We start from the raw sequence: 56,863 nt of genomic DNA, 5'->3' as shown, positions 1-56,863 counted from the left end.
AACAGCCCGTTCCACTCCAGCGCGGCCGCGGGCGAATAGCTGGTGTAGTCGACCCGCCAGCCACCGTCTTCGTGCTGCCCGCCCGCCACCCGGCGCAGATCCGCATCGATGACCTCCGGCCTGAAGAGCTTCCTCGCCGGCCCGTCCGGTTCGGGGGCGAAGTCGAGCGGGCGCATCGCCTCGCCCTCGATCCCGCCGCCGACGGCGACCACGCCGTCGTCCGGGACGAACCGGCCCAGTTTCCCGGCCAGGCGCGCGTCACCCAGCGCGTCCACCAGCTTCATCGCGAAGGCCAGTACGAGCGCGTGCGGCGCCTCGTCGAGCTTCTCGATCTCGTCGAGGCAGTAGCGCGTGGCGTTCGCCAGCCAAGGATGCGCGGCGACGGCCGGATCATGCGCCGCGACGCGACGCGCGACCAGCGCGACGATCGCGGTGATCTGCAACGAGGAGACCGACGGGTCCGCGTTCGCCCAGAACGGCGCGCTGCCCGCCGGATCCGGCATCGGCAGAGCGAACGGGATCCCGCCGTCGGGCAACGAGATCGAGGCGAGCCAGTCACAGAGTTCGGCCGCGCGCGGACTTGTCGCCGGGCCGACGTCGGCGAAGACCTCGAAGGCGTGCAGCGCGCCTCCGGGCTGGCTGGTCGCGGAGCGGCAGTCGGGTTCGAGCCCGTGGCCGTAGCCGCCGTCGGGATTGCGGTATCCCTCCAGCGCGGCGAGCGCCGCCGCCGGGTCACCGTCGCGGAAAAGGACCTCGAAACGCCGCCTGTCGAGCAGGCGGGCTTGGGTGGCCATGAACGTGGCCGCGGACTTCAGATCGATGTTCATGCCGACAGGTTCGCGCGGATCGCGGCGCCTGTCTTGAACACATCGGTCACGTGGCGCGGCGGCGCGGGCGGTTGTAGAGCTTGCGGCCGACGGTGAGAAGCGTCTCGCGCAGCGTCTCGTCGTCGAGCGACGCGACCTCGGGCGAACCGCCGGCGACGGCGATCCCCGCCAGCAGCACCTGGGCCGTCACGATCGCGGTGAGATCCGGATCCGGACCGACCAGGATCTCCAGCAGCCGGTTCTTGAAGCTGGCCGAGCTGTGCACGGACTTCTCGATCGCCCGGGCGATGCCGGGGTCGCTGGAGAACAGGGCGACCAGCGAGCGGTGCCGCACCACGAGGTCGACGAAACCGTCCAGCAGATGGTCGATCTGCGCGCCGCGGGTGCGCTGGGCGCGGGCGTCATCGACGATGCCTTCCAGTTCGAGCAGCACCGGCTCGGCGACGGATTCGGTGATCTCCGCCTTCGTCTTGAAGTGGTAGTAGACGGCGGCCTTCGTGACGCCGAGGGCGTCCGCGATCATCTGCAGCGAGGTGCCTTCCACGCCGTGTTCGGTGAACAACCGCAACGCCGTGTTCAGTAGTCGCGTGCGGGTGTCCTCCGCGTGGACGACGTCCATGATCCCTCCTCGTTCAGCCGTCGGAGATTACGTCAAGCGTGCCCGTCGGGCCAAACGAGTACTAGCCGTGCGGCTAGTCACACACTTGCCGATCGGCTTGTAGGCCACTAGCCGATCGGCTAGCTTGGAATGAACCTGATCGAGTGAACGGGAGATGTTTCGTGGCCAGCTTCCTGTACCGCCTGGGCCGGTTCTCGTTCCGGCGCCGGGCACTGGTGACGGCGGTGTGGGCCGCTGTCCTGGTGGCCCTCGGCGCGGGGGCGCTGACCCTGTCCGGCCAGCTTTCGAACTCGGTGACCATCCCCGGCACCGAGTCGCAGAAGGCGATCGACCAGCTCGCGAACCGGTTCCCGGAGGCCGCCGCCGGTGGCGCGACCGCGCGCGTCGTCATCTCGACGCCCGGCGACATCACCGACGAGGCCGGGCGGGCGGCGATCACGGGTCTCGTCACCGGGCTCAAGGACGCGCCGAAGGTCGCCGGCGTGGTCGACCCGCTGCAGATGCAGTCGATCTCGCCCGACAAGCACGTCGCGCTGGCGCAGGTCAGCTATCGCGTGCCGGGCTTCGAGCTGACCGACGCCGACCGCGAAGGCCTGATGGCCGCCGCCGACGCGGCCAAGGCCGCCGGGTACACCGTGGACTTCGGCGGTGACGCCGTCCAGGCGATGCCCGCCACGAACGCCACCGAAGGCCTCGGTGTCGCCGTCGCCGCCATCGTCCTGATCATCACCTTCGGCTCGCTGCTCGCGGCCGGGATCCCGCTGCTGACCGCGCTCATCGGCGTCGGGATCGGCATGGCGGGCATCACGACGGCGTCCGGTTTCCTGGAACTGAACACGAACACGCCGGTGCTCGCGCTGATGATCGGCCTCGCGGTCGGCATCGACTACGCGCTCTTCATCGTCTCCCGCTATCGGCACGAACTGAGCATCGGCCGTGATCCGGAAGAAGCGGCCGGACGCGCCACCGGCACGGCGGGCTCCGCCGTGGTGTTCGCCGGGCTGACCGTGATCATCGCGCTGGCGGGCCTGACCGTCGTCGGCATCCCGTTCCTCGGCGAGATGGGCGTCGCCGCGGCGATCACCGTCGCCATCGCGGTCGTCATCGCGCTCACCCTGCTGCCCGCCATCCTCGGGTTCGCGGGCGGCAAATTGGCCGGTGGCAAGATCCGCTTGCGCCGCAAGGAAAGCGCGACGACGCACGGCGAGCGCTGGGCGCGTTTCGTGGCCCGGCACCGGATCCCGGTGCTGATCGCCGCGATCGCCGGGCTCGCGATCGTCGCCATTCCGGCTGCGAGCATGCAGCTCGGCCTGCCGAACGACAGCACCGCCGCACCGGACACCACCCAGCGCAAGTCCTACGACACCGTCGCCCGCAGCTTCGGCGAAGGCGCCAACGGCCCGCTGGTGATCGTCGTCGACCTCGCCGGCAGCACCGACCGGCAGGCCGCGCTCCAGCAGGCGGCCGCGGGGATCGGCGGACTCGAAGAGCGCCCGATCGTCACGCCGCCGAAGACCAACCGGGACGGCGACCTGGCGCTGCTGACCGTCATCCCGAAGAGTGGTCCGAGCAGCACCGCGACCGAAGACCTCGTCAGCGACATCCGCGGCCTGAACGCGGGACTGGGTTCGGCCACCGGCGCGTCGCTGGCGGTGACCGGCCAGACCGCGGCCAACATCGACGTCTCGGAGAAGCTCGCCGATGCGATGCTGCCGTACCTCGCGCTGATCGTCGGGCTCGCGTTCCTGTTGCTGATGCTGGTGTTCCGCTCGATCGTGGTCCCGCTGAAGGCGACGCTGGGCTTCCTCGGCTCCGTGGTCGCGACGTTCGGTGCCGTGGTGGCGGTGTTCCAGTGGGGCTGGCTCACCGACCTGCTCGGGGTGAAGACGACCGGGCCGATCATGAGCATGCTGCCGATCCTGCTGATCGGTGTGCTGTTCGGGCTCGCGATGGACTACCAGGTGTTCCTGGTGACGCGGATGCGGGAGGAATACGTCCATGGCGCCGACCCGCAGCAGGCGATGGTCACCGGCTTCCGGCACGGCTCCCGTGTCGTGGTCGCCGCCGCGCTGATCATGATCAGTGTGTTCGCCGGGTTCGTCCTCGCGGAGTCCTCGCTGATCCAATCGATCGGGTTCGCGCTGGCCTTCGGGGTGCTGGTGGACGCGTTCGTGATCCGGATGACCATCGTGCCCGCGCTGATGTCGCTGCTCGGGCGCGGCGCCTGGTGGCTGCCGAAGTGGCTGGACCGCGTGCTGCCGGATGTCGATGTCGAAGGCGAGAAGCTCGCGAAGCAGCTGGACGCTCCTGACGAGCGTGAACTGGTGCGGAGCTGAAGGACGCTTTACCCGCGTTAGACGCGGTGAAGGGGACTTTCGTCGCATGTCATGCGGGGAAAGTCCCCTTCAGCCCTGCGCGGGCCTCGCCGAGTGCGAAGCCGAGCAGGTTCAGGCCACGCCAGCGTTCGGCGTTGTCGACGTGCGGATGGTCGGCCGCGAGCCCGATGCCCCAGACGGCGTCCAGCGGACTGGCCTCGACCAGCACCCGGCTCTTGGTGCCGAGTAGGAAATCCCGCAGGTTCGGGTGTTGCCCGAACTTGGCGACCGTTCCGTCGAGGACGATGCCGTAACGCTCGGCCTCCCAGCGGCTCTGGTCGAATCCCCGTACTTCGCGGCCCAAAGCCTTGGCCTCACGCGGGTGACGGGCCTTGAGGATTCGCGCGGCGCTCTCGGCGTCGTCGAACAGGACCGCCTTGCGCCACATCATGTAATGCTCGGCCGTCGAAAACGTTTCGCCGTCCGCGGTGAACCGGGCGGGCCACCACTGGCTGAAGCACTCCGGCCCGATCGTGCCGTCACGCCGGGGCTGATGCCCCCAGAAGAACAGGAACTTGACGCGGCTCCCCGATCGCTGAAGCCGGATGACTTCGGCGACGGTGCGCGGGTTTCCGGACATGCCGGACAGCATGCCCGCCACCGTCGCGGGGCGCAGCCGATTTACCGCCGGTGCTCAGGCCAGCCAGGCGATGGCGCCGCCGATCGCCAGCAGCGCGCCGATGCCCAGCACGACGGCCATGAACTTGACGCTCTTCCAGGTCGCGTAGACGCCGCCGATCAGGAAGCCGCCGAGCGCGAACAACAGCACGGCGATGGTCGAGTTACTCATGCCCGCCAGGCTGCCACATCCGCGCCTCCCCGAGCCCGCCGGGTGCGGCACCACGCAGTTCGTCCTCTGGATGCGGTAGTTGCGCGTGCAAGGACCGCATCCAGAGGACGAAACGCGGGGCTAGAGGACGCCCTTCGTGGACGGGATGCCGCCCGCGCGCGGGTCCGGCTCGGTGGCCGCACGCAGAGCGCGCGCGACGGCCTTGTACTCGGCCTCCGCGATGTGGTGCGGGTCCCGGCCGTGCAGCACCCGCACGTGCAGCGCGATCTGCGCGTGGAACGACAGCGAGTCGAACACGTGCCGCGTCAGCACGAACGGGTAGTTCCCGCCGATGGTGAAGCTGTTGAACTGCTCCGGCTCACCGAGGTGCACGCAGTACGGGCGCCCGGAGACGTCGATCGCGGCGTGCGCGAGCGTTTCGTCCATCGGGATCCACGCGTCGCCGAACCGGCGGATACCGCTCTTGTCACCGAGCGCCTGCCGCAGCGCCTGGCCGAGCACGATCGCGGTGTCCTCGACGGTGTGGTGCGCGTCGATGTGCACGTCACCGGTCGCCTGCACCTTGAGGTCGAGCGAGCCGTGCACGCCGAACGCGGTGAGCATGTGGTCGTAGAACGGGACACCGGTGTCGATCTCCACCTGTCCCGTGCCGTCCAGGTCGAGCTGGACCGAAATGGACGATTCCCTGGTGGTGCGGTCCACCTTGCCGACGCGACTCATCGCGGCACCTCCTTGCTGGCCTCGAGAAAGGCGTCGTTCTCCTCCGGCGTCCCGATGGTCACCCGCAGGTGCCCTTCGATGCCGACGTCCCTGATCAGCACGCCGTTGTCCAAATAGGACTTCCAGGTCGCGGGCGCGTCCGCGAACCGCCCGAAGAGGACGAAGTTCGCGTCGCTCGGGACCGGCGTGAATCCCAAGCCCAGCAACGCTTCCACCACCCTGTCGCGTTCGGCCGCGAGTTTGGCGACCGAGGCGAGCGTGGCGTCCGCGTGCCGCAGCGCGGCCCGTGCGGCGGCCTGAGTGAGCTTCGAGAGGTGGTACGGCAGCCGCACCAGTTGCAGCGCGTCGACGATCGCGGGCGCGGCCGCCAGGTACCCGAGCCGCCCACCGGCGAAGGCGAACGCCTTGCTCATCGTGCGCGACACGATCAGCTTCGCCGGATACTCCTCGAGCAGCTCGACGGCGCTCGGCTGCGACGAGAATTCCGCGTACGCCTCGTCGACCACGACGATCCCCGGCGCCGCTTCGAGCAGACCGCGCAGCTCACCGAACGGGATCGAGCCGCCGGTCGGGTTGTTCGGGCTCGTCACGAAGACGATGTCCGGACGGCGTTCGCCCACCAGAGCGGCCGCCTTCTCCGTGTCGAGGCTGAAATCGTCGCGACGCGGCACCGGCAGCCAGTCGGTGCGGGTGCCCGCCGAGATGATCGGGTGCATCGAGTACGACGGCTCGAAGCCGAGCGCCGACCGGCCGGGGCCGCCGAAGGCCTGCAGGATCTGCTGCAGGATCTCGTTGGATCCGTTGGCGGCCCACACGTTCGACTCCGAAACCAGCACGCCGGTGGAGACCGCGAGGTAATCGGCGAGGTCCTGCCGCAGCGCGACGGCGTCGCGATCCGGGTACCGGTGCAGCGAAGCGGCTTCGGCGCGGACGGCCTCCGCGACGTCGGCCACCAGCGCGTCCGGCGGCGGGTACGGGTTTTCGTTGGTGTTGAGCCGGATCGGCACGTCGAGCTGCGGCGCGCCGTACGGGGTCTTGCCCCGCAGGTCCTCGCGCAGCGGGAGCGCGTCGAGCGTGATCTCCTCGCCGATGGTCATGCCCGCTCCCCCTCGAACCGCGCCGTGATGGCCTCGCCGTGCGCGGGCAGGTCTTCGGCGTTCGCCAGCGCGACGACGCGGCCGGCGATCTCGCGCAGCGCGTCCTCGCTGTAGTCGACGACGTGCACACCCTTGAGGAAGCTCTGCACCGAAAGACCGGACGAGTGCCGCGCGAACCCGCCGGTGGGCAGCACGTGGTTCGACCCGGCGCAGTAGTCGCCGAGCGAGACCGGCGCGTACGCCCCGACGAAGATCGCGCCGGCGTTGCGCACGCGGGCCGCGACCGCACGCGCGTCCGCGGTCTGGATCTCCAGGTGTTCCGCGGCGTACGCGTCCACGACGCGGATCCCGTCGTCCACGGTGGATACCAGGATGACGCCGGACTGCTTGCCGCCCAAGGCCTCCGTCACCCGCTCGGAGTGCTTGGTCGCCGCGACACGGCCGGTCAGCTCCTTGTCGACGGCGTCCGCGAGCTCCTCGGACGTGGTCACCAGCACGCTCGCGGCGAGCGGGTCGTGCTCGGCCTGGCTGATCAGGTCGGCGGTGACGTGCACCGGGTCGGCGGTCTCGTCGGCGAGGATCGCGATCTCGGTCGGGCCCGCCTCGGAGTCGATGCCGATGATGCCGCGCAGCAGCCGCTTGGCCGCGGTGAGGTAGATGTTGCCGGGCCCGGTGACGATGTCGACCGGCTCCAGGGTCGCGCCGTCGGTGTCGGTGCCGCCGTACGCGAGCAGCGCGACGGCCTGCGCGCCGCCGACGGCCCAGACCTCGTCGACGCCGAGCAGTTCGGCGGCGGCCAGGATCGTCGGGTGCGGGAGCCCGCCGAACGCGGCCTGCGGCGGCGAGCACAGCACGAGCGTGCCGACGCCGGCGATCTGCGCCGGGACGACGTTCATCACCACGGTCGAGGGGTACACCGCGAGCCCGCCCGGCGCGTACAGCCCGACGCGCTCGACCGGGATCCAGCGTTCGGTGACGGTGCCGCCGTCGACGACCTCGGTGGTGACGTCCTGGCGGCGCTGATCGCCGTGGACCTTCCGGGCGCGGACGATGGACTCCTCCAGCGCTTCGCGGACGGCGGGGTCCAGGTTTTCGAGCGCGCTCGTGAGCTCCGCGGCGGCCACGCGGACACCGGCGGGGCGGACCTTGTCGAACTTCTCGGTGTACTCGAGAACCGCCTCGACGCCGCGCTCGCGGACCGCCTCGACCACCGGCCGTACGTGATGCAGCGCCGCGTCCACGTCGTACTCGGCACGCGGGAGCGTGCTCCTGAGTTCGGCAACGGACGGGACCTGTCCACGCAGGTCGGTACGGTTCAGCATGGGTCAAGGGTACGAGGTGGCCGGATCGCCCCGAGCAGGCACACTGGGGTGGTGACCAGCGATCCCACGATGAGGGAGGCCTCCGTGCCGCGAATCGGGTTGTGCCAGCTCACGACGGCCGAGGATCCCGAAACGAACCTGAAGCTGATTCGCGAAGGCGTGGCGGCCGCGGCCGCCGACGGCGCGCGGGTCGTGGTCTTCCCCGAGGCGACGATGGTGCGCTTCGGGACCTCGCTGAAGCCCGTCGCGCAGCCCCTCGACGGCCTGTGGGCGTCCAGTGTGGCGTCCATCGCCGAAGAACACGGCGTCGTGGTCGTCGCGGGCATGTTCACGCCGTCGCCCGACGGGCGCGTGAGCAACACGCTGCTCGTCACCGGTGCCGGGCATCACTTCGGCTACGACAAGATCCACCTGTACGACGCGTTCGGGTTCGCCGAGTCCGACACGGTCGCGCCGGGGACCGCGCCCGTCACCTTCGACGTCGACGGCGTCACGTTCGGCGTCGCGACCTGTTACGACATCCGCTTCCCCGAACTGTTCCGGAAGCTGGCGGACGAAGGCGCCGACATCGTCCTCGTGCCGACGTCCTGGGGCGCGGGCGAGGGCAAACGCGAACAGTGGGAGGTACTGGTGCGCGCCCGCGCGCTCGACTCCGGCTGCTGGATCCTCGGCTGCGGTCAGGCCGATCCGGCCACGACGTCGACCCCGGTGAACCCGAAGGCGCCGACCGGAATCGGCTACTCGACGGTGTCCGACGGCTTCGGCCGCGTCCACACCCAGCTGGGCGCCGGGCCGGAACTCGTGGTCGTCGACCTCGATCCGGCGGTCAGCGGGAAGGCGCGGGCGGCGACGGGGGCCCTGGCGAACCGTCGCCTCTGACATTCACGGGCCGCTCGAAGAAGGATTCGAGCACCACGATCGTCTGCGTCCCGGTGACGCCTTCGATGGCGTACAGCCTGCGTAACGACGCCTGCAACTCCTCGGTGGTCGGCGTGCGCACCTTCACCAGGAGCGAGGCCGGGCCCGCGATGATGTGCGCCTCCACGACCTCCGGCAACGCCTCCAGCGCGGCCTTGGTCGGCGAATCGCCCATCCACGAACCGGCCTCGACCAGCACGAACGCCATCACTCCCCGGCCGACCACCGCCGGGTCGACGTCGACGGTCGTGCGCCGGATGACGCCCTGTTCGCGCAGCTTGCGGACCCGCTCGTGCGCGGCGCCCGCGGACAAGCCGACCGCCTTGCCGAGCGCGGCGTACGCCTGGGTCGCGTCCTGCTGCAACTCGCTGAGCAGCATGCGATCTATGTCATCCACGGGTTGACCATATCAAGTTCGGCGGTTCATGATTATCTCAGTATCTTGTTCGGCTTGCTGGGGGTTTTCATGGACATGGTCAAAGCGCACTTCGAAGTCCTGGACGAACGGTTCGCCCGGGTCAACGGGGACGAGTGGATGCGGCGCCTGCACACCGGCTGCCGGTGGACCGAGGGGCCCGCCTACTTCCCCGCCGGCCGGTACCTGGTCTTCAGCGACATCCCGAACGACCGCGTCCTGCGGTGGGACGAGACCACGGGCGCGGTCGGCGTGTTCCGCGAACCCGCCGGATTCCACAACGGGCACACCGTCGACCGCCAGGGCAGGCTCGTCAGCTGCGAACAGGGCGGCCGCCGGGTGACGCGCACCGAGCACGACGGCACGACCACCGTGCTCGCGGACACCTATCAGGGCAAGAAGTTCAACAGCCCCAACGACGTCGTCGAGAGTTCGGACGGCGCGATCTGGTTCACCGACCCCAGCTACGGGATCGACAGCGACTACGAAGGTCATCAGGCGGAAAGCGAGATCGGCGCCTGCCACGTCTACCGCGCCGACCCGCTGGACGGCTCCGTGCGGATCGTCGCGGACGACTTCACGCGCCCGAACGGACTCGCGTTCTCCCTCGACGAATCACTGCTCTACATCGCGGACACGCGGCAGAACCCCAGTCACATCAGGGTTTTCTCGGTGGCCGGGGGACGGCTCTCCGGCGGCGAGATCTTCGCCACCTGCGACGCCGGTGGATTCGACGGGGTGCGAGTGGACGCGGCCGGACGGGTCTGGGCCGCCGCGCACGACGGTCTGCACTGCTTCGCGCCCGACGGCACGCGCATCGGGAAGCTGCGGGTGCCGGAGGTCTGTTCGAACCTGACCTTCGGCGGGCCGCGGTGGAACGACCTGTTCATCACCGCGTCCAGTTCGGTCTACACGCTGCGGGTGAACTTCTCGGGGCCGCGCGTTTAGTCCTCTGGATGCGGTCTTTGCGCGAGGCAAGTACCGCATTCAGAGGACGAAATGCGTGGGGCTAGCGCAACAGGCCCTCGCGGATCGCCACCCGCACGAACCCGGCCCGCCGCCGTTCGCCCGTCTTGTCCCGGATCCGGTCGAGATAGGACCGCACCGTCCGCACGCTGATGTTCAGGATCTCCGCCACGTCGACGTCCCGTTCACCGGCCGCGACCAGCCGCAGCACCTGCTTCTCCCGTTCGGACAACACGATCTTGGGTCCGGCGTGCCGGTCTTCGCTGTCCTGGATGATCATTCCGGCCAGCGTCGGCGACACGTAGGCGTTGTCCTCGGCGATGGTGCGGATGGCGCGCAGGAGTTCGTCGCCGTCGACGTCCTTGGACAGGAAACCCTTCGCCCCGGCCTGCATGGCCCCCAGCACTTCGGGCTGTTCGGCGTGCGCGGACACCACGAGCACCTTGTGCCCCATCTGTCCCACTTCGAGCACCGCGGCGGCGTCCTGGACACCGCGCAGCTTGAGGTCGAGGACGACGACACTGCCCGGAGGCTGTTCCTGGACGGCGAACCGCGCGACGGAATCGGCGACGGCGCCCAGCTCGATGTCGGGCGCTTCGGTGAGGACGCGCGCGACGGCGTCCCGGTACAGCGGATGATCTTCGATCACCCCGACGTTGATCGGCGTACTGCGTTTCGGCTGCTGCTCGTCTGCGTTCACCGGCGTCCTTCGAATCCGCCCGCGTCGTCGCGGGGCGCGACCGGCCGAGACGGGCCGGGCACCTCCGGCGGAGACGCGAGCCCGAGCTGGATGGCCTTGCGGACCAGACCGGCCCGCCTTCTCTCTCCGAGTTTGTCACGGATCCGGTCCAGATAACCGCGCACCGTCCGGACCCCGATGCCCAGGATGCGGGCGATGTCGACGTCGCGTTCGCCCGCCGCGACCAGCCGGAGGACTTGCTTCTCCCGCGCGGAGAGCGCGACGTCCGGAGCCGACACGGGACGGTCGGCGTTGTCCTTGATGATCATTCCGGCCACCACCGCGGAGACGTAGGCCCGGCCCTGCGCGACCGTCCTGATCGCGATCAGCAGCTCGTCGACATCGACGTCCTTGGACAGGAAACCCTTGGCACCGGCGGCGATCGCGCCGAGCACCTGCTCGGGTTCCGCCTGCGCGGACACCACGAGCACGTGATGTCCCAGTTCGCACACCTGGAGCACGGCCGCCGCCCCGGCGATCCCCGGCAGGCCGAGGTCGAGCAGCACCACGCTGCCGGGCGGCTGCGGATGGACGTGGAACCGGGCGACCGAATCGACCACCGCGCCGAGTTCGATCCCCTCGGCCTCGGTGAGGACCCGGACCACCGCGTGGCGGTACAACGGATGGTCCTCGATCACCGCGACGTCGACCCGGTCGGTCTCCGGCCTGTCTTCAGTCATCTGCACGTTCCCGCTCACCCCGTCCCACCCGCCGCGGACACCGCACGGCCTGCCTGCGCCGGATCCAGCGCGGCCCCACGCGGAACCAGTGCCAGCAATCCATTCGGAACCGGTTGCCGTTCAGCTTGGCCGTAACCGAGGGAAGCGAGTGCCTCTGTGCTCGCCACCGGGTACTTCTGGCCCGTGTCGGTGACGACGTAGACCGTGCCGGAACCGGATTCCGCCACCACCGCGCCTCCCGACGGAGGCACGAAGACAGCGTCGGCGACCAGCGCGTCCGTGCGCGCCGTCACCGGGATCGCCTTCGCACCTTGCGGCAACGGGACCTGTGCGGAGATAACGATTCGAGAACCCTGCGCGCATAGCGTCACGGACTGTCCGGTAACGGGCGCTTTTCGCGGGATCCGGTCCGGATACTCGGCGGGATCGGCTCCGCCGGCCCTCGCCGCGCCCACCTTCGCCACCGCGGCGACGTCGGCCGCGCGCACCGCGACGGGGGCCGGGACGCCGCTGTAGGCGTCGGCGTTCTGCGGCGTGTTGATCAGCAGGCTCGCCTCGGTCTGGCCGATCGGTTCGAGTCCGTCGGCGTGGACGAGGTAGTACGACGTCGCGTCGCCGGGCGAAGCCATCGCGTCGACGACGCCGAGCACCGAACCGACCTTCGTCGCGGTACCGCCGACCTTCGTCGCGGTACCGCCGACCTTCGGACCGGGTCGCCCGGCGTCCTCGACCGCGCGGTAGGCCAGATCGCGTCCGGCGGCGACGGTGCCGATCCACCGGGACGACACCGCGATCGCCGGGTAGGTGTCGAACTGCAGCGCCGTGGCGGCTTCCGCGGTGAGCTTGTAGCGGCGTCCGGCCGTCACGAGATACCGGTCGCCCTCGGGGACGCGGACCACGACGGCCTGGTCCTTCGGCAGATCGACCCCGGCGGCGGGCGCGCCGAGGAGCACCGTCGTCTCCGGTTCGGCCGACGCGGGCGCGTCCTGGGTCGTCCGCGAGCAGCTCGTCCACGGGGTCTTCACCAGCGCGGCGGCCGCGGGGAGCGAGTCGGGGGCGCCGGGGATGCCGATCTGCGAACCGCGCGGGGCCTTCGCGAGCTTGTCCGAAGGGACGGTCACAGTGGCCTCACCGTTGCCGCCCGCCATCAGCCGCGCGGAGGCGTAGTTGAGCACGGGATGCAGCGCGCCGTCCTGACCGAGGATGTAGCGCGCGCCGGTGCCCTCCTCGACGATCACCTTGCCGCCCGCCAGCCAGTCCTTGCCGCCGGAGGGGTTCAGCAGGCCGATCACGCCGAACACCGCGGTGACCAGCAGTGCGACGCCGAGGCCGCACAGGGTGCCGATGACCAGCCTGCGGCTCGGGGCGACCGGATGGTTGGCGTCAGCCGAGACCAGTGCCGAAACCAGTCTCCGGCGGAGGAATTGGTAGGCCTGGATCTGGTCCCGCTGCGTCCACACGCTCCCGTCCCCCGCCGTTCGTGCCCACCTCGTTCGAGGGTGCTCACGTTAAGTTCCGACCCCACCGCACGGTGAGGGTAATTTTTACGCCCCTCCCCCGCGCGGGGCGCGGCTACCGTCGGGCGCGTGCACGGAGGAGGGGAATTCCTTGTCGGTTGAAGCCCCGGCGGTGGGGACACCCCGCCCGGCCCCGGAACAGACGCCCGCTCATGGCGTCGCGGGCGCGGCGCCGTTGCCATGGCTGCTGCCGATCCGCCCGCTCCAGGCGGCGCTCTGGGAGATCGCCGGGATCGCGATCCTGCTGGCCTTCACCGTCGACGGGATCCCGCAGGCCGCTCAGATCAGCGTCACCGCCGCCGCGGGTGTCCTCGTACTGACGACGTCGGTCCGCTTCGCCGGACGCCACGCCGCGGGCTGGCTGCTCACCTGGGCCCGTTACCGGCTGAAGCGGCGCGACAAGAACGCGGTCCCCGATCCGCTGCACCGGCTCGCCGGTCCCGTCCGGGTGCGCCAGCACGTCGACCGCGCGGGCAACCGTTTCGGCGTCGCCGAGGTGGGCGACGGCTGGAGCGCCATCGTGCGGCTCACCCCCGGCGCCATGCAGCCCGGACCGGACACCCTGGCCGGCATCCTGCGCGAGGCGTACGCGAGCACCGGAATCCCTTTGTCCAGTGCGCAATTGCTGACCTGGACAGTCCCCAATGGACAGTCCTTGCTCCGGGTCCGGTGGCTGAGCGTCCGGTACCGGCCCGAGGACGCGCCGATCGCGGCGCTCGCCCGCGGCGGCGGCGAACTCGGCGCGCTGCGGAGCACCGCCTGCGCGGCGCTGTCGTTGATGGGCGCGCTTGCCGAGGCCGGGTTCGAGAGCACCGTGCTCGAAGCCGGCGAGGTGGCGGAAGAACTCCGCGTCGCGCTCGGCAGCGGCCAGGAGGCGCCTGTGGACGGATGGCGTTCCTGGGACTGGGGCGGCGCTTCGCAGGTCTGCTACCGGCCCCGGTCGGAGCGGGATCTCGCGCGCACACTGGATCTTCACGTTCCCGGCTCGGCGTTCACCGCGACTTCGTACACGCTGTACCGCTCCCCTGGCGGGCGGGAGAAGTCCGAGGTGACCATCCGGGTCGGCGGACGCCCGGGGGCGGAGACGGCGCGACCCAGCGGGATCGCGGTGACCCCGTTGCACGGACGGCACGCGGCGGCGGTCCGGCGGACCTTGCCGCTGGCGCTGGAGAACTGAGGGGACGGTCCGTGGCGGATTCCTTTCCTCTCTGAGGGTAGGGAAGGAATCCGCCACGGACGTATAAACGCGATCAGTCCTCTGGATGCGATCCTCGCGCTTGGCGAGTACCGCATCCAGAGGACTGAACGCGTGAAGGGCGGGTCAGCCCCGGACGGCCTCGTAGACACCGGCGATCATGCCGACGAACGGGATCAGCGAGAGCAGCACCAGGAACTCGACGATGTCGAGAGTCCTTGCCCAGTAAGGGGAACGGCGTCCCTTCGCGACACGGGTCGCGTACGTTAGACAGACCCCCGCGGCGACGACGACGGCGCAGCCCGCGGCGAAGACGAACGAACGCGGACCACCCGCGGCGAGCCAGAAACCGGCCGAAGCCAAGGCGGCCGCGCCGAAACCGATGAGCACGAGCCGCTGCGACCGACCGGCGAACGCGCGCGAACGCAACATCAGCGCCAGCCCCAGCAGCGCGCACAAGCCCGCTTCCCAAGCCCCGCCGGAAGACGCCAGGACCACCGAAGCCGAGACAACGGTGACCCCGAGCGCGACGAGAAGCCCGGTCAGCAGCGCCTGCGCGTAGGTCGTGCCGCCGATCATGTCCTCACCGAGCGAAGCGTTCTCGTCGGCGCGGAACGCGTCCATGTCGTCGGGCACGCGCGGCAAGGGCAGCCTGCCCAGCCGCAGCGCCATCATCGGCGCCACCGCGGCCAGCGCTGTCGCCACGACGGCGACCACAGCGGCCGCGGAAACCGCGCGGACGTCGGCCAGCAGGACGATGGCGGTGGTGATCGCGCCGAGCCCGGCCGACACGGTCACCGCGACGAACCACGGCAGCCGGTCCGCCACCGAAACGGCCGCGATCACGCCGTACACGGTCACCACGGCGAGTCCGGCGGCCAGCGGCCCTGCCGACAGGGAGAACAGCGGATGCGGCGGCAGGATCGACATCCCGGCCAGCAGCGCCGCGCCGACCCCGGCGAGCGCGCCGGCGGCACCGGCTTGCGCGTCGCCGTACGCACGGCTCAGCGCGCCACCGCCCAGCACCAGGACCAGGGCGAGCAGTCCGGTCCCGATCGGCGCCAGCACACTGCCGGACGCCGCCGCCTGCACCAGCAGGCCACCGGCGAGCAACAGCACCACGGACGCGACGATGCCCGCCTTGCGCGCCACCGACGGTCCCCATCGGCCGGTGCCCGTCTCGGCGACGCTGGCGATCGAGTCGACGACGTCGTCGAACAGCAGCGGACCCCGCGGGCGCTCCCGCGGGGTCAGATGGAGGACTTCACCGTCGCGCACTTGCGCCGCGGCGACCGTGAGCCCGAGCGCGAGCGGAGCACCGCCGAGCCGGGACAGCACCCACCCGGGATGCTCGGCCGACGCCTGCCCCGAAGCGCCCGCGAGCCGCACGAGCTGCGGGACGAGTTCGGCGAACGTGCTCTGCTGCGGCAACGCCACGTCGACGCGCGCCCGCGGTGTCACCACCGTGACGCGCCGGGTGGAGCCCGCGATCGCGGCCGTCATGCTTCGATCGACTTGGCGGACTCGATGACCGGGGCGAACTTGGCGCTGCTGGCCTCGGCCAGTTTCTGCAGCCCGTTGTTGACCGCCTCCAGCACGATCTCGGAGATGTTGCGCGCGTCGTACTGGCGCAGCGCGCGCGGGTCGATGTCGATCGAGGTGAACCGGCCGTCACCGCGCAGCACGACGGTGACCTCGTTCTGCCGCGAGTGCGCCTTGACCTCCATCGCCTCGACCGAACGCTGGATGCGCTGCACCTCTTCGGTCTGCTTGCGGACCTGGTCCAGCAACTCGTCCATGTCCGGCATGGCGTAGGGGTCGGTGGTCACGAGTCTTCTCCTTCATCTGCGGTGAAATCCCGCCGGACGTGGACACTGCCCACGAACCGCCGGAAGTCTTCGCCGAGGCCGCGGGCCGCCTCGGGCGTTGCGGTACAGGCGATCTCGAGGATCAGCCGTTCGGCCGGGCTCGCCCCCGGCACGGTCAGCTGCACCTGCGTCTGGACGAGGTCCTGCCCCTCGCCGGTGCGGATGCGCAGCACCTGCGTCACCCCCGGCGCGATCCCGGTGCCGATCACCTTGCGCCGCACCACTTCGAGCGCGGCCATCGTCCGGCCGAGCCGCTCGACGGCCTCGTCGGCGATGTCGGTGATCTGGGCCTGGTCGGGCCGCTGTCCCACGCTCAAGGTGATGTTCGGGGTGAACTCCGCGTCCGTTCCGGGATGGACGGCCACGAAGACCGCGCCCTCGGCGCCGACGGACGACGGCTCGACCGGGAACCAGCCTTCGGGGATGTCGAATCCGAGCGGGAGGGAAACCCGGTCCTGCGTCGCCATAGCACTCATTCCCGTCACCACGTGCCCACGTAGGAGACCGCGTCGTCCCACGCCTCGCCGACCGCGTCCGCCGCCTGACCGGCCGCGCCGCTCACCGCGTCGACGGCCGCGCCGCCGTATTCGCCGACGGTGTCCGCGATCTTCGGCAGGTCGATGTCGATCTTCGCGCCGATCCCGGCACCGAGACCGAGGGCGACGCCCGCCTTGAAGTTGACCTTGATGTGCCCGGCGTCGTAAACCGCCTGGCCGTCGAGCTGCGCGCCGATTCCGTACTGGAGGGTGCCGCTCGCGCCGACGCCCACCCCGGCCACGTCCGCCGCGAGCTCGCCTTCGACCTTACCTCCGACGAAGGCGTTGGCGTGCACGCCGACCCCGTGCGCGCCCGCTTGGAGCGAGCCGTTCACCTCGCCGCCGACGAACGCGGTCCCCTTGGCGCTGCCCGAAGCGACGCCCCATTCCTTCTTGCCTTCGAGTTCTTCCTTGAAGGCGGCCAATTCGGCGTGACCGGACGCCTTGACGTCCCAGCCCTGCGACGAGACTTTGGCGTCCCACCCCGGGGTGAAGCCGTCCTGCTCCTGCTTCCACTTGGCGTAGGTGATCTCGGTGTTGCCCCAGGCCTTGTCACGCAGGCCTTCCGGCTTCGGCCTGCCGAACGGCGTGTCGCCGGCGCGCGGGGCGCGCGTGCCTTCGAGACCGTCCCAGGTGAGCTTCTTCCAGCCGGAATTGCCGAACCAGGAAGGATGCGAGCGAGGACGTTTGCGGCCGTCGAGCGTCTCGCCGTTGAGCCAGTACAACGGGCCGCGGCCCCATTTGCCGAGCTCGTGCTCGATCCGGCCGGTGGCCTCCGGTGGGAACAGCCGCGCGAGCTCTTCGCTCAGCTCGTCGGCGATCTCCTGCGCGGCCTGCGCGGCCCGCTCACCGAGCTGGCGGGCGGCGGAGATGAACGCGTTGACCGCGTTCGCGTTCGCCGTCCGCGCCTGGCTGGTGAGCTGCGCGGCGTACTGGTCGAACTGGGCGAGGATCGAGTCCACACAGGACTTCGCGCCCTGCAGGGCCTGCGCGCCCGCGCGCAGCCGGTTGGACTGGTCGCTCAATTTCGTGCCGAGCTCGCCGAGTTCCTGGCTCAGTTTCGCCGCGGACGTGGCGAACGCGGTGTAGGCGTCGCCTTCCCAGGACGCGTTGAGCGCCTTCGCCGCTTTGCCGATCTCGTCCGCCCGGCCCGAAACCGTGGACGCCCGATCGCCGCACCGCTGTCCGGCCGCGTTGAGCGCCGAAGGATCACCGGTGACGCGCCGCTGGTACTCGACCACGAGCCGCCGATAGCTCGACAGGATCGAGCTGACGACGCCCGACGCGTCGACCACACCGCTCCCCGACACGGTTTACCTGCCCTTCGCCGGTGAGTCAGCTCCTGCGTCGATGTCGATGTGCTGCTCGAAGTGCTTGCCGCCGTAGTTCATGTCGATGTCGATATCGATGTCCTGGCCGCCCGGCGCCTGCACGGTGGACTTGCCGGTGCTCAGGTCGGTCGTGATGGTGACCGTGTTCCCGTTGCCCGCACCGGCGCCCGGAAGCGCTCCGCCGTTCGAGCCGGAACCCGCGCCGCCGCCCGCCGGTCTGTCCACCGGGATCCACGAGTCGGCGCCGCCCGGCCAGTTGCCCTGCGAGCCGTTGCCGCCCAGCGCGGGCGGGCGGTACTGGGTGAACGGCGGCGTCTCGCCCGGCGTCGTACCGCCACCGGAAGCACCACCACCGGAACCGCCTCCCGTGCCGCCGATCGCGGCCTGTCCCGAACCGCTGGCGACCGAACCCGGCGCCTGCGGATTGGTGATCGGGGTGCCGGAGACCGCCGAGTTGCCCGCCGCGCCGTTGTCCCCGGCGTCGTTGTGCCCGAACAGTTTCTGGACCTCGCCGATGATGGTGGCGATCTGGGTGATCTGGTTGGCGAGGTCGACCACGCCGAGCGCCTTCAGCAGCGCGCCGATCGCGGTGATGAACGCGCGCAGCGAAGCGCTGGTGGCGGTGGAAAGCGCGACGGCGGCGCCGTAGGTCCACGGATTCGACATCAGGCCCGCGACCGTCGGGTTCACCGCGGAGACGACCGCTTTGTAGGCCGTCTGCGCGGTCTTGATCAGCGTCCCGGCCATGCCGAGCAGTTCGGCGCCCTTCTGCACGACCTGGATGATCTTGGTCAGCGAGTTCAGGGAATCGGTGATCTTCTTCATCGCCGAGTCCGACGCGCCACCGGACCAGATCTTCTTCAGCTGCTCGGCGGCCTTCGTCACCTCGTTGTACATGGTGAGGAACTCGTTGGCCTTCTTGAGCACCTCGAGCACGTGCTTCGCGATCTGCTCCGGCTGGCCGGTGAGGATCTGCGGCAGGATGGTGATCGGCCCGCCCGAGCCCGCTGTCGCGTCCATCGCGCTTGAATTGGGGTAAGTCAGCATGTCGTCGCTCCTCAGGCCGGAAGTCAGACGGAAGCCGGGCGGTAGACGCTGACCTTCGCCAGGCCGTTGATGTCCGCTTCGACGATTCCGTGGTTGTAGAGCAGCCCGCCCTCTCCGGCGATGGCGATGATCGGCTTGCTGTCGGAGAACAGGAGCGGTTCGACCACGACGACGTCGCCGCTGTGCACCCCGCCGGGCACGTCACCGAAGTTGCGCGCCGTACCGGCGTAGACCTCGATGACCCCGGCCCGCGCCTGGTTGTCGGCGTCACCGGCCAGCCAGTCGTTGAAGTCCGAGACGCCGTGGAAGCGGGTGTCGGTGATCGGGTGGTCGCCGAGCTGTCCCAGCCGCGCGTCCCCCAGATAGCGCAGCACGTTGCCGACCGACGACGGTTCGCCGTTGGCGCCGGCGCTGTCGTTGATGGCCAGCGTCGCCAGTTCGGACGCGTGCGAGTTCCCCCAGATCGACGACGTCGATCCCGCACCGCCGCCACCGGGACGGCCGCCGTATCCGCCCGCGACCGCCTCGTCGGCGGCCTGGTAGGCATCGGCACTGCTCTTGATGAAGCCGTTGATCTGCTGCAGCAGCTGCAGGAGTGTGCGGACCGCGACCACCTGCTGGCTCTGCATGGCCGTGTTGGCCGCCGCCACCGCGCTGCCGAACGTGGCGAACGACATCGGCTGCAGGACGGTGCGTTCGAGGTCGGCGACGACATTGATGCCCTGCATGATGATGCCGCCCAGGTTCCCGACCGCCGAGCGCATGGCCTCGGGCTCCGCCCGGTACTCGCCCGTGCCGACCATGGCTCTCCTTTTCTCGTTCCCCCACGTCTGCGTTGACCAGCAGCGTAAGTTCGCCACCAGACGTGAGCGGACGGCAAAAGTACCCACCGCAACGGCGGCACGAGTGGCCAGAATGATCGGCAGGATTACCCACAAGCGGCCAGAAAGACCCTGATGAGCGCCACTCGCGACCGCCTGCCGGCCCTGGGCGAGCAGCCCGGTGAAATCGTCCTGCAGTCCCCGCCGATGCTGCCGAAGGGCTCCTCCGGCGGAGCCATGCAGCTGCTGATGTTCATGCCGATGATGCTGGGCATGGGCGCCATGTCGTTCGTCTACATCGGACGCGACGGCGGGGTGATGACGTACATCTTCGGCGCGTTGTTCCTCACCGCGATGGTGGGCATGGTGGTGATGTCGCTCGGGCGCGGCGGCGCGCAGAAGAAAGCGCAGATCAACGAAGAGCGCCGGGACTACCAGCGGTATCTCACCGGTTTGCGCGGCCAGGTCCGTGAGATCGCGGACAACCAGCGCGCGGCCATGGCGGCGTTGCAGCCCGACCCGGCGGATCTGTGGGCGTACATCGAGACGGGGAAGCTGTGGGATCGCCGCCGGTCCGACTCGCAGTTCGCGCAGGTCCGCGTCGGGACGGGGCCGCAGCGGCTCGCGACGCCGTTGAGGGCGCCGCAAACCGTTCCGCTGGAAGACCTCGACCCGGTGTGCTCGACGAACCTCAAGCACTTCATCCGGACCTACTCGACGGTCGACGGGCTCCCGGTCGCGATCTCGCTGCGGTCCTTCGCGCAGGTCAGCCTGTCCGGGCGCCGGCCGGACACCCTCGGTACCGCGCGGGCACTGCTGACTCAGCTGGCCACCTTCCATTCGCCCGGCGACCTGCGGATAGCGCTCTGTGTCAAGAACGACCGGCTGCACGACTGGGAATGGGCGAAGTGGCTGCCGCACGTCGCCTCCACCGCGGCCGACGCCGCCGGGCCGCGACGGCTCGTCGACGCCGACTCCGGGAAGCTCGCCGACCTCCTCGGTCCCGACCTCGGCGACCGGCCCGCGTTCACCCGGCGGCCGGACTCCCGCCTGGATCTGCCGCACGTCGTCGTGATCGTGGACGGCGGGCACACGCTCGCCGACGCCCGGCTCGTCGCCGAAGAGGGCAGGCTCGGCGTCACAGTGGTGGAGATCGGCACGGAGCAGCCGCGATCGGTGTCGACCGAGCGGCTGCTGAGCCTGCACATGAGCCCGGAGCAGCTCGGGATGGTCGTCGGCGACGGGACCGAGCAGCGGCTCGGGTTCCTCGGGACGCCGGACACCTTGGACCGCGGGGCGGCCGAGGCGCTGTCCCGGATGCTGACGCCGTTGTTCCAAGGGGCCGCGGTGGTCAGCGAAGCGCCGATGTCGGCGACGTTCGGGCTGGCCGGGCTGCTCGGCATCGGTGATCCGCGCGACACCGACACCGCGGTCACCTGGGCGCCGCGTTCGGCGCGGGACCGGCTGCGGATCCCGCTGGGCATCAATCCCGAGGGCAGGCCGGTCGATCTCGACCTCAAGGAGTCGGCGGAAGGCGGGATGGGCCCGCACGGGCTGGTCATCGGCGCGACCGGGTCCGGCAAGAGCGAACTACTGCGGACGCTGGTCACCGCGCTCGCCGTCACGCATTCGTCGGAGAAGCTCAACCTCGCGCTGATCGACTTCAAGGGTGGCGCGACGTTCGCTGGCATGACGGGGCTGCCGCACACCTGCGCCGTCATCACCAACCTGTCCGACGATCTCGCGCTGGTCGACCGCATGGCGGACGCGCTGAACGGCGAACTGTTGCGGCGTCAGGAGCTTCTGCACGCCGCCGGGAACTACGCGTCGGTGCGGGACTACGAAAAGGCCAGGGAATCCGGCGTCAACCTGCGGCCGTTGCCGTCGCTGCTGGTGATCATCGACGAATTCAGCGAGCTGCTGTCCTCGCGGCCGGAGTTCATCGACCTCTTCGTCGCGATCGGGCGGCTGGGGCGGAGTCTCGGGATCCACCTGCTGCTGGCGTCGCAACGGCTGGAGGAAGGACGGCTGCGCGGGCTGGACTCGCACCTGTCGTACCGGATCGGCCTGCGGACGTTCTCCGCCTCGGAGAGCCGCGCGGTGCTCGGGGTCGCGGACGCCTACCAGCTTCCGCCCGTGCCGGGTTCGGCGTATCTGAAGTCCGACAACGACACTCTGATCCGGCTCAAGGCCGCGTACGTCTCGGGAGAACTGCCGCCGCGCAGCAAGATCGTGCGCAAGGACGGCCAGAGCCTCGGCCTGATGCCGTTCACGCTGGCGCCGGTGGAGATCCCGGTGACCGTCGAAGCGGAGGAACCGGTCGAGAAGGGCACCGGCGAGACGATCATCGGCGCGATGATCTCCCGGATCGAAGGCAAAGGCCCGGAGGCGCACCAGATCTGGCTGCCGCCGCTGGCCGAACCGCCCACCCTCGACCAGTTGCTGCCGCCGCTCGGCGAAGACGCTTCACGGGGCTTGTGTCCCTTGGGCTGGGGCGGCAACGGCAAGCTGATGATCCCGGTCGCCCTGGTCGACAAGCCCTTCGAACAGCGTCGCGACATGCTGTGGGCCGACTTCTCCGGCGCCGCCGGGCACGCGCTGATCGTCGGGGCGCCGCAGAGCGGCAAGAGCACGCTGATGCGTGACATCGCCGCGATGCTCGCGCTCACCCACACCCCGGAAGAGGTCCAGCTGTTCGTGCTGGACATGGGCGGTGGCGCGCTGGCGCCGATCGCCGGGCTGCCGCACGTGTCCGGTTACGCGACGCGGCGCGACGCCCAGCGTTGCCGCCGGGTGGTGGCGGAACTGACGACCTTGCTCGAACAGCGCGAGGAGTTCTTCTCCGCCAACGGGATCGAGTCGATCACGACCTTCCGCCAGCGGCGCTCGGAGTTCCGCGAAAGCACGGAGGGCCGCGAATTCGGCGACGTCTTCCTGTTCGTGGACAACTGGACCACGATCCGCCAGGAATACGAACAGCTGGAGGAACAGATCACCAGCCTGGCGTCGCGCGGGCTCGGTTTCGGCATCCACGTCGTCGTCTCGATCAACCAGTGGATGGGCATGCGGGCGCCGTTGCGCGACGCCATCGGCACCAAGTTCGAACTGCGGCTGGGCGAACCGGCGGACTCGCTGATCGACCGCAAGATCGCGCAGAACGTCCCGGCGGACCGGCCGGGACGCGGGCTGACCGCGGACAAGCTGCACTTCCTCGCGGCGCTCCCGCGCATCGATTCGGACCAGCGGCCGGATACGGTCGGCGCCGGTGGCCTGGACCTGAACCGGCGGATCTCCGCGGCCTGGAAGGGAAGCCCCGCGCCCGCCGTGCGCCTGCTCCCCGCCGAGGTGCCGCTGGATTCGCTGGAGGCCGGACCGCGCAAGCAGGTCACGCTCGGCATCGCGGAATCGAATCTGCGCCCGGTGCACCTCGACTTCGCCACCGAACCGCATTTCGTGGCCTTCGGCGACGTGGAATCCGGCAAGAGCTCGCTCTTGCGCGCGATCGCGCACGGCATCACCACGAAGTACTCGCCGGAGGAAGCGGCGATCGTGGTCGCCGACTACCGGCGCGGAATGCTGGGCGCGGTGCCGGAGTCGCATTTGCTCGGCTACGCGGGTTCCGAAACCGCGTTGACCGGGCTGATCGAACAGTGCCAGCAGGCGATGCGGAACCGGCTTCCCGGTTCGGAGGTCACGCCCGAGCAGCTGCGGAACCGGTCGTGGTGGCGGGGGCCGGATCTGTTCGTGCTCGTCGACGACTACGAAATGGTCGCGACCGTCGGCCGGAATCCGTTGCTGCCCTTGCTGGAATTCCTGCCGCAAGCGCGGGACATCGGGCTCCACCTCGTCATCGCGCGCGGGAGCGGCGGCGCCGGGCGTTCGCTGTTCGAACCGGTGCTGCAGCGGATTCGCGAGCTGGGTTCACCCGGTCTCGTGATGTCCGGCTCTCGGGACGAGGGCGCGCTGCTCGGAGACGTCAAACCCGGACCGCAGCCCGCGGGACGGGGTGTCCTGGTCTCACGGCGTCACGGGACCGGACTGGTCCAGGTCGCCTGGACGAAACCCGTGGAGGACTGAGCGGCGTTCCGTCATCGCTGAAGATGCAGCTCGGAGGGACCTCGGCCGTGGGCGACGTCGTTCGCCAGGGCTCTTAGTTTCAGGCTCCGGCTGCGGGCGTATCCGCGCAGGCGTGCGAACGCTTCGTCCAGCGGGATGTGGAACCGTTCGGACAGCACTCCCTTGGCCTGTTCGATCGCAACCCGGCTGTGCAGCGCTCCCTCGAGCTGGCTGACGACCTGTTTCAGGCCGTTCACGCGGTGGTAGTGCGCGAAGCAGCCCATCGCCGCCTCCGTGAAGGCCTGGGCGATGCGCAGATCCGTCACGGGTATCACCGGCTTCCCGGTGTTCACCAGGTTCAGCGCGCCCACCGTGGTGTCGCTGGTGCGCAACGGCACCGCCGCGATGGCGACCACACCCGCCTCGCGGGCATGCGGGGCGAAGCGCGGCCAGTGTTCCTCGCCCGGGCTACCCGCGCAGAACCCGATCGGCGGAAGGACCGCGTTGGTGCGGGCGATGTCCAGGCAAGGCCCCTCGCCGAGCTCGACCTGGACCTCTTCCAGCCCTCGGCACCGCTCGTCGGACGCGGTGGCGTAGTGCACCTGGCCGCGATCATCCACCACGGTGGTGCCGGCGCTTTGTACCCGCAGCAGGACGTTCGCGTGATACGTCAGATCGTGAAGCAGGTCGAGTGCGTCGAAATCCGCGGCGCGGTTCGCCAGGTCGGCGGTGGCTTCGGCGATGCATGCTTCTCGTTCTGTGGCCGGCACTGGAAGTCGCCAATCAGGAATAGCCCACGCCCGATGTCGCCGGGTGTCCGCACCCGTCAGAACGCGGGAGAACGTGTGACCTCTGGGAAGGTCATGTCGTGCCCGCTGACAGGAGTGCTCTCCTCGAATCCCGTTGACCCGTCCGAGGTCCCGCTTCGACTGGGGCCAGGTCGTTACGCGACCTCACGATGCCGTAACGACGCTACACCGGGTTCCAGGACCCAAATAGGGGCCATTTAGGTCTAGGAGCGGCCGGCTCGTACACCTGAGTGACGGCGGCTCGACTTGTCTCCGGGACGTCGGAGGGAAAAGGCGATCAGTACAGACGCGAGTCGGCGGCGGGTCTCGGTCAGGTCGCGCGCTCGAAGACGATCTGTGCCTTGCCGTCGTCGACCGGGAAGCTCGATCCTCGAGGTCTGGTCTTCACCGCGGTCTCGGGTCGGCCGTGGGGTTAATGGCTTCCCTGCGTTTTACTGAAACACGTTCACATTTCCCTGTGTCAGCTACGTGACTCCCGCCCGAATTGGCTTACTGAAAGGAAAACTCGGCCGTCACTTCCTGGAAGTCTTGGCATTCTTGGAGTTTTCGCGAAAACTGTGACACCGAGGCTGATTTTCCCACCTCTGCCGACTCGACCGGATTCGTCACGGCCACTGTCCACAGATTCCCTTTCACTCTTCACATAAAACCCGATCATGAAATCAGTGGTGATCGAACTCATGTTCGAGTACAGTCGCGGCCATGACCCAAACTCTTGTTCATAACCTGAAAACCGCTCGTTTTCTGGACGCCGCGTTCGCCGAAGAGGTTTCGCTTCGAGGCACGCAGGGTCGCCAGGTGCGCGCGTTGGCCGATTTCGCCGCCGTGGGCGGCTCGCAAAGATCGGCGACCGAGGAAGTCGCGTTGCGCTTCTCGGTCTCCCGTAATCGCGCGTTCCTCCTGCTGGAGATCTCTTGCGCCTTGGTATCCCGGTTGCCGAACACGTTGGCAGCGCTGGACAAAGGCGAGATCGACTTGTTCAAGGCGTCGAAGGTCACCCAGTTGACCAGGGACGTGTCGGACGAGGTCGCCGCGCAGGTGGACGAGTTCATGGCCAAACGTCTGGCCGAGCGCGATCCCGCGGCGATCCGCGGATCGGTGAACTACGCGGTGCAGAAGTTCGATCCCGACGGTTATCGGGAGAGAGCGGCGAAGAAACGTGCCCTGCGGCGCGTTTCGCTGAAACACGAGGACGAGACCATGTCCACTCTCTCCGGTCACCTCCCCGCCGAGGTCGCCGGCTCGATCTATGCCTCGATGAGCCGTGCCGCACAGTCACGGCGGAGGACGGACAAGTCCCGCACCCTCGATCAGCACCGCGCCGACGTCTTCGCCGAACGCCTGCTCGCCGAAGACGGCCGCGGCAAGCCGCGCCCGCATATCCACGTCTACGTGGACCTCCTGACCTTGACCGGCGCCCGCAAGGACCCCGCGTTCCTCGCCGGCTACGGGCCCATCCCCGACTGGCTCGTCCGCGAGATCGCGTCGAACCCGAAATCGACGTGGTCCCGGTTGATCACCGACCCCGCCACCGGGCAGGTGCTCGAAGCGGGCGCGGAGACCTATCGGTTCCCTGCCTCGCTCGCCCGGCTGATCAAGGCACGGGACCGGGAATGCACCCATCCCGGCTGCCATCGTCCCGCCGAGTTCTCCGAGATCGACCACATCATCGCCTGGGCTCGCGACGGCAGGACCAATCACCACAACGGCCACGGCTACTGCAAGATCCACAACCTGCTCAAAGAAGAACCCGGATGGTCGGCCGAACCCACCGGCAACGGCGGCATGATCATCACCACGCCCAGCGGGCACACCTACACCACGGCACCCGAACCACTCCACGAACCCCGCACCGAACCGGAAGAAGACGAGCCGGCGGCCTGAACACAGCGGGGAACCGCCTGCACCCGGTCACGGCGGTCAGCACCCCGCATCGGTCCGAGGCCACAGAAGCGCGCCTTTCGAAGCCTCGGAAGGTCACTTGATCCGCGCGGCGATCTCACGGGCACAGTCCAGGGCATCCTTCACGCCCGTATCCACTTCGAGGTCGTAAACCACACCTCGATGCACGACTTCGGCCTGTGTCTCCGCCATCCCCACGACCCGATCCCCACGCGCGGCCTCCCTCGCCGCGGCCACAGCACCGTCGCACCGGACCCCGACCCACAGCACGTCGAGCCCGTCCAACCCAGCACCGTCCAGCCCAGCACGCCAGCGCTGTTGTGACGCCGCCCCACCGAGGAACACGTCGTCGATGATGACCCGGGCTCCCGCCCTGGCCATCGCCGCGACACCGGTCATCCACGCGTCTTCGAGCCTCCGGAAACCGGATCCGACGCTCACCCCGCCATCGGCAGCGAAGTCGATACCCTCGTCCACCGACGCGGGCATGGCGTCGATCAAGGTGTCGACACCCAGGGTGAGCCAAGGTTCCGGCAGCACCGTCTGCAGACTCCGGGCGATCGCCGACTTACCCGAACTGGACCCACCGTTCAGGACGATCACCCGGGTCGCCGCGCGATCACGCCGGGGCGACGGCGGGGCGGGCAGTGGATCACCGCGCTCCGCGCGGAACTCCGCGACCAGATCGAACAGCGCGGCCACCTGTGACGCGTCATCGAGACCGGAGAACGACGGGTCACGCCTTTCCAGCAAACCGGATACAACGGACGCCCACACCAAAGGCCCCGGATCCACCCATTCCTGAAATCCGCGCAGAACACGGTTCTCCGACGCCGCGTTGAACCCGTACAAGAACACGCAAGCGTCCCGAAGCGTCGAGATCCCGTACACGGCAGGCCGGAACCTGACGTCGGCCAGCCGGTCATCGATGTCCACACCCGACTATCCCACCCGGACGGCCCAATACTTTCCTCGCACCGCTTACCGACTTCGGTAGGTTACAGAAACCCTTACCGCCGCATAACTTGGTGAAACCGTTTCAAGTCGAAACGAACTCCCCGACGCAGGCCGAAGGGCGTATTCATGCGTATGTCCAAGATCGTCGCAGCGGTGGCCGGCGCCGCCGCGGCGCTGACCGTTGCCGCCACCCCTGCCGCGAACGCGGGCCAGGACATCATCGGCGGCGGCACCGTGAGTTCCGCGCCATGGGGCGCCCAGATCTACTGGAACGACGCGACCGCGTACGGCGGCTTCAACTGCTCCGGCACGATCATCGCGCCGCAGTGGGTCCTCACCGCGAAGCACTGCCTCAATGCCCCCGGCATGCACGTGAAGGTCGGGAACGTCAACCTCAACCAGGGCACGAACGCCGAGGTCGACCAGCAGAAGGCGGCCCCCAGCGGGGACATCGCGCTGCTGCACCTCAAGACCGCGGTCAGCACCACGTACATGAAGCTCGGCACCGCGAACCCGGCCAACGGCACCACCAACCAGATCTACGGCTGGGGTCGCACGCAGGGCAACAACCCGCCGTCGAGCGTCCTGAAGACGGCCAACGTCCGCATCACCGGAACCAGCAGCGACGCCTATGGCGGCCAGGCCATCGCCAGCGTCGGCGTCAACGGTTCGGCATGGCACGGCGACTCGGGCGGCCCGCAGCTCTCGGGCGGTGTCCAGGTCGGCGTCTGCTCGACCGGCAGCAACTCCGGCACGAACCCGCAGGGCACCCAGAACTACGCCAGCGTTGCGGCGAGCCGCAGCTGGATCCGGACCACCGCGGGAGTCTGATCACAGAGTCCGGCAGTGAGGGAAGGGGCCGTTCGAACCCGAACGGCCCCTTCCCTTACCTCGAAATTCCGCCCAGAAACCCTTGGCTCAGGAGCACTTCGACTTCGGGTTGATCATCGACACCGAGCCGACCTTCTCCCCGTTGACGGTGAACTCGTAGATCCAGTCCGGTTTCCCGTCGACGGGCACCTGGAACCGGCCGTTGCTGCCGGCCTTCATCCCCTTGGCGTCGTAGGCCGTCTTCAGTTCGGCCAACGACGAACCAGCGCCGATCCCTTCGGCCGTCTTCGCGTCCGAAGGCGCGGCGAGTTCACGCAGCCCGTCCTTGCCGAACGAGGCGCCGCCCGCGGCCACGAAGGCCTTGTCACGCTCTTCCCGCTTGCCCGCCAGATCGGCGGACGCGAGAGCGGCATCGGCGAACAGTTGCGCGTCCTTGGCGGATTTCTCCGCCGCCTCGGCGCTTCCCTCCGCGGACGCGCCCGGTTTCGGCTCCGGATCCGCTTCGAGCTCGTCGGCCTTCTTGTTCAGGTCCTTGGCCTTGGCCTCGACATCGGCCTCCGCCTTCATCCGCGCTGGGTCGGGTGCCGGGCCGCCGGTGTAGGAGAAGTCGGTACAACCATCCAAATTGGACGTCGGCGCCGAGGCGAGCTTGCCGCCCGTCAGCGCGGCGTCCTTGGCCATCCCCAGAGTCAGCCCGCGATAGCCCGCCGGGCCGAACGTCTCCGGCGCCGCCGGCTTGTCCGCGTCAGACGCCCCAGATGCCCCCGAAGTCCCCGCCGCCCCCGAAGTCCCGGAAGACTCCGGCGACGAACACGCCACCCCGCCGATCAGCGCCGCCGCGGCGGTGAGCACCACGCCCGCGTGTCTGCCCGAAAACCGCCGATTAGTCCGCGTTCCATGCACGCTTACCCCCTTCATCGGCTCGAAAGTTATCCGATTCCAGAGAAAGTCCCGAGTGGATTTCGCGGGGATACGGTGAAGATCACGTCAGCTGGTGCATCGGCCGCGGCGTCCGGAGCGAAAGGGCCGATCCGGCGGCCACGACGGCGATGATCCCGGCGCCCGCCACCAGTGTCCAGAAGTCGGGATGCACGATGGACTGCCCCCGCTGAGCCTGCCAGGTGAGCAGCACCAGCAGCCCCGCGAAGCCCGCCGAAGCGGTCCGGACCAGATTCCGCCGCACGAAGTCCGATTCCAGCACGGGATAACGCCGGGCGAGCTTGAGCAGTCCGAAAGCGACCAGGGGAAGCACCTGGATCGCGTGGATCCCGAAGAAATGCGGGATCCGCATGTCCCCGCCCACCGTGCTCCAGCCCAGCACCGGCAGCCCCGGGCCACCGTCGGGCACACCGACGGCGTGGGCGCCGACGATCGACGGTCGTTCACCGGAGCGGAACTGGGCCATCTGCTGCTCGTTCGGGCCGAACATCAGCAGCGCGATCCCGATGCCGGCGACGGACAGCGCGGCACCCGCGCGTAACGCGGAGTTCATCGCCCGGTCGGGAAGACGTTGGAACAGCAGGAGAACGGCGATCGCCGCCGTCGCGGCCCAGCCGGTGAAAGCACCGTTCGCGACCATGTTGTTGATCCACTGGTCGACCGGGGTCTCCTGGTTGAAGTGGAGCGTCCGGCCGCGGACGGCGATCTGCCAGAACAGCAGCGCCATGTCCAGGCCGAGGCCGACCGCGAACACGGTCCCGAGCCACCACCCGAGCCGTTTGCCCCGGGTCAGCTGCCCGATCAGCCAGGCGAGAGTCACCGCGTAGAGCCCCACGGAAATCGTGAACTTGAGCGGCTTGAGCCAAATGGGCGCGTTGACGAGGCTGCGATCGTCGAAAACAAGACCTCCGAGCGCGATCACCCCGAGCACCGCCATCGCCGCCGCCAAGATCATCAGCGGGCGATGCAGTACTGTCCTGGATCCCTTGTCCACCATGGATTAGAGGGTTCCGTGGGGCTCCACATCGAACACTGGAGTACTCCCCCGGATCGAAGGTGGGGAAGGCCCTACCGCCGACCTGTGGGTAATAGTGCCGTCACCGTGACCGGCAGTTGTGCCGTTTGACCGCACTCCCCTCTTTTCTAGCGTGTCCTTCACAAGAGCAGACAGGGCGTCCCCTGGTGCTCACCGGGATTTCCAGCGAGATGAGAGGAGGTGGCCCATCAATGACCGGTACGGGATATCAGGCAGACGCAGCTGCGATGGCGCGCGCCGTCCAGGGGTTCGAGGAAACCGCGTCGAACGCCAAGACCACGATGGCCAGCTTGGAGAGCGAGCTGACCCAGACCCTGCACAACTACAAGGGTGACCAGGCGGTCGCGTTCTGGGACCTGCAGCGCCGTCTGCAGGAGAAGATGACCATCGCCGTGAACGAGCTCAACACGATGTCGCGCCTCGTCCACGAGAGCAACCGGAACTACAACTCGGGTGACGAGCAGGTCCGGGAAAGCCTGACCGGGGTCAGCGGAACCGTCGACCAGACCGTGATCCACCGGCTGAACCCCTGATCCGCGAGAGGACCACCAATCATGGCTGACGTCGTCGAAATCAACTTCGCCGCGCTGCAGCACAGCTCGGCCTCGCTGGCCGCCAAGGCCAAGGCGCTCACCTCCCAGCTCGAACAGCTGCACACCAACCTGCAGCCGATCACCCAGACCTGGTACGCCTCCGGCAGCTCCGCCGGTGAGGCCGCCCGTGCGTCTGAAACCCGCCTGCGCCAGGCCACCGCGGACATCGTGGCGATCATCGCGCAGTTCGGTGGCAAGGTCGGCGACGCCCACGATCTCCAGCACAGCCTGGAGAACCGCAACCAGGGCCTGTTCGCCGGCTGATCCCCCATCCGTCGGTCGGCCGGTGCTTTCACCCCCCTCGGCACCGGCCGGCCGGCTTTGCGCGTAGTCGTCCTTTGTTGGCATGGCCGATCACGAGAGAGCCGGGATCAATGCAAGACCAGTCGTACTACGTCCATCTGGAATCGCTGAAGGACTTCGTGCGGGAACTGGAGACCCAGATCCATGCGATGTCCAAGCCGAACGACTTCCTGCTGACCCTGAGCGAACAGCCGTTGTTGTTCGGCGAGTTCGGGGAGGCGGGTTCCCTCAACAAGGCGCATCAGGCGGCCGTCGCCGAGATGCAGGGGCTGTTGGACCAGGTCAAGGGCGCGATCACTTTCGCGCAGGACGTCACCACGACCGTCGCGGACGGCTACGCCGCGGCCGATGACTCGGTCGCGGGCGACATGAACCACTCCAGCCAGCAGACCGGGCTGCTCGATCCGCTGCTCAACGTCCTCGGCGGCGTGCTGGGTGGCAACAACGGCTCGAACGGCGGGGGGAACAAGGGATGACCGACACCGCGCACACGAACTTCGCCGCCTATTCCCACCAGCAGCTCTACGCGATGCTGCAGGCAGGCGACCCCAACACGGCACGCCACGCGGCCCACAAGTGGCAGTCCACCGGCACCGGCCTGTTCGAACAGGCCGAGAATCTCACCGGTGAGCTGAAGGACTTCTCCGGCAGCTGGACCGGTGGCGCGGCCGACAAGTACCACACGATGATCAGCGACCTCGTCGGCGGAATCCGCAAGGTCGCCCAGACCGCGAACGCGATGAACCACCTCCTCGAGGACGCGGCGGACGCGCTGGTGAAGGCGAAGAAGGAGATGCCGCCGCCGGTCGCGGTGCCGGACGTCTCCCCCGCCGACGTCGCGTTGGCCGTCAACCCGCCGCTGCTGCCCCCGGACTCGTCACCGGCGACGATCGTCAACGCCGCGCAGCAGCGGCAGCTGGCCATCGCGAACGTCGAAGCGCAGCAGCAGGCCGCGGGTGCGGCCAGCGCGGCGCACAGCAAGGCGATCGTGGTGATGACGCAGCTCGCGGGTGACTACACCACGGCGGAGGAGTCCATTCCGGCCTCGCCGAACGCCGTCGCGCCGCCGCCGGTCACCGGGGGCGGTTCGGCCCCGGGCGGTGGCTCCGTCGGCAACAACATCGGGGGAACGCCCGGTGGTGTCGGCGTGGTGCCGGGCGACAACACGCACCCGCTGCCGTCGGACGGCTCCACTCCGCCCACCAACGGGCAGCCCGGCCAGCCGCCCAAATCGAACCCGTTGTTCGGCGACATGTTCACCGCCGGTCTGGCGGCGGCCTCGGCCGCCGCGTTCGGCCGGTTCGGTTCGATCATGCCGCGCGTTCCCGGGTGGGCCAACGGCAAGAACCCGAACGAGAACAAGGACAAGAACGGCGAGCCAGTCGGCGGAGGTGCCGGTGCGGCCGGCGCGACCGCGGGCGGTGCGGGCGGCGGCATCCCGATCGGCGGGGGCGGCGCGCCCTCGCTGGACGGCGGTGCGATCGGTGCCGGCGGGGGCGGGGTCTCCGGGCCCGGTGAGGTGCCCGCCGCGTTCTCCGGTCTGGCCGGCGACGGCGGCTCGGGCAGCGCGATGAGCGGGCTGGCGGGCGGAGCCGCCGGTGCCGCGGGCGCGGCGGCGGCCAAGGGCGCGATGCCGATGATGCCCATGATGCCGATGGGCATGGGCGCGGGCGGCGACATGGGCTCCGGACGGCGGATCCCGCCGTGGCTCGTGGAGACCGAGAACGTCTGGGGTCAGTCGTCCCCCGTCGCTCCGGCAGTGCTCGGCGAAGAACCCGAACAGTACTGATTTTTTTCCTGAACAGGAGAGGCGGCTCGGTGATGGCATCCAGTGCGGGCGGTTACCGAGTCGCCCCCGCCAGACTCGAAGCGGCGGCGGCGGAGCTCGAACAGCGCGCCGGCGTGCTCAAGACGGCGCAGACCGCGCTGGCGGGTGAGAACGTCCCCGCCACCGCGTTCGGCCAGGTATCGGCGTCCAGCGCGGCTTCGGCGACCTATACCAAGACGATCAAGGACGTCGCGAGCAAACTCGACGGCCAGATCACCAAGGCGACGGTGATCCACCAGGGTCTGACGTCGGCGGCGGGTGGCTACCGGCGCGCAGACGTCCAGGTCGCCGCTTCCTACCGGGCGTTGATGCCGGAGAACCCGTTGCCCAAGGCCGGGAATCCGGCGGGCGTCGGCGGCGCGGCCGACACCGGGCAGTGGGCGACCGCGATCGCCGAGAACCGCACGAAGGTCTCCGACGCGCTGACGTCGGAACGCGAACGGCTCGCGAACCTCCAGGCGAACGGCGGGAAAGCCGACGACATCGCGAACGCGCGCACCAGGATCGCGCTGTACGAGGACATCATCGCCAACGACCGGCAGATCCTGCGGTTCGATCCGTCCGGTAACGGGCGCATCGCCGAGCTGGTCGGCCGGATCGAACCGGGCACCCGAAACGTCGGCCTCTTCGTCCCCGGCGTCAACACCTCGTTCCAGAACTTCCAGAGCTACGCCGACCTCGGCAAGAGCCTGGTCGCCGCGGACGCCACCGGGCGGACCGCGATGGTCGTCTGGGCGGACGGGGTCTTCCCCCAGAACGTCGTCACCGAAGGACCGGCCGCGCATTACGCGCAGACGATGGCACCCGATCTCAAGGCGTTCGGCGACGAACTGCGCGGCCAGATCGACAGCCACGCCGGTCCGGGTGTCGTGGTCACCGCCGTCGGGCACAGCTACGGTGGCGCGACCGTGGGACTCGCGGAGCAGCTCGGGCTCAAGGCCGATCAGGTGCTGCACGTCGAGTCCGCGGGCATGGGCCACGGGATCTGGAGCCCGAGCGATCTCCCGGCCAGCCAGGCCGGTGTGCAGCGCTACTCCATGACGGCCCCCTTCGACCCGATCGTGGTCGCGCAGGGCAACGCGGGCCTCATCGAATGGCTCGGCGCCGGGCACGGAGCGGACCCCGACCGCTTCCCCGGCGTCGTCGAACTCGAAACCGGCCGCGACGCGAACGGCGACCTGCAGTGGGGCTTCGATTCCCACAGCGGTGTGCTCAAGCCCGGTTCGGATTCGTGGAACAACATCTACGGTGTGATCACGGGCGGACCGCTCACGCATGAAGGCTTCACGGGCGGCTCGCTGGGCGAGATGGTCGTCGAGGGCGTTGGCCGGGGTTTGTGAGGAGCACCAGATGATCACCAGGAACACCGGACTCGACCCGCTGGCCGAGGACCTGACGGCGGTCATCGACGGCGTCGCGGGCACCTTCGGCACCACCGCGGAACGCACCGTCGAAGGCGAACTGGACTGCGACCCGACCCAGCCGGGCCGCCTGCTCTGCTGGCAGTACGGCCTCCGGGTGGACGACGCGACCGACGCGGTCCGCAAACTCGTCGACGTCGTCCTGCCGCTGCTGGAAGGTCAGGGCTGGCGGGCGCGCGACCGCAGCAACCCGCGTGAGCTGATCGCGCAGTTCAGCCGCGACGGCGCCGACTTCAACGTGCACGTCTCCCGCGCCGGTGACGGCGTGGCCATCGTGGGCTCGACGGCCTGCGTATCCGTCCCCTAGGAAACCTTGGAAGCCCAGGGGGTCGCAAAGACCTCGTGAGCGGCAGGGGTGTCCCCCAGTACACCGCTGTCGCTCACGAGGCGCGAAAACGCGAAGGCCGCCAGCCCCGTCGCTTGCCCCGCCGGACCGCGGCCACCACCACGCCCGCCGCGATCGCGGCGGCCACCCCGGCTATCGCGAGCACGCCGGAGACCTTGTCTGCGCCCGCGCGGGCCGGTGCCGCCGCGGGGACGACGTAGGTGTCCGGGCCGACGCTCGGCGGCCCTCCCGGACCGGGGGTACCGGCCGGGATCGCGGCGGAAACGGCGGCGTAGGCGTCGATCGCGCCCCAGCCTCGCCGGGGGTCGTGCGCGCCGCTCGGCCCGCGGTGCGCGGTCAGCGTCAGCCGCGCGACGACCTGCTCGGGTGACAGCTCGGGGTGATAGGCGCGCACGAGCGCGGCGACACCCGCCACGTGCGCGGCCGCCAGGCTCGGGTCGCTCACCGGCCATCGGTGCGCCACGGTGCCGCCCGCGCCCGCGGACGTGCTGACCAGTTCGGCGCCGGGTGCGGAAACACCCACGTAGGCACCGGATTCCGTCTGCACCGCTTCGCCGGCCTGGTTGGTCGACCCCACGGCGAGCACGCCTGGTGTCGCGGTCGGATACGACGTCTGCCCTTGCTGGCTCCCCGCGGCGGGCGAGACGATCAGCGCGCCTTTTTCCCTGGCACGCGAAACGGCGCCGCCGAGCGCGGGGCTGTCGGAAGCGGCCGGGACGGCGATCAGGATGATCCCGGCGCCGCGGTTCAGCGCGGTCTCGATGGCGGACGCGAGCTGTCCGGGATCACCGCCGCCGTTCGCCTGGGTGTAGCGGATCGGCAGGATCTTGGCGCCGGGCGCGATCCCGACGAACGTCGTGGACGGATCCGGCTGCGCGCCGACGATCCCGGCGGCGATCGTGCCCCTGCCGTCGCAGTCGTCGGACTCGGTGCCCTGGCCGCCGACGAGCTGGCCGGACGCGAACTGGCCGTTGCTCCCGTCGACTCCGGTGCCGACCACCGCGACCAGCTGACCGGTGCCGCGCGACAGCGGCCAGATCCGCGCGGGATCGATCAGCCGCTGCCCCCACGGGACGGCCGCGGTGTAGGTGCCGGACGGGTTCGCGCACTGCTCGGCGACCGCCGCCGACGGGACGGGGGTGCCGAGCAGACCCATGCCGAGCGGTCCCACGAACAGAGCGCATCCCGCGACGGCACTTTTACCGGCAAACCCCACCATTCCTCCAGAATCCCCTTGTCACACAAGGGAATTCTACTGCCGAACCTCAGCGCAGGTCCATCCCGAGGTCGAGTGCGGGCGAGGAGTGGGTGAGCGCTCCGACGGCGAGGAAGTCCACACCGGACTCCGCGTAGGCCCGCGCCACGTCCAGCCGCAGCCCGCCCGAGGATTCCAGCCGGGTCTTCGGCGAGACCTCGTCGCGCCGGTCGACGGCCTTCGCGCACTCGTCGGGCGTGAAGTTGTCCAGCAGCACCTCGTCGGCCCCCGCGGCGAGCGCCTCCTCCAGCTGGTCCAGGTCGTCGACCTCGACCTCGCAGTGCAGTCCGGGCGCGTGTTCGCGCGCGGCGGCGAGGGCAGCGGTCACCGAACCGGCGGCGACCACGTGGTTGTCCTTGATCAGCACCACGTCACCGAGCCCGAGCCGGTGGTTCACCCCGCCGCCCGCGCGGACGGCGTACTTCTCCAGCAACCTGAGCCCGGGCAGGGTCTTGCGGGAATCCCTTACCTTGCAATCGGTTCCCTCCAGCGCGGCCACCCAGGCGGCGGTCGCGGTGGCGATACCCGACAGGTGGCACAGCAGGTTCAGCGCGGTGCGTTCGGCGGTGAGCAGGCCGCGCACCGGACCGCGGACGACCAGCGCGGGCTCACCGGCGGTCAGCCGGTCACCGTCGTCGCGGGCGGCCAGGATCTCCAGGCTCGAACCGAGCACGACGTCGAACACCGCGAGCGCCACCGGGATCCCGGCGACCACGCCGGCCGTCCTCGGCGTGAGCTCGGCCAGCGCCTCGGCCGATTCCGGCACGGTGGCGTTCGTCGTCGCGTCGGGCCCGTAGCGCAGGTCCTCGGCCAGGGCCGTGGTGACGACGCGGTGCACATCGGCGACGTCGAGACCGTGTTCGGCCAGCGCCTTGGTGACCCACGGGGACAATTCACTCATGCCACAACCTCCAAAGCGATCGGATCGGCCAGCACCGGCTGCCCCGACGGGCTGAGCCGGATCAGCTGGCCGCGTTGCCAGGCGTTGTCGTCACGTTCGGGGAAATCGGTCCGCACGTGGCAGCCACGGGATTCCGTCCGGCGCGCGGCCGCCGCGACCAAGGCCTCCGCCACCAGCGTGAGCGCCGCGTCCTCGACGATCCGAGGCGTCCACAAAGGACTCTCGACCATCGAAAGATCCAGCACCGAGCCGACGACCGACAGGCCTTCCGCGTCCCGGCCGATCGCGGCGTAGCGGCTCATCGCCCGCTGCAGCGCGTCGCGGTCGGCCACCGGGACGGTCGCCCGGGACGCGAGCACACCGCGGCGCGGGTCGCCGAGCTGTCCGGTGGCGAGGTCCGCGGCGACCGCCTCGGCCACCCGCCGCCCGGCGACCAGGCCTTCGAGCAAACTGTTGGAGGCCAGTCGATTCGCGCCGTGCAGGCCGGTCCTCGCGACCTCGCCCGCCGCGTAGAGACCGAGGACGCCGGATCGTCCGTCCACAGTGGTCACCACACCGCCGCAGGCGAAATGCGCGGCGGGAGTGACCGGGATCGGGTCCTTCGCCGGGTCGATCCCGAGCACCGCGCACGCCGCGTGCACGGTCGGGAACCTCTTCGCGAACCCGGAGATGCCTGTGGCGTCGAGCAGAACGTGATCGTCGATCCCGCCGGGCGCTTGCGCCATCCGGCTCGTGATCGCCGCCGAAACGACGTCCCGGGGCGCGAGATCACCGAGCGGGTGCACTCCACGCATGACCGAAGCGCCCGTCGCGTCGTGCAGGGTCGCGCCCTCGCCGCGCACCGCCTCGGTGACCAGCGGGAGGCGGCCACGCGCGCCCGGGGTGAACAGGACCGTCGGGTGGAACTGGACGAATTCGACGTCCGCGACCTGAGCCCCCGCGCGCAACGCGAGCGCCAGCCCGTCCCCCGTGGCGATCTCCGGATTCGACGTCGCGTGGTAGAGCTGTCCCAGCCCGCCGCTGGCCAGCAGCACCGCCGGCGCCCGGACGACCCCGGGCACGCCGTCGTGGTCCAGGACGGTCACGCCGACGACCTCGCCCGCGGGCGTGCGGATCGCGTCGACGGCGATGTGGTGCTCCAGTACCGGGATCCGCCGGTCACCGGCCTTGGCGACCAGCGTCCGCTCGACCTCCGCGCCGGTCGCGTCGCCACCGGCGTGGATGACGCGGAACGCGCTGTGCCCGCCTTCCCTCGTGCGGGCGAGCTCGGTCCTTCCCGCGGCCGCCGGGTCGAAGCGGGCGCCCGCGGCACGCAGCTTGGCCACCGCGGCCGGGCCGCCCGCGATGATCGAGCGGACGGCGTCGTCAGCACAAAGCCCGGCACCGGCGGTGAGCGTGTCTTCGGCGTGTTTGCCGACCGAGTCACCTTGCTCGTGCTCGCCCTCCAGCACGACGGCGATACCGCCCTGAGCCCAGCGGGTGTTCCCGTCGGAGACAGCCCCCTTGGTGACCACCAGGACGTGCAACCCGAGTTCCTGGGCGCGCAGCGCGGCGGTGAGCCCGGCCACTCCGCTGCCGATCACCACGAGATCGGCGGCGGCCTCCCAGACGGGGTGGGTTTTCGCCTGGAGAGCGGTAACCGGGCCGGTCATTCTCCGCCGCCAGGCTGCCCGATCTCGATCATGCGCTGCACGGAAGCGCGGGCCCGGGCGGCTGTCTCGGTGTCGACGTGGACCTCGTCCGCGCCCTCTCGCAACGACCGCAGCAAGGCGGCAGGCGTGATCATCTTCATGTACCGGCAGGACGCCCGGTCGTTCACCGCGCGGAAGTCGATCTCCGGCGCGGCCTTGCGCAGCTGGTGGATCATCCCGATCTCGGTGGCCACGAGCACCGACTTCGCCTTGGTGTCGCGGGCGGCGTGGACCATGTCGCCGGTCGAGAGGATCTTGACCCGCTCAGGGGCGACGGCGCCTTCTCCGGCGAGGTACAGCGCCGACGTCGCGCAGCCGCATTCCGGGTGGATGAACAGGTCCGCGTCCGGGTTCTCCGAGGCCCGCTCGGCGAGCTCGGCACCGTTGATACCAGCGTGCACGTGGCATTCCCCGGCCCAGACGTGCATGTTCTCCCGGCCGGTCACGCGCTTGACGTGCGCGCCGAGGAACTGGTCCGGCAGGAACAGAACCTCCTGGTCAGCGGGGATGGAGGCGACCACGTCGACGGCGTTCGACGAGGTGCAGCAGATGTCGGTCTCCGCCTTGACCTCGGCCGTGGTGTTCACGTAGGAGACCACGACCGCGCCGGGATGCTCGGCCTTCCAGGCGCGCAGTTCGGCGCCGGTGATCGAGTCCGCGAGCGAACAACCGGCCCGCGCGTCCGGGATCAGGACCGTCTTCTCCGGCGCCAGGATCTTCGCCGTCTCGGCCATGAAGTGCACGCCGCAGAAGACGATGGTGGACGCGTCGCTGCTCGCCGCGATCCGGCTGAGCGCGAGGGAATCGCCGGTGAAGTCGGCGATGTCCTGGATCTCGGGCACCTGATAGTTGTGCGCGAGCAGGACGGCGTCACGCTTGCGAGCGAGGCTCCGCACCTCCTCCGCCCAAGCCGCGTCGGCGACGACGCCACCGTAGGGAGTCAGGTCGTTCTCAAACGTGATCGTCATCGTTCTGGCCCTCCGGACCGATTTGTCCACTGTCGGTTTTCGCCTTACAATCGAAAACCGTGCGAAGTCATCTTAACACCCAGACCCCCCTGGCCCACGAGGTTTTGGGAGCGGTCCTTCAAGTGCGCTCGGACACACTCCGGGTCCTGCTGTGGCGGCGCGCGCTCGATCCCCACCTGGGCCGCTGGTCCCTTCCGGGCGGCAGGCTTCGCCCGGATGAAGACGTCGAGGCGTCCATTCGGCGGCAGCTCGCGGAGAAGGTCGACGTACGTCAGTTGAAGCATGTGGAGCAGCTGGCCGTGTTCAGCGCGCCGAACCGGGTACCGGGCCCGCGCGTCGTCGCGACGGCGTTCCTCGGCCTCGTACCGTCCGATGTGGACCCCGAGATCCCGGAAGACACCGAGTGGCACGACGTTTCCGAGCTGCCGCGGACGGCGTTCGACCACGAGTCCATCGTGCTGCGCGCGCGGGACAGGCTCCGCTCGAAGCTCTGCTACACGAATCTCGGGTTCGCGCTGGCCCCGGAAGAGTTCACCGTTTCGGCGTTGCGGGGGCTGTACTCGGCTGCGCTCGGTTACCGGGTCTCCGCGACGAACCTGCAGCGTGTGCTGTCCCGGCGCGGACTGCTCCTCCCCACCGGCCACACCGCCCCGCCCGGGCGCAGCGGCGGACGTCCGGCGGCGCTCTTCTCCTTCGCGGGCAAGGGGATGCAGATCACCGATCCGTTCGCGGTGTTCCGTCCGCCCGCCGGAAAGTGACCGTCCTGCGAAGTCCTCGCGGTCCCCGTACCTTGAACGGGTGACCGAGCCGAGCGATGAGTCCTCCGGGAAGGCGATCTTGCCGCTGTTCCCGCTACAGACCGTGCTTCTGCCCGGAACACACCTCCCGTTGCACATTTTCGAACCGCGCTACCGGCAGCTGATGACCGACCTCGTCGGCGACGTCGTCCCGGACCGCGAGTTCGGCGTCATCGCGCTGCGTTCGGCGATGATCCGGGAGGTGAGCGGGCCCGAGCACGTCCACGAGGTCGGCTGCAGCACGGTGCTGCGCGAGGCGAAACGACTGCCGGACGGCAGATTCGACGTCGTCACCACCGCGCGGCGCCGCTTCCGGCTGCTCGAGATCGACCGCGTTTCCGCGCCGTACCTGATCGGCTCGGTCGAATGGGTGCCCGACGACCGGGTCGCCTCGGTACACGGCGACACCGTGACCAGGCTCGCCGACGTCGCGAAAGCGGCTCACCGGCGCTATTGCGAGTCCGCCTGGAACGCCGACGACTGGACCACACCGCCCGAAGACGGCGACATCGCGGCGCTCGCGTACCGGCTCACGTCGGACTGCCTGCTCCCCCTGGAAGACCGGCAGCGCCTGCTGGAGGAGACCAACCCGCTGCGGCGGCTGAGGATCGCGTGCCGGCTGCTGACGCGGGAGGCCGGGTTCCTCAGCACGCTCGGCGCGGTGCCGATGCCGCCGGGGGAACTCGGCGAGTTCACGCGCCCCTCGAACCTGAACTAGGCCCCCTCAAGCGCTATGAAAGGCCCCTTCATTGCAAATTTTGCAATGAAGGGGCCTTTCATAGCACGCGCGAAACTTACTTGCCGGACTCCGGAGCGCTCTCGCCGTCCGCCCCGTTCCCACCGGTCCCGAACTTGCTCCACACCTTGCCCGCCGCCCCGGACACCGCCTCGCCGACGTCGCTGAACACCTTCATCAGCGGGTCGGACGAGCTGTTCCAGGAGTCCTTGTACGACTTCGCGGCCGACTTCAGGTCGTCGCTCCAGGTGGACGACGGCGCGTCCGCGTCGCGGCGCGGGTACCCGCCGGCCAGGATGCCCCGGTACTCCTCGGAAGCGGCCCACTTCTGCAACTGCGCCGCGCGCACGACGGCCAGCGGATGCGACATCGTCTCGACGTAACGCAGCTTCAGGTAGCTGTCGCGGATGTCCTCGACCGACTCGTACTCCGACGCCTGCTGCAGGAACGCCGGGATGTCGATCTTCGACGGGTCGATCCCGCCCGCGACCAGGATCTGCGACCGCAGCGCCGCCGTCGGGTCCTGCGAGCACAGCAGCCCTGCGCGGTCGCAGGACAGCTCGGCCTTGCGGTACCACTCGCGCAGCGCGGCGATGACGACGCGGATGCCGATGGCGCTCACCGGCGTCCACGACATCGACATCTGCAAGCCGATCAGCCGGATCATGATCGTGCGGTACACCGCGTGCCCGGACAGCACGTGTCCCATCTCGTGCCCGATCACGAACCGCAGCGACGCGAGGTCCATCGCCTCGACGGCCGCGGTGTTGAGCACGATGAACGGCTCGTCCATGCCGATCGTCTGCGCGTTGACCTCGGGGCTGCGGGCGACGAACAGGTTCGGCACGCGGTCGAGGTCGAGCGTCTCGGCGCATTCGTTGCGCAGCTTGTCCAGTTCCGGATACTGCTTCGGGCCGACCCGGATCCCGGACGCGAGCGCCATGAGCCGCTCACCACGCTCGGCGTAAAAGCCCGAAACGGCCTTCACGACCTGCGCGAATCCGGGGACCGCGCGAAGCGTCGCCAGGGCACCGCGGTCGACGGGGTGCTCGTAGGCGCGCGGGCTGATGCCCGGGAAGCGGACGGCGTTGTGCCGGGAAACCTCGATGTCGTCGGTCAAGAGAAAGCCCCCTAGAGAAGTTGCCGCCCACCCTAGAGGAAATTCGTCAGCCGAGGCGGCGACCCAGGTCTTCTCGTCCGTTCCACGCGGTCAGCAGCGTGTAGGCCAGCGTCGTCATCAGCGGCGCGGCGAGCATGATCCACGGCGATTCGATCTGCGGCGCCTTCGCGATGATGTCCCCGACGGCGGGCGCCGAGGTGATCTCGTAGCGGCCGTTGGCGAACGAGACGCCCATCGTCGTGCCCAGCCAGCCCGCGAGGGTCGCGCCGCCGGTCGCCGCGATCAGCACGACCGGGCCGCGGCGCTCCCGCAGCAGCCAGGTCACGATGCCGATCAGCAGCCCGGCGCCGAGCGCGAGGAAGCCGTAGATGGCGAGGTCGTCGAAACGGTGCCAACTCTCGAGTTCCAGTGGCGCGAGGCCGCCGCGGTCGTTGATCACCCGCATCCGCTGCGGCGGCGCGAGCCGAGACCACAGCCAGGCCAGCGGAAACCCGAGCAGCCCAGCCGTGGACAGCACGCTGACCGCGGGCAGCAGATCCGCCTTGACGACGACCTTGGGGTGCGGGCGGCGCGGCTTCGGCAGCACGGGCACCGACCAGGGATCGGGCACGCTGGAAGACAGGTGTGCCGGTTTGCCCGTCGTCTCGCCCAACCCGGACTCCTCCCTCGCGCTGCTTGTGCAGAGCGTAACCAATGACGCTCCCAGCGCACGCAACCCGGCACGCATCTCTCGCGTTTCGTCCTCTGGATGCGGTAGATGCGCGTGCAACTAACGCATTTAGAGGACGAAACGCGCAAAGTCAGCCGACGAGTTCACCGTGACGGCTGCATCGGGCCGTCCAGCCCACCGGGGTGATCTGGACGACCATCCGCCGCGCGCAGAACGTGCAGTAGCGCGGCGGTTCGAGTGCCGTTCTCGGGTTGTGACAGGCGGGATGTTCCGCGCCACCGTCGGACGTCTGTCCACAGTGGACGCAAAACGCCGGTCGGTCAGAGGACGTCACTGATCGCCTTCACCGGCATCTTCAGCTCGTCGAGCATCTCCAGGTCCGCGGTGGCCGGGCGGCCGAGGTTGGTCAGGTAGTTGCCGACGATGATCGCGTTGATGCCGCCGAGCATGCCCTGCTTGGTGCCCAGGTCGCCGAAGGTCAGCTCACGGCCGCCGGAGAAGCGGAGCAGCGGACGCGGCATCGCCAGCCGGAACGCGGCCACGGTGCGCAGCGCGTCCTTGCCCTCGACGACCTCGTAGCCCTCGTACGGCGTCCCCGGCTGCGGGATGAGGAAGTTCATCGTGCATTCGTCCGGGTTCAGCTCGGCCAGCTGCGCGGCGAACTCGGCGCGCTGTTCGACGCTCTCCCCCATGCCGATGATGCCGCCGCAGCAGACCTCCATGCCCGCCTCGCGGATCATCCGCAGGGTCTCCCAGCGCTCTTCCCACGTATGCGTGGTGACGACGTTCGCGAAGTGCGAGCGCGCGGTCTCCAGGTTGTGGTTGTAGCGGTGCACGCCCATCTCGACGAGCTCGTCGACCTGCTCCTGCGTGAGCATGCCGAGCGAGCAGGCGATCTGGATGTCGTTGCCGTCCTCGCGGATGGCCTTGATCCCCTCGCGGACCTGCGAGAGCAGCCGCTTGTCGGGACCGCGGACGGCGGCGACGATGCAGAACTCGGTCGCGCCGGTCTCGGCGGTCTGGCGGGCGGCCTTGACCAGGCCGGGGATGTCCAGCCACGCCGAACGCACCGGCGTCGGGAAGCGGCCGGACTGCGAGCAGAAGTGGCAGTCCTCGGGGCAGCCGCCGGTCTTGAGGCTGATGATGCCCTCGACCTCGACCTCGGGGCCGCACCAGCGCATCCGGACCTCGTGGGCCAGCGCCAGCAGGTCGGTCAGGTGGTCGTCGTCGAGCTTCAGGATCTCGACGAGCTGCTCTTCGCTGAGCCCGACACCACGCTCGAGGACCTGGTCACGCGCCACGGCGAGGATGTCGACGGTCTCCGGGGCTGTGGTCACGAGGCGGCTCCTGTTCGGGGTGGGGCGGTAGTGCGAAGGCACATCATCGTGCACGACCGGGCGCCTCGCTGACAGCGACGCAGGTCACTTCTGGGCCGAGGCGCGGCCGACGAAGCATTCCGGGTCGAACTCCCCGCCGAACCACGGCGAGAGACCCGCCCTGGCCTTGGCGGCGAACTCCTCGGGCCCGGCGTCCCCGAGACCGGCGGGCAGCACGCCCAGCAGCGGGGCGCCGGCGGCGACCGGCAGGTCCTGCAGGTTCGACACCGACGCCAGATCCGGGTCTTCGGGCCACGAGCCGATGATGACCCCGGCGACGGTGAGGCCGCGTTTGGTCGCGACCTCGGCGGTCAGGGCGGTCGCGTTGAGCGTGCCCAGCCCGGCCTCGGCCACGACGATCACCAGCGCGCCGAGCGACCAGGCGACGTCGGCGAGCGAGGCGCCGTCGGCGTCGAACCGGACCAGCAGCCCGCCCGCGCCCTCGATGAGGGTGAGGTCGTGCTCGCCGTTCAGGTCGCTCGCGGCCGCGGCGATCTCGCTCGGCGGCAGCGTCGGCAGGCCCGAAAGCCTGGACGCCGCCTCCGGCGACAGCGGATCCGGGTATCGCCGCAGCTCACGAGTGGTGACCGGCCCGGCGAGCCGGAGGACGTCGGCGAGATCACCCGGCTCGTCCGGTCCGACTCCGGTCTGCGCCGGTTTCAGGACGGCGACGCGTTGGCCCTGCCCGGCGGCCAGCGCGGCGATGGCGGCGGTGGTGATCGTCTTGCCGACACCCGTACCGGTGCCGGTTATGACCAGCATGCTCACGTAGGAACAACTTAGTGGGTCCGGATCGAGTCCCACTGAACGGCGTCCGTTAGCCCCCGGAAGTGGTGACGGCCCCGACCGGTGTGAACGACGGGCTCTCGTCATCCGACAGGTAGACCTGCGCCGCCCCGACGTCGAAATACATCCCGGTCAGGTGGAGCTCGCCGCGCGCCTCCGCCTCGGCGATCAGCGGGTAGTGGCGCAGGTGCTCCAGCTGCTGCAGCACGTTCTGCAGCGCCAGCCGGTTGACCTCCGTGTCCGGGCGTTCGCCGTCGAGGGTCACCGAGACCTTGCGCTTGGCGCTCGGCTCGGCGTGCTTCAGCCAGGACGCCAGCATCGGCGCGCCGTCGGGGGCACCGGTGGCCAGCGCCTGCATCGCGCCGCAGCCGGAATGCCCGCAGACCACGATCTCGCGCACCTTCAGCACGCCGACGGCGAACTCGACGGTGGCGCCCATCGACGGGTCGGCCCGGCGGGCGGGCACGAGGTTCCCGATGTTGCGGACGGTGAACAGGTCCCCGGGACCGCTCGTGGTGATCATGTTCGGCACGATCCGCGCGTCACCGCAGGTGATGAACAGGGTGTGCGGCGACTGTCCGCCCGCCAGCTTGCTGAGCGCGGGCTGCATGAGCGCGGCCGTGCGCCGCTGGAACTCGGTCGCGCCGCGCAGCGTCGGCCCGCCACGCTGACCGGGCAGTTCGACGTCCTTGGCCTGCCAGTCGGACCACGGCGCGAGGAACCGCGGCACCGAACGCGCGGCGGCCGTCCTGGACAGGGTGGGATCGCCGGATTTGCCGTTGGCGAACCACGGATGCCCGACCTCGTCGACGATCACCTCGCCGCCGGCGCGTTCGTGTCCCTGCTGCCAGTTCGAAAGGCTCTCGAAGGCGGCGTGGTCGAGATAGTCGACGACGAGCTCCAGGGTCACCTTCGCGCCGTCGGGCACGGTCGCGAGCACCCGGCTGAGCCTCGGCACCGAAAGGAAGGTCAGGACACCTTCGACGACGACGCGCCATTCGTCACCGTCGCGTTCGGCGTGGATCCCGGACCACACGGTGCGCCGCAGCATCAGCAGCACCGAAAGCCCGATGCCGAGCAGAACGCCGGTGAGCAGGTCGAAGACGACGACGCCGGCGAGCGTCACCAGGTACAGCCCCAGGTCGCCGTGCTTGAGGACCTGCTTGATGTGGCCGGGGTTCACCAGTTTCGCGCCGACGTGGACGAGCAGTCCGGCCAGCGCGGCGAGCGGGATGTTCTGGATCAGCCCGGCGAACGCGGCGACGAACACCAGGATCCAGACCCCGTGCAGGACCGCCGAAGCGCGGGTGCGGGCACCGGCGGCGACGTTGGTCGAGCTGCGGACGATCACGCCGGTGACCGGGAGTCCGCCCAGCGCGCCGGAGGTCATGTTCGCGGTGCCCTGCCCGATCAGTTCGCGGTCGAGGTTCGACCGCGGTCCGGTGTGCATCTTGTCGACCGCGACGGCCGACAGCAGGCTCTCCACGCTGGCGATCAGGGCGATGGTGATGACCGCGAGGGCGAACGCGCCCCAGCCGGTGTCCGGGAATTCGGGCGCGAAACGGATGTTGAGCAGGTCACCGGGCAGGTTGACGCGGGGCAGGGTCATTCCGGCGACGACGGACAGCACGGTCACCAGCCCGATCGCGGCGAGCGGGCCCGGCACCTTGCGGACGGACTTGGGCAGCCGCGGCCACAGCAGCAGGATGCCGATGGTGAGCACGCCGATCAGCGCGGCGGTGTCGTGGTGGCCGACGATCTGCGCGGGCAGCTCGGCGATGTTCTTGAGCGCGGAGCTCTGCGCCGATCCACCCAGGACGACGTGGAGCTGGCCGAGGACGATCGTGACGCCGATACCGGCGAGCATGCCGTGCACGATGGCGGGCGAGATCGCTAGCGCCGCGCGGGCGATGCGGCTCAGCCCGAGCAGGATCTGGAGCGCCCCCGCGGCGACGGTGATCGCGCAGGTGGTCGCCCAGCCGAAGGTCGCGATCGTCTCGGCCATGATCACCGTCAGACCGGCGGCCGGGCCGCTGACCTGCAGCGGGGAGCCGCCGAGGGCTCCGGCGACCACACCTCCCACCACGGCCGCGATCAGCCCCGCGACGATCGGCGCCCCTGACGCGAGAGCGATCCCGAGCGAGAGCGGGACGGCGACGAGGAACACCACCAACGAGGCGGGCAGGTCGTGACGGAGCACGGCGAGAGGTTTCTTGGACACCAACATGATCACCAGGAAACTGGTGATTTGTCCGCTATGCACCACCTGATCGAGTGAACATCGTCCTTCAGAAGGGTGGCGTGGCCCACTTTTGGGCCATTTCGTTGCCTGGAGATGGCGTCGATGTTGCGAAAAGCCTTAAGTCCTCCCGGATCCTGGGAAATAACGGTCGGCCGCCCGGCCAACTACGTGATGGCCCCCTTCACTGCGCCTAGGCGCAGTGAAGGGGGCCATCATGTACCGAGGATGCTCAGGACTTCACCGGTGAAGCGGCCGAAGTGAACGACCGGTGCGCCGCGTCGAGCAGGTACACGTTCGCCTTCCCGACGTCGAAGTACATGCCCGTCAGCCGGAATTCGCCCCGCGCCAGCGCGGCCTCGACCACCGGGTACGAGCGCAGATTTTCCAGTTGCTGCACCACGTTGTGCAGGGCGAGCCGATCACCCTCCTGCGCGGGGCGGGCGCCGTCGAGCAGCACCGGCCCTTCACTGGCCTGGCGCCGCATCGTGGCCTCACCGTGGCGCAGCCAGCCGCCGAGGTGCGCGAGCCCGGTGGGCGCGTCGCCGAGCAACGCCTTCATCGCCCCGCAACCGGAATGCCCGCACACCACCACTTCCCGCACGTTCAGCAGACCGACGGCGTACTCGATCGCCGCCCCCACCGAGAAATCCGCTTCGGCGCCGGCGTGCGGGACGAGGTTCCCGATGTTCCGCACGGTGAACAGATCCCCCGGCCCGCTGGTCGTGATCAGGTTCGGCACGATCCGCGCGTCGCCACAGGTGACGAACAACGTGTGCGGCTGCTGGCCGTTCGCCAGCCCGTCCCAGGTGCTCCGCAGCAGCGGCGCCGTCCGGCGCTGGAATTCCGAGGCGCCACGGCACAACGGGACGCTGCCTCCGCGCTGGCTCGGCAGTTCGAGGTGTTCCGCCTGCCATTCCGACCACGGCGCGAGCCAGCGCGGCACCACCCGGGAGGCGACACCTCGGCGCACGGTCGGCACACCGGCCTTTCCGCGTTCGAACCATGGATGCCCGATCTCGTCGACGATCACGACTCCCCCGGCGCGTTCGTACGCGCGCTGCCAGCCGCGCAGGCAGTCGAATGCGGCGTGGTCGAGGTAGTCGACGAAGAGCTCCAGCGTCACTTCCGAACGCGCGGGGACTTCGGCCAGGACGGTCGTGAGCCTTGGTACGGAAAGGAAAGTGAGCGCGCCTTCGATGACGACGCGCGTCCGCGAACCGTCCTGTTCGACGTGGATCCCGGAGAACAGCATCCGGCGCAGCATCAGCGCGAGCGCCACCGCGATCCCCGCGGCGACGCCGGTGAGCAGGTTGACGGCGACCGCGCCGAGCAGGGTCGCGAGGTAGACCGGCAGGTCGCCGTGGCGGCGGACCTCGCGCAGATTGGTGACATTGACCAGTTTCGCGCCGACGTAGACGAGAAGACCGGCGAGCGCGGCGAGCGGGATCAGCCGCAGCGCGCCCGCCAGGAACAGGCAGCAGCCGAGGATCCAGACGCTGTGCAGGATCGCCGACGCCCGGGTGCGGGCGCCCGCTTCGAAGTTGGTCATGGTGCGCACGACGACGCCGGTGACCGGGAACCCGCCGAGCGATCCGGCGGCGACGTTCGCCAGGCCCTGGCCGATCAGCTCACGGTTGAGGTCGGTGCGCGGCCCGTCGCGTAGCTTGTCGATGGAGACGGCGGAAAGCAGGCTCTCCAGGCTGGCGATGAGCGCGATGGAGAGGACGGCGGCGATGATCGCCGCCCAGGACCCGGACGGCGCCTCGGGGACGAAACCCAGCCCTGGCAAGCCGTTCGGGAGGTCGACGCGCGGCAGGTCCAGGCCGGCCGCGACGGAAAGGCCGGTCGCCAGCGCGACGGCGGCGAGCGGACCGGGGACGCGGCGCACCGAACGCGGCATCCGGGTCCACGCCAAAAGCACGCCGACGGTGACGACGCCGACGAGCGCGGCCTGGTCGTGGTGGCCGACGATCCGGCCCGGCAGCGCGAGGATGTTCGCGATCGTGGAGCTCCCCGCGACTCCGCCGAGCACGACGTGCAACTGGCCGAGGACGAGGATCAGCCCGATCCCGGCGAGCAGGCCGTGCACGATGGCCGGAGAGATGGCCAGTGCGGCGCGGGCGACCCGGCTGACGCCGAAGAGGATCTGCACCACGCCTGCCGCGGCGGTGATCGCGCAGGTGGCGGCCCAGCCGAAGGCGGAGATGGTCTCCGCGATGACGATGGTCAGCGCGGCGGACGGGCCGCTGACCTGGAGAACGGAAGCACCGAAGAGGCTCGCGACGACGCCGCCGACGACGGCGGAGATGAGTCCGGCGAGCAGAGGGGCTCCGGCGGCGTGTGCGACGCCGAGCGAAAGCGGGACGGCCACGAGGAAGACGACGACCGAAGCCGGGAGGTCGTGGCGAAGGTTCTTCAGGAGGGTCGATGTGGGATTGCGGCGGCCCGGAGGCCCGGTGTCGTGCTCGTCACCAACGATGTCGATCATGGGGGCAGGAAACCCGATCGACGCGCAAAAGTCCGCTACGCAAAGGTTTCTCAGGTTTGCTTGTGCGCCGAAGAACTAGGGCATAACACCTTTTCGCGACAAAACACCCGAGAAGGGTCCCGATCGGACTCGCCCGTTCGCTTGACCACGACCACCCCGCGACCACGCTCTGTACCCAGCGTGGCCTTTGCGGATTGCTGTGGCCGCCGTCACACTCTTTCGGTTGAATTCAGCCCGTTTCAGGCTTTTTGCGCGGCCGCGACCACGGCCGAGGTGATCGTCGCGAGGTCTTCGGCCTCGGAGATGTAGGGCGGCATCGTGTAGATCAGGTTCCGGAACGGGCGCAGCCAGACGCCGTTCGCGGTGAGCACGTCGGTCGCGACAGCCATGTCCACCGGGTGGTCCAGTTCCACCACGCCGATGGCGCCGAGCACCCGCACGTCGGCGACCGAAGACAGCTCGCGAGCCGGTTCCAGCCCTGCCTTCAGCGCGGCTTCGATCCGCGGGACGTCGGACTTCCAGCCGCCTTCGGCCAGGATCCCCAGCGAGGCGTTGGCGACCGCGCAGGAAAGAGGGTTACCCATGAAGGTCGGCCCGTGCGCCAGTACCGGCAGTTCGCCGCACGAGATCCCGTCGGCGATCTCCGGTGTGCACAACGCCGCCGCCATCGTCAGGTAACCGCCGGTCAGCGCCTTGCCGAGGCACAGGACGTCCGGGGTGACCCCGGCGTGCTCGGCGGCGAACATCCTGCCGGTGCGGCCGAACCCGGTGGCGATCTCGTCGAAGATGAGCAGGACGCCGTTGGCCTCGGTGATCTCGCGCAGCGCGCGCAGGTACGCGGGCGGGTGGAACCGCATGCCGCCGGCGCCCTGGACGACCGGTTCGACGATGATCGCGGCGAGTTCGCCCGCGTGCTTCTCGATTTCGGTCGCGAGCAGGTCGAGGTAGTCCTGATCCGGCTCGTCGCCGAAGCCGCCGGGAGGTTTGGGCAGGAACAGCTGGTCCGGCAGGATCCCGCGCCACAGCGAGTGCATCCCGCCCTCGGGGTCGCAGACGCTCATCGGCGTGAACGTGTCGCCGTGGTAGCCGCCGCGCCAGGTCATCAGGCGCCGCTTTTCCTTGCGCCCCACCGACTGCCAGTACTGCAGGCACATCTTGACGGCGACCTCGACCGACACCGATCCGGAGTCGCACAGGAAGACGTGCCGCAGACCGTCCGGGGCGAGGTCGACCAGCGTCTTCGCCAGCCGGATGGCCGGCTCGTGGGTGAGCCCGCCGAACATCACGTGACTCATCCGGCCCGCCTGCTCGGCCAGCGCCGCGTCCAGCACCGGGTTCCGGTAGCCGTGGATCGCCGCCCACCAGGACGACATGCCGTCGACCAGCTCGCGGCCGTCGTCGAGGGTGAGCCGGACCCCGCTCGCCTCGCGGACCAGCAGGGAGTCGATCGGGCTCGGCATCGGCCCGTACGGGTGCCAGACGTGTTCCGCGTCGAGCGCGAGGAGTTCGGCGGCGTCCATCCGGCGACCCTACGACACACCCCGCTCAGCGCAGGCGCACAGGGAGGGTTTCCAGGCCGTGGACGAGGGTGCTTTCCCGCCACCGCAAGGTTTCCGGGTCGGCGTCCAGGCCAAGGCCCGGGAACCGCTCCAGCAGGCCGCGCAACGCGATCTCCGCCTCCAGCCTGGCCAGCGGGGCGCCGACGCAGTGGTGGATCCCGTGCCCGAACGCGAGATGCCCGGCCGCCGGCCGTGTGACGTCCAGCCGCTGCGGGTCTTCGAACCGCTCGGCGTCCCGGTTCGCGCCGATCAGGGAAACGAGCACGAACTCGTCCGCCGGGATCTCGACGTCGCCGACCAGGACGGATTCCCTGGTGAACCGGATGGTCGCCAGGTGGATCGCGCCGTCGTAGCGCAGGAATTCCTCGACCGCTCCGGGCAGCAGGGCGGGATCGGCGCGGAGCGCGGCCAACTGCTCCGGCTCGCGCAGCAGCGCGAGAACGCTGTTGGCGATCAGGTTGACCGTCGTCTCGAACCCCGCCACCAGCAGGAGGAACGCCATCGACAGCAGTTCTTCCCCGGAGAGCGAGTCGCCCTCGTCGCTGGCGTGGATCAGACCGGAAAGCAGGTCTTCGGCGGGTTTCGCGCGCTTTTCCTCGATGAGGTCGACGAGGTACGCGTGCATCTTCGCCGCCGCGGCACGGAGTTCCTCCGGCGTCGACCAGGCGAGCATCGTGTTCGACCACTTCGCGAACGCCGGCTGGTCGCCCGCGTGGACGCCGAGCAGTTCGCAGATGACCCGGATCGGCAGCGGGACGGCGAACGAGGGCAGGAGGTCGACGCGCTCGGCGTCACCGATGTCGGCCAGCAGTTCGGCGGTGATCTGCTCGATCCTCGGCCGCAGCCGGGAAACGGTACGCGAGGTGAAGGCCTGGTTGACCAGTTTGCGCAACCGCGTGTGGTCCGGCGGATCCGAGTTGAGCATATGGCCCGTCAGCGCGCGGACGGCGCTGTCACCGGCGGATTCGAAGCCGTCGCGTTCGAAGAGGCGCTGGACCCCGCGGGTGTCCTTGGCCATACGGGGATCCGCGAGCACGGCGCGGGCCTCGGCGTAGCCGGTGACGAGCCAGACCTCCAGGCCGCGCGGCAGGCGCACCTTCCGGACCCGGCCGCTTTCCCGCAGCAGCGCGGAGACCCGGTGCGGTTCCTGGACGAGATCCCAGGCAAGGGTCGTGACTTCTTCGGCTGCCACCATCGGTACGCCTCCCCAGCGCGCCGGTCAGCGTTCGGCCAGCGCGGCCACCACTCGCTCGGTCACTTCGGTCCAGTATGCCCGCTGTTCCTCGCGTTCGTCGGCGCCCGCGAGCCATTCCTGATGGAACCGGAGCGTGGTCTTCTGCTCGGTGCCGCTCACCGTGATCTGGAGGGTGGAGTCGTGGTCCCAGTCCTTCGGCCGCCAGGTCAGCCGGAGCTTGTCGCCCTCGGAACGACCGCGGATCTCGCCGGTCGTCCCGTTGGCCGTCTCGTACGCCGCGCCCGGCTCGCTGCCGAGTTCGGCGCCCGGACCGAGCCAGATCTCCACGCCGTCGCGTCCGACCAGGAAGTCCCACACCAGTGTGCTGTTGTACGGCACGGTCTGGGAAACGCCTACCTGCCAACCACTTCCGGCTGTTTTGGCCGTTGCTTTGGTCACGCGGGCCATCATCCCATCGGGTGTACCGTGCGTCAGTCACCGGTCCGGGTGGAGGATCTCTTTCCGTGCGCTACCGTCCGATTTCTCCCGCTCTGCTGGTCTCCGAACTGACCGAACGCATCACGGCGATCACGGGCCGCCGCCGGATCGCGGTCGCGATCGACGGCGCGGCCGGTGCGACCGAAACCACAGAACTCGCCGACGCCCTGGTCGATCCCCTGCGGGTCGCCGGTCACGCGGCGCTGAGGATCTCGGCGAACGACTTCCTCCGGCCCGCGTCACTGCGCTTCGAACGGGGCAAAAAGGACCCGGACTCGCGCTACACCGACTGGCTCGACCTCGGCGCCCTGCGCCGCGAGGTGCTCGACCCGCTCGCCGAGGACGGCAGCGGCCTGGTCCTCCCGTCGCTGTGGGACCCGGTGCGCGATCGCGCCACCAGGGCCGAACGCGTCGAACTGCCCGAAGGCGGCGTCGTCCTGCTGGACGGCGAATTCCTGTTCGGAGCCGGGCTCGCTTTCGACCTGAGCGTGCACCTGTGGCTCTCGCCCGCCGCGCTCAAGCGGCGGGTGCCCGACGAATGGGCGCTCCCCGCCTACGAGCGCTACGAACAGGAAGTCGACCCAGCGGCGCTGTCCGATGTGGTGATCCGCGTCGACGACCCGAAGCACCCGGCGCGCTACGAACCCTGACCCGTCACCGCACCGCAGCGACCGGATCGCCGTCGAGCAGGCCGGAAAGCCTGCCCGCCATGGTGTCCCATCGCCAGTTCTCGCTGACCCACTCGCGGCCGGCGGCTCCCATGCGCCGCGCCCGCACCGGATCGGCCAGCAGCGCGGCCAGCGTGTCCCGAAGCTGCTGTTCGTCGCGGCCGTCGACGACGTGCCCGGTGACCTCGTCGAGCACCGTTTCCGGCGCACCGCCGGAATTCCCGGCGACGACCGGCAGCCCGGTCGCCGAGGCCTCCAGGTACACGATGCCCAATCCCTCGACGTCGAGTCCCTTCCCCCGTGTCCGCGCCGGCATCGCGAAGACGTCGCCCGCGTTGTAGTGCGCGGGCAATTCCTTCCACGGCACCGATCCGGTGATGACGACGCTGTCCTGGACCCCCAGCGCGTCGACGAGCCCGGTGAGCGTCTTGCGATACGGGCCGCCGCCGACGATCAGCAGCGCCACGTCCGGGATCCGTTCGCGGAGTTCGGGCAGGATCCTGATGAGCATGTCCTGGCCCTTGCGCGGCACCAGCCGCGAAACGCAGACGATCGTCGGGCGGTCGCCGAGACCGTGCCGATCGCGGATCTCCTTGCCCGCGGCGTCGTCCGGCCGGTAGAGCTCGGTGTCGACGCCGCACGGGAGCATCTCCAGGCCCGCCATCGGGCCGAAAGCGGCCGAAAACCGGGAACGCGTGTACTTGCTGACGTAGGTGATCACGTCGACGGTGTCGCCGATCCGCCGCAACGCCTGCCGTGAGCCCGGGAGCATCGACCAGCCGACCTCGTGGCCGTGTGTCGACGCCAGCACCCGGCGGGCGCCGGCCGACCGCAGCGAATGCCCCAGCAGCGCGAGCGGCGCGGCGGCGCCGAACCAGACGGCCTCGCAGTCGCGGGCGCGCATGATCTCCTTGGCCCGCTTGAGAACGTCCGGGGTCGGCAGCATCAGGGACGTCGGATGGCGCACCACCTCGAACGGGGCGGCGGCGTCGAACTCGCCGTGCGAGCCCGTGCTCGATTCCCAGGACGGGGCGTAGACGACGAGGTCGTCCGCGGGCAGGCGGGTGGCCAATGAATTCAGGTAGTTCTGGATGCCCCCCGGCCGGGGCGGGAAGTCGTTGGTCACCAGCAGCGTCCTCAGCACCCCTGCAGGCTACTTGGCCCCGGACACGCGAAAGGGGCGGCACCGCTTGCGCGGCACCGCCCCTTTTCCCGCTGTTCGTCAGGCCGTCGGGCGACGGGCTCCGACGTAGTTGTTCTGCAGCGGCGACACCTTGACGACGTCACCGGTGGTCGGCGCGTGCACCATCATGCCGTTGCCGACGTACATGCCCACGTGCGAAACCGGCGAGTTGTAGAACACCAGGTCGCCCGGCTGGAGCTGCGAGCGCTGCACCGGGGCGCCGAAGGTCGACTGCTGACGGCTGGACCGCGGCAGGGTGAGCCCCGCCTGCTTGTACGCCCACAGCATCAGACCCGAGCAGTCGAAGGACGACGGGCCGACGTCACCCCAGCCGTAGGGGCTGCCGAGCTTGCTCTTCGCGGCCGAAAGAGCCGCGGCGGCCTCGGGACCCGGGGCGGGCAGGTTGGGGAACGCGCCGCCCTTGTCCTTCTGGGCGTTCTTGTCCGCGGCGCTCAGGTTGCCGCTGGCCCGCTGGATCTCCTTGAGCTGGTCGTCCAGCGTCTTCTTGCGCGCCTCGATGTCCGTCGTCAGCTTGGCGGCGGTGTCACGGGCGGAAGTGGCCGTGTTCTGCGCGTCCGCCGCCTGCTTCGCGGCGGCCGCGGACTGGGCGACGGCGCCGCTCAGGTTGTTCAGGGCGGTGTTCTTGTTCGCCGCGAGGACCTCGAGCGCCGAGGAGCGCTCCAGGAAGTCCTGGGTCGACGCGCCCGACAGCAGCGAGGACAGCTTGTTCAGCTGCACACCGCTGGTGAAGGAGGCACCGGCGAACTTGTTCACCTCGTCCTGGAACGTCTTCTCGTCACCGGCCGCCTTGACACCGAGGTCCTTGGCGGCGGCGGCGTCGGCGGTGGCCTTGTCGAGCTCGCCCTGCTTCGCGGCGAGATCGTCCTTCGCCTTGAGGAGGTCTTCGTTCGCCTTCTCCGCCTGCGCCGCGAGGTCGCGGTACTTGGCGAGGGCGTCCGAGCCGGAGGGGGGCTGCTGGGGGGCGGGGGCTGGGGCTGCAGTGGCAGCAGGCTGGGCGACCGTTACTGCGGTGATCACCGCGGCCGCGGCCAAAGCTCCTGACACCACGCGCTTGACTGGATGCGACTGCACGGTCGCGCGTGTCTCCTTTGCTGTCGGCCACCGACTCGGAACCCGGGACGAAGAGGTCGGGGGCCCTCTTCCACGGAGCCGCGTCGCCGACCGTGAGGTCCGCGCGGTTCCCCGCGTTCCCGCCTCGCGCCTGGCCGAGTGCTATCGCAACAGGTTTGACGCAAGGCTGGTTCTGGTGCAGCTCCCCGACAAAGCTGCTTCAGTGGCGATCCCGTGTCGCCGTCTGGCGACGACTTCCGGCCACGAGATCTCGGACAGGTTACGAAACCCCGGGCACCACGTCCACCATGGCAGGCACAAAAACTCTCCGTGATGCGCCGAAACACCTTCGGACCAGCATGAGCGGAAAGTTGTGACGGGCGTTACATCCTGGGGCTGATCTCGACTACCTACCGTTCACCTGATCGGATCGACCACTCGTCGAATGTCCCGGTCGCGGCGTGTCTCAGGCCGACTTCCGGCGCTCCTGGCCGACGATCTCGACCATCCGGAGGCGCGGGACCATTCCGGCTTCGGCGAGCGCGTCGACCGCCTTCCGCTCATCGGCGTCCCATTCGAGCGCGAGTGGCGCGCCGAGGAGAACGCTGACGACACAGTCATGACACGCGTCACCGCGGACCGCGCACCGGTCGCAATCGATGACGAGCGTCTCTATGTCCGCTATATCTGCGATGGCCTTGTCGTCCATCCCGGGCTCCTCACTTTCAGTGGTGAGGCACACATTAAGAGCGACCACCGACAGTTTCGGGCGAGCAAGGGCGCGGGGACCGGTGGCCCAGCCGAGGAAACTCGACCTTCACACCTTGCCCAGTACATGATGGCCCCCTTCCTTGCGCCTAGCCCAAGGAAGGGGGC

At 69.5% G+C, this 56,863-nt stretch carries 54 protein-coding genes (1 of these 54 cut by a window edge); 16 read left to right on the top strand and 38 right to left on the bottom strand.

Translation table 11 applies throughout. The annotated features are described in order from the left end of the window. Positions 1–827: the 5' portion of a hypothetical protein gene (locus ACFWMR_RS20085; protein ID WP_378379431.1), read on the bottom strand. 46 nt of this gene lie to the left of the window's left edge; the window shows 827 of its 873 coding nt (coding positions 1–827); the start codon lies at positions 825–827; its stop codon lies beyond the left edge, outside the window. 46 nt (positions 828–873) lie between these two features. Further along, on the bottom strand, positions 874–1,446 hold the full coding sequence (locus ACFWMR_RS20080) for a TetR/AcrR family transcriptional regulator (protein ID WP_093932719.1): 573 nt from the start codon (positions 1,444–1,446) through the stop codon (positions 874–876). 161 nt (positions 1,447–1,607) lie between these two features. Here ACFWMR_RS20080 and ACFWMR_RS20075 point away from each other — a divergent pair, with 161 nt between their 5' ends. Then, positions 1,608–3,782 carry an MMPL family transporter gene (locus ACFWMR_RS20075; RefSeq protein ID WP_378379430.1) on the top strand — a complete coding sequence of 725 codons (2,175 nt, stop codon included), beginning with the start codon at positions 1,608–1,610 and terminating at the stop codon, positions 3,780–3,782. Between the two features lie 49 nt (positions 3,783–3,831). Here the strand turns inward: ACFWMR_RS20075 and ACFWMR_RS20070 are convergent, their stop codons facing one another. From ACFWMR_RS20070 to hisD, 5 genes are all read right to left on the bottom strand, one after another. Continuing rightward, a complete protein-coding gene (locus tag ACFWMR_RS20070) occupies positions 3,832–4,401 on the bottom strand; it encodes an NADAR family protein (RefSeq protein ID WP_378379429.1) in 570 nt (189 codons plus the stop codon). Positions 4,402–4,455: 54 nt separating this feature from the next. Beyond that, entirely contained in the window at positions 4,456–4,611 is a 156-nt protein-coding gene (locus tag ACFWMR_RS20065; protein WP_005155295.1) for a hypothetical protein, read from the bottom strand. A gap of 120 nt (positions 4,612–4,731) precedes the next feature. After that, positions 4,732–5,331, bottom strand: a complete 600-nt coding sequence (gene hisB / locus ACFWMR_RS20060; RefSeq protein WP_005155296.1) for an imidazoleglycerol-phosphate dehydratase HisB — start codon at positions 5,329–5,331, stop codon at positions 4,732–4,734. Next, on the bottom strand, positions 5,328–6,428 hold the full coding sequence (locus ACFWMR_RS20055) for a histidinol-phosphate transaminase (RefSeq protein WP_378379428.1): 1,101 nt from the start codon (positions 6,426–6,428) through the stop codon (positions 5,328–5,330). The genes hisB and ACFWMR_RS20055 overlap by 4 nt, the downstream gene beginning before the upstream one ends. After that, positions 6,425–7,750: a histidinol dehydrogenase gene (gene hisD / locus ACFWMR_RS20050; protein WP_378379427.1), complete on the bottom strand. Its 1,326-nt coding sequence runs from the start codon at positions 7,748–7,750 to the stop codon at positions 6,425–6,427. Before hisD ends, ACFWMR_RS20055 begins: the two co-directional genes overlap by 4 nt. A gap of 84 nt (positions 7,751–7,834) precedes the next feature. On the opposite strand from hisD, the gene ACFWMR_RS20045 reads away from it, so the two are divergent. Continuing rightward, positions 7,835–8,629, top strand: coding sequence for a carbon-nitrogen hydrolase family protein (locus ACFWMR_RS20045; protein WP_378379440.1), 795 nt, complete (start codon positions 7,835–7,837; stop codon positions 8,627–8,629). Here the strand turns inward: ACFWMR_RS20045 and ACFWMR_RS20040 are convergent. Next, positions 8,577–9,065 carry an Lrp/AsnC family transcriptional regulator gene (locus ACFWMR_RS20040; protein WP_378379426.1) on the bottom strand — a complete coding sequence of 163 codons (489 nt, stop codon included), beginning with the start codon at positions 9,063–9,065 and terminating at the stop codon, positions 8,577–8,579. The genes ACFWMR_RS20045 and ACFWMR_RS20040 overlap by 53 nt on opposite strands. A 69-nt stretch (positions 9,066–9,134) precedes the next feature. On the opposite strand from ACFWMR_RS20040, the gene ACFWMR_RS20035 reads away from it, so the two are divergent. Next, positions 9,135–10,031 carry an SMP-30/gluconolactonase/LRE family protein gene (locus ACFWMR_RS20035; protein WP_378379439.1) on the top strand — a complete coding sequence of 299 codons (897 nt, stop codon included), beginning with the start codon at positions 9,135–9,137 and terminating at the stop codon, positions 10,029–10,031. Positions 10,032–10,092: 61 nt separating this feature from the next. Here ACFWMR_RS20035 and ACFWMR_RS20030 read toward each other — a convergent pair whose 3' ends face one another. Genes ACFWMR_RS20030 through eccB form a run of 3 tightly spaced genes read right to left on the bottom strand, consistent with a single transcriptional unit; the run spans position 10,093 to position 12,928 of the window. After that, on the bottom strand, positions 10,093–10,749 hold the full coding sequence (locus tag ACFWMR_RS20030) for a response regulator (protein WP_016335996.1): 657 nt from the start codon (positions 10,747–10,749) through the stop codon (positions 10,093–10,095). Next, positions 10,746–11,468 (bottom strand): response regulator transcription factor, encoded by a 723-nt coding sequence (locus tag ACFWMR_RS20025; protein ID WP_244199557.1) that lies wholly within the window; start codon positions 11,466–11,468, stop codon positions 10,746–10,748. Before ACFWMR_RS20025 ends, ACFWMR_RS20030 begins: the two co-directional genes overlap by 4 nt. A 14-nt stretch (positions 11,469–11,482) precedes the next feature. Next, complete coding sequence (eccB, locus tag ACFWMR_RS20020; RefSeq protein WP_378379425.1) at positions 11,483–12,928, bottom strand: type VII secretion protein EccB; 1,446 nt, start codon at positions 12,926–12,928, stop codon at positions 11,483–11,485. 148 nt (positions 12,929–13,076) lie between these two features. Between eccB and ACFWMR_RS20015 the strand changes: the two genes are divergently transcribed. After that, the gene (locus ACFWMR_RS20015; RefSeq protein WP_378379424.1) at positions 13,077–14,162 is read left to right on the top strand and encodes a type VII secretion protein EccE; all 1,086 of its coding nucleotides are present in this window, start codon (positions 13,077–13,079) and stop codon (positions 14,160–14,162) included. A 144-nt stretch (positions 14,163–14,306) separates the two neighbouring features. On the opposite strand, the gene eccD is transcribed toward ACFWMR_RS20015, so the two are convergent. The 6 genes from eccD to ACFWMR_RS19985 are packed head-to-tail and all read right to left on the bottom strand — an operon-like array spanning position 14,307 to position 19,765. Further along, entirely contained in the window at positions 14,307–15,683 is a 1,377-nt protein-coding gene (gene eccD, locus ACFWMR_RS20010; RefSeq protein ID WP_378379423.1) for a type VII secretion integral membrane protein EccD, read from the bottom strand. Further along, positions 15,680–16,009, bottom strand: coding sequence for a YbaB/EbfC family nucleoid-associated protein (locus ACFWMR_RS20005; RefSeq protein WP_005155307.1), 330 nt, complete (start codon positions 16,007–16,009; stop codon positions 15,680–15,682). The genes eccD and ACFWMR_RS20005 overlap by 4 nt, the downstream gene beginning before the upstream one ends. After that, the gene (locus ACFWMR_RS20000; RefSeq protein ID WP_378379422.1) at positions 16,006–16,515 is read right to left on the bottom strand and encodes a hypothetical protein; all 510 of its coding nucleotides are present in this window, start codon (positions 16,513–16,515) and stop codon (positions 16,006–16,008) included. The genes ACFWMR_RS20005 and ACFWMR_RS20000 overlap by 4 nt, the downstream gene beginning before the upstream one ends. A gap of 14 nt (positions 16,516–16,529) precedes the next feature. After that, positions 16,530–17,879 carry a WXG100 family type VII secretion target gene (locus ACFWMR_RS19995; RefSeq protein WP_378379421.1) on the bottom strand — a complete coding sequence of 450 codons (1,350 nt, stop codon included), beginning with the start codon at positions 17,877–17,879 and terminating at the stop codon, positions 16,530–16,532. 18 nt (positions 17,880–17,897) lie between these two features. Then, entirely contained in the window at positions 17,898–18,962 is a 1,065-nt protein-coding gene (locus ACFWMR_RS19990; protein ID WP_378379420.1) for a hypothetical protein, read from the bottom strand. A gap of 23 nt (positions 18,963–18,985) precedes the next feature. After that, positions 18,986–19,765, bottom strand: a complete 780-nt coding sequence (locus ACFWMR_RS19985) for a WXG100 family type VII secretion target (RefSeq protein ID WP_093932732.1) — start codon at positions 19,763–19,765, stop codon at positions 18,986–18,988. A gap of 153 nt (positions 19,766–19,918) precedes the next feature. On the opposite strand from ACFWMR_RS19985, the gene eccCa reads away from it, so the two are divergent. Beyond that, positions 19,919–23,860 carry a type VII secretion protein EccCa gene (eccCa, locus tag ACFWMR_RS19980; protein ID WP_378379419.1) on the top strand — a complete coding sequence of 1,314 codons (3,942 nt, stop codon included), beginning with the start codon at positions 19,919–19,921 and terminating at the stop codon, positions 23,858–23,860. Positions 23,861–23,871: 11 nt separating this feature from the next. Here the strand turns inward: eccCa and ACFWMR_RS19975 are convergent, their stop codons facing one another. Next, positions 23,872–24,609, bottom strand: a complete 738-nt coding sequence (locus ACFWMR_RS19975) for an ANTAR domain-containing protein (RefSeq protein WP_378379418.1) — start codon at positions 24,607–24,609, stop codon at positions 23,872–23,874. A gap of 741 nt (positions 24,610–25,350) precedes the next feature. Here ACFWMR_RS19975 and ACFWMR_RS19970 point away from each other — a divergent pair. Beyond that, positions 25,351–26,532 (top strand): HNH endonuclease signature motif containing protein, encoded by a 1,182-nt coding sequence (locus ACFWMR_RS19970; RefSeq protein WP_378379417.1) that lies wholly within the window; start codon positions 25,351–25,353, stop codon positions 26,530–26,532. A 93-nt stretch (positions 26,533–26,625) separates the two neighbouring features. On the opposite strand, the gene cpt is transcribed toward ACFWMR_RS19970, so the two are convergent. Beyond that, entirely contained in the window at positions 26,626–27,486 is an 861-nt protein-coding gene (gene cpt / locus ACFWMR_RS19965) for a chloramphenicol phosphotransferase CPT (protein ID WP_378379416.1), read from the bottom strand. 153 nt (positions 27,487–27,639) lie between these two features. On the opposite strand from cpt, the gene ACFWMR_RS19960 reads away from it, so the two are divergent. Beyond that, on the top strand, positions 27,640–28,338 hold the full coding sequence (locus ACFWMR_RS19960) for a S1 family peptidase (protein ID WP_341866879.1): 699 nt from the start codon (positions 27,640–27,642) through the stop codon (positions 28,336–28,338). Between the two features lie 87 nt (positions 28,339–28,425). Here the strand turns inward: ACFWMR_RS19960 and ACFWMR_RS19955 are convergent, their stop codons facing one another. After that, the gene (locus ACFWMR_RS19955) at positions 28,426–29,193 is read right to left on the bottom strand and encodes a hypothetical protein (RefSeq protein WP_378379415.1); all 768 of its coding nucleotides are present in this window, start codon (positions 29,191–29,193) and stop codon (positions 28,426–28,428) included. Between the two features lie 127 nt (positions 29,194–29,320). After that, the gene (locus tag ACFWMR_RS19950; RefSeq protein ID WP_093932734.1) at positions 29,321–30,274 is read right to left on the bottom strand and encodes a hypothetical protein; all 954 of its coding nucleotides are present in this window, start codon (positions 30,272–30,274) and stop codon (positions 29,321–29,323) included. A gap of 230 nt (positions 30,275–30,504) precedes the next feature. Here ACFWMR_RS19950 and ACFWMR_RS19945 point away from each other — a divergent pair, with 230 nt between their 5' ends. The 6 genes from ACFWMR_RS19945 to ACFWMR_RS19920 all read left to right on the top strand — a co-directional run bounded on the left by ACFWMR_RS19945 (position 30,505) and on the right by ACFWMR_RS19920 (position 34,765). Then, positions 30,505–30,846 (top strand): WXG100 family type VII secretion target, encoded by a 342-nt coding sequence (locus ACFWMR_RS19945; RefSeq protein ID WP_073848466.1) that lies wholly within the window; start codon positions 30,505–30,507, stop codon positions 30,844–30,846. A gap of 21 nt (positions 30,847–30,867) precedes the next feature. After that, positions 30,868–31,170, top strand: coding sequence for a hypothetical protein (locus tag ACFWMR_RS19940; protein WP_005155348.1), 303 nt, complete (start codon positions 30,868–30,870; stop codon positions 31,168–31,170). A gap of 110 nt (positions 31,171–31,280) precedes the next feature. Further along, a complete protein-coding gene (locus tag ACFWMR_RS19935; RefSeq protein ID WP_093932735.1) occupies positions 31,281–31,685 on the top strand; it encodes a hypothetical protein in 405 nt (134 codons plus the stop codon). Next, a complete protein-coding gene (locus ACFWMR_RS19930) occupies positions 31,682–32,998 on the top strand; it encodes a WXG100 family type VII secretion target (RefSeq protein WP_378379414.1) in 1,317 nt (438 codons plus the stop codon). The genes ACFWMR_RS19935 and ACFWMR_RS19930 overlap by 4 nt, the downstream gene beginning before the upstream one ends. Positions 32,999–33,030: 32 nt before the next feature. After that, on the top strand, positions 33,031–34,377 hold the full coding sequence (locus ACFWMR_RS19925; protein ID WP_378379413.1) for an alpha/beta hydrolase: 1,347 nt from the start codon (positions 33,031–33,033) through the stop codon (positions 34,375–34,377). 10 nt (positions 34,378–34,387) lie between these two features. Further along, positions 34,388–34,765, top strand: coding sequence for a hypothetical protein (locus ACFWMR_RS19920; RefSeq protein WP_093939438.1), 378 nt, complete (start codon positions 34,388–34,390; stop codon positions 34,763–34,765). Between the two features lie 73 nt (positions 34,766–34,838). Here ACFWMR_RS19920 and ACFWMR_RS19915 read toward each other — a convergent pair whose 3' ends face one another. The 4 genes from ACFWMR_RS19915 to nadA are packed head-to-tail and all read right to left on the bottom strand — an operon-like array spanning position 34,839 to position 39,619. Then, positions 34,839–36,023 carry a S8 family serine peptidase gene (locus tag ACFWMR_RS19915; RefSeq protein WP_378379412.1) on the bottom strand — a complete coding sequence of 395 codons (1,185 nt, stop codon included), beginning with the start codon at positions 36,021–36,023 and terminating at the stop codon, positions 34,839–34,841. 46 nt (positions 36,024–36,069) lie between these two features. Next, entirely contained in the window at positions 36,070–36,960 is an 891-nt protein-coding gene (gene nadC / locus ACFWMR_RS19910) for a carboxylating nicotinate-nucleotide diphosphorylase (RefSeq protein WP_378379411.1), read from the bottom strand. After that, entirely contained in the window at positions 36,957–38,612 is a 1,656-nt protein-coding gene (locus ACFWMR_RS19905; protein ID WP_378379410.1) for an L-aspartate oxidase, read from the bottom strand. The genes nadC and ACFWMR_RS19905 overlap by 4 nt, the downstream gene beginning before the upstream one ends. Next, the gene (gene nadA / locus ACFWMR_RS19900) at positions 38,609–39,619 is read right to left on the bottom strand and encodes a quinolinate synthase NadA (RefSeq protein WP_093938513.1); all 1,011 of its coding nucleotides are present in this window, start codon (positions 39,617–39,619) and stop codon (positions 38,609–38,611) included. The genes ACFWMR_RS19905 and nadA overlap by 4 nt, the downstream gene beginning before the upstream one ends. 122 nt (positions 39,620–39,741) lie before the next feature. On the opposite strand from nadA, the gene ACFWMR_RS19895 reads away from it, so the two are divergent. Next, positions 39,742–40,377 (top strand): NUDIX hydrolase, encoded by a 636-nt coding sequence (locus ACFWMR_RS19895; protein ID WP_093938514.1) that lies wholly within the window; start codon positions 39,742–39,744, stop codon positions 40,375–40,377. Positions 40,378–40,417: 40 nt separating this feature from the next. Continuing rightward, entirely contained in the window at positions 40,418–41,134 is a 717-nt protein-coding gene (locus tag ACFWMR_RS19890; RefSeq protein WP_378379409.1) for an LON peptidase substrate-binding domain-containing protein, read from the top strand. Between the two features lie 76 nt (positions 41,135–41,210). On the opposite strand, the gene ACFWMR_RS19885 is transcribed toward ACFWMR_RS19890, so the two are convergent. From ACFWMR_RS19885 to ACFWMR_RS19840, 10 genes are all read right to left on the bottom strand, one after another. Next, positions 41,211–42,272 (bottom strand): M48 family metallopeptidase, encoded by a 1,062-nt coding sequence (locus ACFWMR_RS19885; RefSeq protein ID WP_093938516.1) that lies wholly within the window; start codon positions 42,270–42,272, stop codon positions 41,211–41,213. Between the two features lie 46 nt (positions 42,273–42,318). Continuing rightward, positions 42,319–42,924 carry a DUF2567 domain-containing protein gene (locus ACFWMR_RS19880; protein WP_093938517.1) on the bottom strand — a complete coding sequence of 202 codons (606 nt, stop codon included), beginning with the start codon at positions 42,922–42,924 and terminating at the stop codon, positions 42,319–42,321. Positions 42,925–43,072: 148 nt separating this feature from the next. Continuing rightward, the gene (gene bsaP / locus ACFWMR_RS19875; protein WP_378379408.1) at positions 43,073–43,276 is read right to left on the bottom strand and encodes a biotin synthase auxiliary protein BsaP; all 204 of its coding nucleotides are present in this window, start codon (positions 43,274–43,276) and stop codon (positions 43,073–43,075) included. Continuing rightward, entirely contained in the window at positions 43,263–44,279 is a 1,017-nt protein-coding gene (gene bioB / locus ACFWMR_RS19870) for a biotin synthase BioB (RefSeq protein ID WP_378379407.1), read from the bottom strand. Before bioB ends, bsaP begins: the two co-directional genes overlap by 14 nt. 84 nt (positions 44,280–44,363) lie before the next feature. Beyond that, entirely contained in the window at positions 44,364–45,086 is a 723-nt protein-coding gene (gene bioD, locus ACFWMR_RS19865) for a dethiobiotin synthase (protein WP_093938520.1), read from the bottom strand. Between the two features lie 49 nt (positions 45,087–45,135). Then, positions 45,136–47,331 carry a SulP family inorganic anion transporter gene (locus tag ACFWMR_RS19860; protein ID WP_378379406.1) on the bottom strand — a complete coding sequence of 732 codons (2,196 nt, stop codon included), beginning with the start codon at positions 47,329–47,331 and terminating at the stop codon, positions 45,136–45,138. A 244-nt stretch (positions 47,332–47,575) separates the two neighbouring features. Next, complete coding sequence (locus ACFWMR_RS19855) at positions 47,576–49,834, bottom strand: bifunctional SulP family inorganic anion transporter/carbonic anhydrase (RefSeq protein WP_378379405.1); 2,259 nt, start codon at positions 49,832–49,834, stop codon at positions 47,576–47,578. Positions 49,835–50,073: 239 nt separating this feature from the next. After that, positions 50,074–51,354: an adenosylmethionine--8-amino-7-oxononanoate transaminase gene (locus tag ACFWMR_RS19850; RefSeq protein WP_378379404.1), complete on the bottom strand. Its 1,281-nt coding sequence runs from the start codon at positions 51,352–51,354 to the stop codon at positions 50,074–50,076. A 25-nt stretch (positions 51,355–51,379) separates the two neighbouring features. Next, a complete protein-coding gene (locus ACFWMR_RS19845) occupies positions 51,380–52,588 on the bottom strand; it encodes a cytochrome P450 family protein (protein WP_378379403.1) in 1,209 nt (402 codons plus the stop codon). 24 nt (positions 52,589–52,612) lie between these two features. Further along, a complete protein-coding gene (locus tag ACFWMR_RS19840) occupies positions 52,613–52,966 on the bottom strand; it encodes an SRPBCC domain-containing protein (RefSeq protein ID WP_378279401.1) in 354 nt (117 codons plus the stop codon). A 125-nt stretch (positions 52,967–53,091) separates the two neighbouring features. Here ACFWMR_RS19840 and ACFWMR_RS19835 point away from each other — a divergent pair, with 125 nt between their 5' ends. After that, a complete protein-coding gene (locus ACFWMR_RS19835) occupies positions 53,092–53,715 on the top strand; it encodes a uridine kinase (protein WP_093938525.1) in 624 nt (207 codons plus the stop codon). A gap of 4 nt (positions 53,716–53,719) precedes the next feature. Here ACFWMR_RS19835 and ACFWMR_RS19830 read toward each other — a convergent pair whose 3' ends face one another. From ACFWMR_RS19830 to ACFWMR_RS19820, 3 genes are all read right to left on the bottom strand, one after another. Beyond that, complete coding sequence (locus ACFWMR_RS19830; RefSeq protein ID WP_208636122.1) at positions 53,720–54,877, bottom strand: glycosyltransferase family 4 protein; 1,158 nt, start codon at positions 54,875–54,877, stop codon at positions 53,720–53,722. A gap of 78 nt (positions 54,878–54,955) precedes the next feature. Next, positions 54,956–56,008, bottom strand: a complete 1,053-nt coding sequence (locus ACFWMR_RS19825) for a C40 family peptidase (protein ID WP_208636123.1) — start codon at positions 56,006–56,008, stop codon at positions 54,956–54,958. Positions 56,009–56,453: 445 nt separating this feature from the next. Further along, positions 56,454–56,696: a hypothetical protein gene (locus ACFWMR_RS19820; RefSeq protein WP_364214220.1), complete on the bottom strand. Its 243-nt coding sequence runs from the start codon at positions 56,694–56,696 to the stop codon at positions 56,454–56,456. Between the last annotated feature and the right edge of the window lie 167 nt (positions 56,697–56,863).

The organism is Amycolatopsis thailandensis (assembly GCF_042723255.1).
Taxonomy (GTDB): Bacteria; Actinomycetota; Actinomycetes; order Mycobacteriales; family Pseudonocardiaceae; genus Amycolatopsis; species Amycolatopsis thailandensis.
This window is presented reverse-complemented; position numbering and strand designations above follow the sequence as displayed.

Coding starts and splice junctions, on each gene's coding strand:
- ACFWMR_RS19915 (WP_378379412.1), bottom strand. CDS start 36,023: ATGGTGGGGTTTGCCGGTAAAAGTGCCGTCGCGGGATGCGCTCTGTTC.
- ACFWMR_RS20055 (WP_378379428.1), bottom strand. CDS start 6,428: ATGACCATCGGCGAGGAGATCACGCTCGACGCGCTCCCGCTGCGCGAG.
- ACFWMR_RS19930 (WP_378379414.1), top strand. CDS start 31,682: ATGACCGACACCGCGCACACGAACTTCGCCGCCTATTCCCACCAGCAG.
- ACFWMR_RS19905 (WP_378379410.1), bottom strand. CDS start 38,612: ATGACCGGCCCGGTTACCGCTCTCCAGGCGAAAACCCACCCCGTCTGG.
- ACFWMR_RS20065 (WP_005155295.1), bottom strand. CDS start 4,611: ATGAGTAACTCGACCATCGCCGTGCTGTTGTTCGCGCTCGGCGGCTTC.
- eccD (WP_378379423.1), bottom strand. CDS start 15,683: ATGACGGCCGCGATCGCGGGCTCCACCCGGCGCGTCACGGTGGTGACA.
- ACFWMR_RS19970 (WP_378379417.1), top strand. CDS start 25,351: ATGACCCAAACTCTTGTTCATAACCTGAAAACCGCTCGTTTTCTGGAC.
- ACFWMR_RS19845 (WP_378379403.1), bottom strand. CDS start 52,588: ATGGTGGCAGCCGAAGAAGTCACGACCCTTGCCTGGGATCTCGTCCAG.
- hisB (WP_005155296.1), bottom strand. CDS start 5,331: ATGAGTCGCGTCGGCAAGGTGGACCGCACCACCAGGGAATCGTCCATT.
- ACFWMR_RS19920 (WP_093939438.1), top strand. CDS start 34,388: ATGATCACCAGGAACACCGGACTCGACCCGCTGGCCGAGGACCTGACG.
- ACFWMR_RS19860 (WP_378379406.1), bottom strand. CDS start 47,331: ATGTTGGTGTCCAAGAAACCTCTCGCCGTGCTCCGTCACGACCTGCCC.
- ACFWMR_RS20080 (WP_093932719.1), bottom strand. CDS start 1,446: ATGGACGTCGTCCACGCGGAGGACACCCGCACGCGACTACTGAACACG.
- ACFWMR_RS19950 (WP_093932734.1), bottom strand. CDS start 30,274: ATGGTGGACAAGGGATCCAGGACAGTACTGCATCGCCCGCTGATGATC.
- ACFWMR_RS20070 (WP_378379429.1), bottom strand. CDS start 4,401: ATGTCCGGAAACCCGCGCACCGTCGCCGAAGTCATCCGGCTTCAGCGA.
- ACFWMR_RS19935 (WP_093932735.1), top strand. CDS start 31,281: ATGCAAGACCAGTCGTACTACGTCCATCTGGAATCGCTGAAGGACTTC.
- nadA (WP_093938513.1), bottom strand. CDS start 39,619: ATGACGATCACGTTTGAGAACGACCTGACTCCCTACGGTGGCGTCGTC.
- ACFWMR_RS20025 (WP_244199557.1), bottom strand. CDS start 11,468: ATGACTGAAGACAGGCCGGAGACCGACCGGGTCGACGTCGCGGTGATC.
- hisD (WP_378379427.1), bottom strand. CDS start 7,750: ATGCTGAACCGTACCGACCTGCGTGGACAGGTCCCGTCCGTTGCCGAA.
- ACFWMR_RS20000 (WP_378379422.1), bottom strand. CDS start 16,515: ATGGCGACGCAGGACCGGGTTTCCCTCCCGCTCGGATTCGACATCCCC.
- ACFWMR_RS19985 (WP_093932732.1), bottom strand. CDS start 19,765: ATGGTCGGCACGGGCGAGTACCGGGCGGAGCCCGAGGCCATGCGCTCG.
- ACFWMR_RS19925 (WP_378379413.1), top strand. CDS start 33,031: ATGGCATCCAGTGCGGGCGGTTACCGAGTCGCCCCCGCCAGACTCGAA.
- ACFWMR_RS19945 (WP_073848466.1), top strand. CDS start 30,505: ATGACCGGTACGGGATATCAGGCAGACGCAGCTGCGATGGCGCGCGCC.
- ACFWMR_RS19855 (WP_378379405.1), bottom strand. CDS start 49,834: ATGATCGACATCGTTGGTGACGAGCACGACACCGGGCCTCCGGGCCGC.
- eccCa (WP_378379419.1), top strand. CDS start 19,919: ATGAGCGCCACTCGCGACCGCCTGCCGGCCCTGGGCGAGCAGCCCGGT.
- ACFWMR_RS20035 (WP_378379439.1), top strand. CDS start 9,135: ATGGACATGGTCAAAGCGCACTTCGAAGTCCTGGACGAACGGTTCGCC.
- ACFWMR_RS19940 (WP_005155348.1), top strand. CDS start 30,868: ATGGCTGACGTCGTCGAAATCAACTTCGCCGCGCTGCAGCACAGCTCG.
- ACFWMR_RS19960 (WP_341866879.1), top strand. CDS start 27,640: ATGTCCAAGATCGTCGCAGCGGTGGCCGGCGCCGCCGCGGCGCTGACC.
- ACFWMR_RS19990 (WP_378379420.1), bottom strand. CDS start 18,962: ATGCTGACTTACCCCAATTCAAGCGCGATGGACGCGACAGCGGGCTCG.
- ACFWMR_RS19820 (WP_364214220.1), bottom strand. CDS start 56,696: ATGGACGACAAGGCCATCGCAGATATAGCGGACATAGAGACGCTCGTC.
- nadC (WP_378379411.1), bottom strand. CDS start 36,960: ATGAGTGAATTGTCCCCGTGGGTCACCAAGGCGCTGGCCGAACACGGT.
- ACFWMR_RS19850 (WP_378379404.1), bottom strand. CDS start 51,354: ATGGACGCCGCCGAACTCCTCGCGCTCGACGCGGAACACGTCTGGCAC.